The 53996-nt window shown below is 61.9% G+C and carries 56 protein-coding genes and 1 pseudogene (2 of these 57 cut by a window edge); 26 read left to right on the top strand and 31 right to left on the bottom strand.

Going from position 1 to position 53996, the window contains the following annotated elements; all coding sequences use genetic code 11:
* The 4 genes in view from hmuQ to AC0ZT5_RS05875 are tightly spaced (at most 46 nt apart) and all read right to left on the bottom strand, a layout consistent with a single transcriptional unit that may run on beyond the window.
* On the bottom strand, positions 1-145 hold the start of the coding sequence (hmuQ, locus tag AC0ZT5_RS05890) for a heme-degrading protein HmuQ (protein ID WP_477288049.1). The gene continues 170 nt to the left of window position 1, outside the view; the window shows 145 of its 315 coding nt (coding positions 1-145); it begins with the start codon at positions 143-145; the stop codon falls past the left edge of the window.
* Between the two features lie 46 nt (positions 146-191).
* Entirely contained in the window at positions 192-1283 is a 1092-nt protein-coding gene (locus tag AC0ZT5_RS05885; protein WP_488495644.1) for an energy transducer TonB family protein, read from the bottom strand.
* Between the two features lies 1 nt (position 1284).
* A complete protein-coding gene (locus AC0ZT5_RS05880; RefSeq protein ID WP_488495643.1) occupies positions 1285-1728 on the bottom strand; it encodes a hypothetical protein in 444 nt (147 codons plus the stop codon).
* Positions 1729-1733: 5 nt separating this feature from the next.
* On the bottom strand, positions 1734-3938 hold the full coding sequence (locus AC0ZT5_RS05875) for a TonB-dependent hemoglobin/transferrin/lactoferrin family receptor (RefSeq protein WP_488495642.1): 2205 nt from the start codon (positions 3936-3938) through the stop codon (positions 1734-1736).
* 200 nt (positions 3939-4138) lie between these two features.
* Here AC0ZT5_RS05875 and hemP point away from each other — a divergent pair, with 200 nt between their 5' ends.
* From hemP to AC0ZT5_RS05850, 5 genes and pseudogenes are all read left to right on the top strand, one after another.
* Complete coding sequence (gene hemP / locus AC0ZT5_RS05870; protein ID WP_488495641.1) at positions 4139-4345, top strand: hemin uptake protein HemP; 207 nt, start codon at positions 4139-4141, stop codon at positions 4343-4345.
* Between the two features lie 22 nt (positions 4346-4367).
* A pseudogene (locus tag AC0ZT5_RS05865) lies at positions 4368-5428 on the top strand (hemin-degrading factor).
* Positions 5429-5439: 11 nt separating this feature from the next.
* A complete protein-coding gene (locus AC0ZT5_RS05860; RefSeq protein ID WP_488495640.1) occupies positions 5440-6348 on the top strand; it encodes a heme/hemin ABC transporter substrate-binding protein in 909 nt (302 codons plus the stop codon).
* A gap of 11 nt (positions 6349-6359) precedes the next feature.
* Positions 6360-7463, top strand: coding sequence for a FecCD family ABC transporter permease (locus AC0ZT5_RS05855; protein ID WP_477288063.1), 1104 nt, complete (start codon positions 6360-6362; stop codon positions 7461-7463).
* 28 nt (positions 7464-7491) lie between these two features.
* A complete protein-coding gene (locus AC0ZT5_RS05850; RefSeq protein WP_488495639.1) occupies positions 7492-8283 on the top strand; it encodes a heme ABC transporter ATP-binding protein in 792 nt (263 codons plus the stop codon).
* A gap of 133 nt (positions 8284-8416) precedes the next feature.
* On the opposite strand, the gene rirA is transcribed toward AC0ZT5_RS05850, so the two are convergent.
* Positions 8417-8881, bottom strand: coding sequence for an iron-responsive transcriptional regulator RirA (rirA, locus tag AC0ZT5_RS05845; protein WP_488495638.1), 465 nt, complete (start codon positions 8879-8881; stop codon positions 8417-8419).
* Between the two features lie 276 nt (positions 8882-9157).
* On the opposite strand from rirA, the gene AC0ZT5_RS05840 reads away from it, so the two are divergent.
* The 3 genes from AC0ZT5_RS05840 to AC0ZT5_RS05830 all read left to right on the top strand — a co-directional run bounded on the left by AC0ZT5_RS05840 (position 9158) and on the right by AC0ZT5_RS05830 (position 11684).
* Positions 9158-10453, top strand: coding sequence for a DUF445 domain-containing protein (locus AC0ZT5_RS05840; protein ID WP_488495637.1), 1296 nt, complete (start codon positions 9158-9160; stop codon positions 10451-10453).
* A 110-nt stretch (positions 10454-10563) separates the two neighbouring features.
* Entirely contained in the window at positions 10564-10992 is a 429-nt protein-coding gene (locus tag AC0ZT5_RS05835; protein ID WP_095087495.1) for a phasin family protein, read from the top strand.
* Between the two features lie 194 nt (positions 10993-11186).
* Positions 11187-11684 carry a MaoC family dehydratase gene (locus AC0ZT5_RS05830; protein WP_095087497.1) on the top strand — a complete coding sequence of 166 codons (498 nt, stop codon included), beginning with the start codon at positions 11187-11189 and terminating at the stop codon, positions 11682-11684.
* A 23-nt stretch (positions 11685-11707) separates the two neighbouring features.
* Here the strand turns inward: AC0ZT5_RS05830 and AC0ZT5_RS05825 are convergent, their stop codons facing one another.
* Positions 11708-13147: an MFS transporter gene (locus tag AC0ZT5_RS05825; RefSeq protein ID WP_488495636.1), complete on the bottom strand. Its 1440-nt coding sequence runs from the start codon at positions 13145-13147 to the stop codon at positions 11708-11710.
* Positions 13148-13278: 131 nt separating this feature from the next.
* On the opposite strand from AC0ZT5_RS05825, the gene AC0ZT5_RS05820 reads away from it, so the two are divergent.
* Positions 13279-14172, top strand: coding sequence for a LysR family transcriptional regulator (locus AC0ZT5_RS05820; protein WP_488495635.1), 894 nt, complete (start codon positions 13279-13281; stop codon positions 14170-14172).
* A gap of 7 nt (positions 14173-14179) precedes the next feature.
* On the opposite strand, the gene AC0ZT5_RS05815 is transcribed toward AC0ZT5_RS05820, so the two are convergent.
* A complete protein-coding gene (locus AC0ZT5_RS05815) occupies positions 14180-15583 on the bottom strand; it encodes an aminotransferase-like domain-containing protein (RefSeq protein ID WP_488495634.1) in 1404 nt (467 codons plus the stop codon).
* 107 nt (positions 15584-15690) lie between these two features.
* Between AC0ZT5_RS05815 and AC0ZT5_RS05810 the strand changes: the two genes are divergently transcribed.
* A complete protein-coding gene (locus AC0ZT5_RS05810; RefSeq protein WP_488495633.1) occupies positions 15691-16554 on the top strand; it encodes a DMT family transporter in 864 nt (287 codons plus the stop codon).
* A gap of 23 nt (positions 16555-16577) precedes the next feature.
* Here the strand turns inward: AC0ZT5_RS05810 and AC0ZT5_RS05805 are convergent, their stop codons facing one another.
* From AC0ZT5_RS05805 to AC0ZT5_RS05795, 3 genes are all read right to left on the bottom strand, one after another.
* Entirely contained in the window at positions 16578-17618 is a 1041-nt protein-coding gene (locus tag AC0ZT5_RS05805; RefSeq protein ID WP_488495632.1) for a zinc-dependent alcohol dehydrogenase family protein, read from the bottom strand.
* Positions 17619-17742: 124 nt separating this feature from the next.
* On the bottom strand, positions 17743-18393 hold the full coding sequence (gene maiA, locus AC0ZT5_RS05800) for a maleylacetoacetate isomerase (RefSeq protein ID WP_488495631.1): 651 nt from the start codon (positions 18391-18393) through the stop codon (positions 17743-17745).
* Positions 18394-18397: 4 nt separating this feature from the next.
* A complete protein-coding gene (locus tag AC0ZT5_RS05795; RefSeq protein WP_488495630.1) occupies positions 18398-19093 on the bottom strand; it encodes a fumarylacetoacetate hydrolase family protein in 696 nt (231 codons plus the stop codon).
* Between the two features lie 267 nt (positions 19094-19360).
* Between AC0ZT5_RS05795 and AC0ZT5_RS05790 the strand changes: the two genes are divergently transcribed.
* The gene (locus AC0ZT5_RS05790; RefSeq protein ID WP_488495629.1) at positions 19361-20044 is read left to right on the top strand and encodes a response regulator; all 684 of its coding nucleotides are present in this window, start codon (positions 19361-19363) and stop codon (positions 20042-20044) included.
* A 117-nt stretch (positions 20045-20161) separates the two neighbouring features.
* Here the strand turns inward: AC0ZT5_RS05790 and AC0ZT5_RS05785 are convergent, their stop codons facing one another.
* From AC0ZT5_RS05785 to AC0ZT5_RS05755, 7 genes are all read right to left on the bottom strand, one after another.
* Positions 20162-20611, bottom strand: a complete 450-nt coding sequence (locus AC0ZT5_RS05785) for a hypothetical protein (RefSeq protein WP_488495628.1) — start codon at positions 20609-20611, stop codon at positions 20162-20164.
* Positions 20612-20771: 160 nt separating this feature from the next.
* A complete protein-coding gene (locus AC0ZT5_RS05780; protein WP_488495627.1) occupies positions 20772-21254 on the bottom strand; it encodes a hypothetical protein in 483 nt (160 codons plus the stop codon).
* Between the two features lie 325 nt (positions 21255-21579).
* Positions 21580-22083 (bottom strand): hypothetical protein, encoded by a 504-nt coding sequence (locus AC0ZT5_RS05775; protein WP_488495626.1) that lies wholly within the window; start codon positions 22081-22083, stop codon positions 21580-21582.
* Entirely contained in the window at positions 22080-22292 is a 213-nt protein-coding gene (locus AC0ZT5_RS05770) for a hypothetical protein (RefSeq protein WP_488495625.1), read from the bottom strand. Before AC0ZT5_RS05770 ends, AC0ZT5_RS05775 begins: the two co-directional genes overlap by 4 nt.
* 68 nt (positions 22293-22360) lie before the next feature.
* Positions 22361-22774: an Imm1 family immunity protein gene (locus AC0ZT5_RS05765; protein WP_488495624.1), complete on the bottom strand. Its 414-nt coding sequence runs from the start codon at positions 22772-22774 to the stop codon at positions 22361-22363.
* Between the two features lie 23 nt (positions 22775-22797).
* A complete protein-coding gene (locus AC0ZT5_RS05760; protein WP_488495623.1) occupies positions 22798-24138 on the bottom strand; it encodes a hybrid sensor histidine kinase/response regulator in 1341 nt (446 codons plus the stop codon).
* A 1-nt stretch (position 24139) separates the two neighbouring features.
* A complete protein-coding gene (locus AC0ZT5_RS05755; protein WP_488495622.1) occupies positions 24140-25324 on the bottom strand; it encodes an FIST N-terminal domain-containing protein in 1185 nt (394 codons plus the stop codon).
* 247 nt (positions 25325-25571) lie between these two features.
* Between AC0ZT5_RS05755 and AC0ZT5_RS05750 the strand changes: the two genes are divergently transcribed.
* From AC0ZT5_RS05750 to AC0ZT5_RS05735, 4 genes are all read left to right on the top strand, one after another.
* Positions 25572-26072 carry a (2Fe-2S)-binding protein gene (locus AC0ZT5_RS05750; RefSeq protein ID WP_095088065.1) on the top strand — a complete coding sequence of 167 codons (501 nt, stop codon included), beginning with the start codon at positions 25572-25574 and terminating at the stop codon, positions 26070-26072.
* A gap of 123 nt (positions 26073-26195) precedes the next feature.
* On the top strand, positions 26196-28547 hold the full coding sequence (locus tag AC0ZT5_RS05745; protein WP_488495621.1) for a xanthine dehydrogenase family protein molybdopterin-binding subunit: 2352 nt from the start codon (positions 26196-26198) through the stop codon (positions 28545-28547).
* Positions 28548-28557: 10 nt separating this feature from the next.
* Positions 28558-29355, top strand: coding sequence for an FAD binding domain-containing protein (locus tag AC0ZT5_RS05740; protein WP_488495620.1), 798 nt, complete (start codon positions 28558-28560; stop codon positions 29353-29355).
* Between the two features lie 269 nt (positions 29356-29624).
* Positions 29625-30647, top strand: a complete 1023-nt coding sequence (locus tag AC0ZT5_RS05735) for an acyltransferase family protein (protein ID WP_488495619.1) — start codon at positions 29625-29627, stop codon at positions 30645-30647.
* Between the two features lie 19 nt (positions 30648-30666).
* Here AC0ZT5_RS05735 and AC0ZT5_RS05730 read toward each other — a convergent pair whose 3' ends face one another.
* The 3 genes from AC0ZT5_RS05730 to AC0ZT5_RS05720 all read right to left on the bottom strand — a co-directional run bounded on the left by AC0ZT5_RS05730 (position 30667) and on the right by AC0ZT5_RS05720 (position 32517).
* Positions 30667-31152, bottom strand: a complete 486-nt coding sequence (locus AC0ZT5_RS05730) for an SRPBCC family protein (protein ID WP_488495618.1) — start codon at positions 31150-31152, stop codon at positions 30667-30669.
* A 94-nt stretch (positions 31153-31246) separates the two neighbouring features.
* On the bottom strand, positions 31247-31744 hold the full coding sequence (locus AC0ZT5_RS05725) for a GNAT family N-acetyltransferase (protein WP_488495617.1): 498 nt from the start codon (positions 31742-31744) through the stop codon (positions 31247-31249).
* Entirely contained in the window at positions 31741-32517 is a 777-nt protein-coding gene (locus AC0ZT5_RS05720; RefSeq protein WP_488495616.1) for a copper homeostasis protein CutC, read from the bottom strand. Before AC0ZT5_RS05720 ends, AC0ZT5_RS05725 begins: the two co-directional genes overlap by 4 nt.
* 192 nt (positions 32518-32709) lie before the next feature.
* On the opposite strand from AC0ZT5_RS05720, the gene AC0ZT5_RS05715 reads away from it, so the two are divergent.
* Both AC0ZT5_RS05715 and AC0ZT5_RS05710 read left to right on the top strand, forming a co-directional pair.
* Positions 32710-33138, top strand: a complete 429-nt coding sequence (locus AC0ZT5_RS05715) for an SRPBCC family protein (RefSeq protein ID WP_488495615.1) — start codon at positions 32710-32712, stop codon at positions 33136-33138.
* Positions 33139-33244: 106 nt separating this feature from the next.
* Positions 33245-33700: a carboxymuconolactone decarboxylase family protein gene (locus AC0ZT5_RS05710; protein WP_488495614.1), complete on the top strand. Its 456-nt coding sequence runs from the start codon at positions 33245-33247 to the stop codon at positions 33698-33700.
* 84 nt (positions 33701-33784) lie between these two features.
* Here AC0ZT5_RS05710 and AC0ZT5_RS05705 read toward each other — a convergent pair whose 3' ends face one another.
* Both AC0ZT5_RS05705 and AC0ZT5_RS05700 read right to left on the bottom strand, forming a co-directional pair.
* A complete protein-coding gene (locus tag AC0ZT5_RS05705) occupies positions 33785-34216 on the bottom strand; it encodes a cupin domain-containing protein (RefSeq protein WP_488495613.1) in 432 nt (143 codons plus the stop codon).
* 118 nt (positions 34217-34334) lie between these two features.
* The gene (locus AC0ZT5_RS05700; RefSeq protein WP_488495612.1) at positions 34335-35168 is read right to left on the bottom strand and encodes a PA3715 family protein; all 834 of its coding nucleotides are present in this window, start codon (positions 35166-35168) and stop codon (positions 34335-34337) included.
* 279 nt (positions 35169-35447) lie between these two features.
* Between AC0ZT5_RS05700 and AC0ZT5_RS05695 the strand changes: the two genes are divergently transcribed.
* Positions 35448-35816, top strand: coding sequence for a hypothetical protein (locus AC0ZT5_RS05695; RefSeq protein ID WP_477288109.1), 369 nt, complete (start codon positions 35448-35450; stop codon positions 35814-35816).
* 30 nt (positions 35817-35846) lie between these two features.
* On the opposite strand, the gene AC0ZT5_RS05690 is transcribed toward AC0ZT5_RS05695, so the two are convergent.
* Entirely contained in the window at positions 35847-36797 is a 951-nt protein-coding gene (locus tag AC0ZT5_RS05690; protein WP_488495611.1) for a LysR family transcriptional regulator, read from the bottom strand.
* A gap of 94 nt (positions 36798-36891) precedes the next feature.
* On the opposite strand from AC0ZT5_RS05690, the gene AC0ZT5_RS05685 reads away from it, so the two are divergent.
* Positions 36892-37908 carry a zinc-dependent alcohol dehydrogenase family protein gene (locus AC0ZT5_RS05685; RefSeq protein WP_488495610.1) on the top strand — a complete coding sequence of 339 codons (1017 nt, stop codon included), beginning with the start codon at positions 36892-36894 and terminating at the stop codon, positions 37906-37908.
* 175 nt (positions 37909-38083) lie between these two features.
* Here the strand turns inward: AC0ZT5_RS05685 and AC0ZT5_RS05680 are convergent, their stop codons facing one another.
* The 6 genes from AC0ZT5_RS05680 to AC0ZT5_RS05655 all read right to left on the bottom strand — a co-directional run bounded on the left by AC0ZT5_RS05680 (position 38084) and on the right by AC0ZT5_RS05655 (position 44556).
* A complete protein-coding gene (locus tag AC0ZT5_RS05680; RefSeq protein WP_488495609.1) occupies positions 38084-38824 on the bottom strand; it encodes a ribonuclease activity regulator RraA in 741 nt (246 codons plus the stop codon).
* Positions 38825-38846: 22 nt separating this feature from the next.
* Positions 38847-40010 carry a mandelate racemase/muconate lactonizing enzyme family protein gene (locus tag AC0ZT5_RS05675; protein ID WP_488495608.1) on the bottom strand — a complete coding sequence of 388 codons (1164 nt, stop codon included), beginning with the start codon at positions 40008-40010 and terminating at the stop codon, positions 38847-38849.
* A gap of 33 nt (positions 40011-40043) precedes the next feature.
* Positions 40044-41141, bottom strand: a complete 1098-nt coding sequence (locus AC0ZT5_RS05670) for an ABC transporter ATP-binding protein (protein ID WP_488495607.1) — start codon at positions 41139-41141, stop codon at positions 40044-40046.
* Positions 41142-41151: 10 nt separating this feature from the next.
* Positions 41152-42042, bottom strand: a complete 891-nt coding sequence (locus AC0ZT5_RS05665) for a carbohydrate ABC transporter permease (protein ID WP_488495606.1) — start codon at positions 42040-42042, stop codon at positions 41152-41154.
* Positions 42039-42998, bottom strand: coding sequence for a carbohydrate ABC transporter permease (locus tag AC0ZT5_RS05660; RefSeq protein WP_488495605.1), 960 nt, complete (start codon positions 42996-42998; stop codon positions 42039-42041). Before AC0ZT5_RS05660 ends, AC0ZT5_RS05665 begins: the two co-directional genes overlap by 4 nt.
* A 79-nt stretch (positions 42999-43077) precedes the next feature.
* The gene (locus tag AC0ZT5_RS05655) at positions 43078-44556 is read right to left on the bottom strand and encodes an ABC transporter substrate-binding protein (protein WP_477288125.1); all 1479 of its coding nucleotides are present in this window, start codon (positions 44554-44556) and stop codon (positions 43078-43080) included.
* Between the two features lie 214 nt (positions 44557-44770).
* Here AC0ZT5_RS05655 and AC0ZT5_RS05650 point away from each other — a divergent pair, with 214 nt between their 5' ends.
* The 5 genes from AC0ZT5_RS05650 to AC0ZT5_RS05630 all read left to right on the top strand — a co-directional run bounded on the left by AC0ZT5_RS05650 (position 44771) and on the right by AC0ZT5_RS05630 (position 50806).
* Positions 44771-45481: a GntR family transcriptional regulator gene (locus AC0ZT5_RS05650; protein WP_477227464.1), complete on the top strand. Its 711-nt coding sequence runs from the start codon at positions 44771-44773 to the stop codon at positions 45479-45481.
* A 54-nt stretch (positions 45482-45535) separates the two neighbouring features.
* Positions 45536-46702: a mandelate racemase/muconate lactonizing enzyme family protein gene (locus tag AC0ZT5_RS05645; protein ID WP_488495604.1), complete on the top strand. Its 1167-nt coding sequence runs from the start codon at positions 45536-45538 to the stop codon at positions 46700-46702.
* 64 nt (positions 46703-46766) lie between these two features.
* The gene (locus AC0ZT5_RS05640) at positions 46767-48125 is read left to right on the top strand and encodes a mandelate racemase/muconate lactonizing enzyme family protein (RefSeq protein ID WP_488495603.1); all 1359 of its coding nucleotides are present in this window, start codon (positions 46767-46769) and stop codon (positions 48123-48125) included.
* A gap of 38 nt (positions 48126-48163) precedes the next feature.
* On the top strand, positions 48164-49360 hold the full coding sequence (locus tag AC0ZT5_RS05635) for a mandelate racemase/muconate lactonizing enzyme family protein (RefSeq protein ID WP_488495602.1): 1197 nt from the start codon (positions 48164-48166) through the stop codon (positions 49358-49360).
* A 303-nt stretch (positions 49361-49663) separates the two neighbouring features.
* On the top strand, positions 49664-50806 hold the full coding sequence (locus AC0ZT5_RS05630; RefSeq protein ID WP_488495601.1) for an IS30 family transposase: 1143 nt from the start codon (positions 49664-49666) through the stop codon (positions 50804-50806).
* A 164-nt stretch (positions 50807-50970) separates the two neighbouring features.
* On the opposite strand, the gene AC0ZT5_RS05625 is transcribed toward AC0ZT5_RS05630, so the two are convergent.
* The gene (locus AC0ZT5_RS05625; RefSeq protein WP_488495600.1) at positions 50971-52107 is read right to left on the bottom strand and encodes a mandelate racemase/muconate lactonizing enzyme family protein; all 1137 of its coding nucleotides are present in this window, start codon (positions 52105-52107) and stop codon (positions 50971-50973) included.
* Between the two features lie 68 nt (positions 52108-52175).
* On the opposite strand from AC0ZT5_RS05625, the gene AC0ZT5_RS05620 reads away from it, so the two are divergent.
* Positions 52176-52877, top strand: coding sequence for a GntR family transcriptional regulator (locus AC0ZT5_RS05620; protein WP_488495599.1), 702 nt, complete (start codon positions 52176-52178; stop codon positions 52875-52877).
* Between the two features lie 18 nt (positions 52878-52895).
* On the opposite strand, the gene AC0ZT5_RS05615 is transcribed toward AC0ZT5_RS05620, so the two are convergent.
* Entirely contained in the window at positions 52896-53711 is an 816-nt protein-coding gene (locus AC0ZT5_RS05615) for a helix-turn-helix domain-containing protein (protein ID WP_488495598.1), read from the bottom strand.
* Between the two features lie 112 nt (positions 53712-53823).
* On the opposite strand from AC0ZT5_RS05615, the gene AC0ZT5_RS05610 reads away from it, so the two are divergent.
* Positions 53824-53996: the 5' end (the start) of an NAD-dependent epimerase/dehydratase family protein gene (locus AC0ZT5_RS05610; RefSeq protein WP_488495597.1), read on the top strand. The gene runs 718 nt beyond the window's last position; 173 of the gene's 891 nt are visible here — the first part of the coding sequence; its start codon is at positions 53824-53826; its stop codon lies beyond the right edge, outside the window.

Genomic DNA, 53996 nt, shown 5'->3' with positions numbered 1-53996 from the left:
CAGCCTCGTTGACCGGGCCACGCAGCAGATGGAACTCCCGGAAGCCTTTCATCTGTGCAAGGCTGGAATCGCGGTTCTTCCAGACGGCTTCGAAATCGGCTTCCGAGCCGGTCTGCACCTTGAAGCGGTTCATGGCGATGTACATGGAGGTTCCTTTCATTCGGGTGTTGATGGTTGACGCAGCGACAGTTTCAAAATGGGCCGATTTCGGCCTCGAACGCTAGACTCTTGCTTGCGGCCTGTGGTGGAATTGGAGGAAAAGGAGCTGCCTTGCGCACGATGCCGAGCGCGACCTTGTCGAAGTTCGGCGATCCGGAGCTTTGCAGAATGCGCAGGTCATCAATGCCGCCGCGGCTGCCGATGACGAATGTCACAACGGCATTGTTGCGAGCAGCCAACTGTACCGAAGGCGGGACGCCGCGATTGACACGGCTCAGCTTTCGGAAGACGTCGCCGCGGTAATTGTCTTCCGCCGCGCTGCCTGCCTCCTTCTGTTTTTTGCCCTTGCTGGCCGCCTGCGCCAATCGGTCCTGGCCATTCGCCGTGCCACGCTTCTCATCCGCTTGGCTGGTGCTGGGCGGGGCGGCTGCCGGAGTTGGGCTGGCGCTGGGAATCGGTGGCTGCTCTGGGACGGCGGCAGGCTCGGCCTGAACGGTCGGCTGTGCAGGGGTTTCAGTCTTTGCAACGATGCTCTTGTCATCGGCGCGCGGGGCTCTCGCCACCAGAATGTCCGGCGTGACGGAAGGCTGTTTGACAGGCGCTGACAAAGGCTCGACCGGCTGTTTGGCGGTTTCTTGAGCAGGTTGAGACGGCTCTGTTGGTGGCGTCGGCCTGGCCGCCTTTGAAGGCTCTGATTTGGTCGGCCGTGGATTGGGCACCAGCTTGACATTCACAGCCGCCGGATCCTGGTCCAGTGCGCTGCCGACCACCTTGTCTCCGGACTGATCACTGCCTTCCGACCGGATGGCGTCCTGGGAATCGAATGTCCCCGAGGGCGAAATCAGAAAACCCGCCGCCACCGCCGCATGGAGCAAGCAGGAGACGACGATCGCCGCCGTCCATTTGCGGTTCCAGGCAGATGGCCGCGGCGGCGCAAGCGGCTCGGTTGGCACGATCGCCAGTTCGGCGGCGGGTTCGGGGAGGGGACTGATGTCACGCATGTCGCGGGACGAGACCTGCAGCGACCCGTGCGGACTTGTCAAATCAAGATCGCTTGGTCCAAACGACAAGCCGGCTAGGGGCCGTGCCACCGTGCTTTGCAGGAATGCGGGATGCAGTCCCATCTCAGACGCCGAAAGCGATACCGGTCCTGGTGTCGGTCTTCAGCCTGCGCATGCAGGCGTTCGGTTCGACGCCTGTGCCGGCGCATTCCGTCGCGCTGTTGATCAGCACTCGGCTGACCTTGGCGCAGTCGGTGCCGGCCAGATCGAAGCGTGTCACCTTGGTCTTGCCCGCAGGCAATTCCTTGAAGTCGAGCACGGTCAGCCGGTCGACGACGCCTGTCTCGTTAAACAGGGCGATCTCGAACGCCGCCTTGGAGAGGTCGGCGCCGAGGTTGTTGCTGACCACGAAGGTCAGGCGGCAGCCCTTGTCGGAGGCTTGCGCGCCGTTGAGTTCGAGGGCTAAGGCGGGAGCCGGCGCGGACTGCTCAGCCCACGCCGGAACCATCGCAAGCGACATCGCCAACGTCGAGGTCAGCGGACGAAGGGATGTCCTCAAGCCCGTCATTGCCGTCAGCCCCCAAATCGCATCGTTGCCGCCAGCTTCAGCGTTATGCCCGGCTCATAGACCGCGACCGTCGTGCTGCCGTTCAAAGGGTTGGCGTATTTGACATCGAACAGATTGTCGGCGCGGAAATCGACCTTCAGATTGTCGGTCGCCTGATAGCTGGCGAAGGCGTTGACCAGCGTATAGTTCTTGGCCACCGCATTGCCCTTCGGCTTGCCATTGTACTGCACTTCGCCACCGACGGTCAGCTTGTCCTCGAGGAAGCGCAGGCCGAGCTGGGCCGTGACCTGAGAGGACGGGATGGTGGCAAGGTCTGCCCGGTCGCCTTCATAGGATATGGTGTGACCATTGATGATGGAGGCGGAAAGTCCGGCATAGCCCCATGCCGCATCGTAAACGCCCTCCATCTCGAAGCCGTTGATCTTGGCCTTGGCGAAATTTTGATACTGGAAGCAGATCGGGATACCCGGGCCGAACGGGCAGCCGCCGGTCGGGTCGAACGGCGACAGCGTCACGCCGTCGATATAATCATCGACATTGTTGTTGAAATAGGCCGCCTTGATGCGAAGCGCGTCGCCGGCCTCCAGGATGTCATCTTGCTGGTAGTTGACGCCGAATTCCGTCGTCTTGCCGGTTTCAGGCCGCAAATTGGGATTGGGCAGGAACGGGAAGGAAACGCCGGCCGGATGGTTGCCGCTGATCAGCGTCTCCGTCAACGAGGGCGAACGGTAGCCTTCCGCATAGGTGCCATAGAATTGCAGGCCGGCAAGGCCAGCGCTTTCGAAGGGCGAGACGCCGACGGTGATGCGCGGCGACACTCTGTCGCCGGAAGTTTCGTGGGTATCATCCTTCAGGCTGTAATTGTCGTAACGCAGACCGGCGATGACTTCGAGCCACTCCCAGGTGAGCTTGTCCTGGACATAGGCACCGGAAACGTTGCGCTTGCCCGAAGGCGTGTAGAAACTGTCTCCACCGGCCGTGCCGCCGGTCTTGACGTTGTCGCCCGCCCAGTCACCGCCATAGGTCAGTTCGTGCGCGACGCCGGCGGTCTCGAATCTGGACGTGTTCCAGATGTCGATGCTGGTCGTGCCGACATCGAAGGTCGAGGTCGAACCTGTCGGCAGCACCACAGGCAGGCCGGTGACCGGATCAAAGCGTTTTAGCGGGACGAGGCTCGTCAGGTCGAGGTTGGTCTTGTTGTAGGAGGTGTTGATGTGGAGATCGAGCCAGCTCTTGTCTTCGTCGGTGACGTTGTAGCGGGCTGTGAAGGTGTTCGACTTCAGGTCGACATCATTCACCGGCGCGCCGCCGCTGATTTCGTTCCAGCCATCGCTTGAGCCGACCCAGCCGAGCTTCAGCTCACTGTTGTCCGTCGGCCGGATTGTGGTCTTGAGCAGGCCGCTGAGCACGTCGAAGCCAGTGCCCTTGACGGCGTCGCCATCGCCATCCTTGTAGTCATCGTAGTTGCGGTAGACGATGTTGCCGAGCGCGTCCCAGTTCTCGTTGAAGCGATAGGCACCGGATGCGCTGGTGGTCCAGCCCTTGCCGTTGCTCTCGTAGCGCCCGGTGACGGAACCAGCCCATGTCTCGTTCGGCTTGAGGAAATCCTCGGCATCCTTGGTGTCGAAGAAGACCACGCCGCCGATGGCGCCCGAGCCATAGGTGTTGGCGACAGGACCGCGGATCACGTCGACGGATTTGACGAGTTCAGGATCGATGTAGACGGTCGACTGCGTGCCGTGGTCGGAACGCTGGAAATTCTGGCGGGCGCCGTCGACGATAACCGCGACGCGACCGAAATCCTGCAGGCCACGGATGTTGATGCTGGTGCTGACACGCCTGGCGTCGGCCTGCGCCGCGATACCGGGCACGCCGAGCAGCATCTCGTTCGGCGTCGTCGCCATGCGGCGGTCGAGCTGTTCCTGGTCGATATGGCTGGCCGAAGCCAGCGATTCGATCGCTGTCTCGCCGGTGCGGCTCAGCACCAGGATCTTGTCGAGCAGTGTTGCGCCCGCCGGGGCGGGCTTTGCCTCTTCAGCCTTCGGCGATTGCGCCGCTTGCTGGGCGCTGGCTGGTGGCGCCAGCAAAGCGACTGCCGCGACGCTTGCCAGCAAGGCCGCCATCCCTCTTGCCGTGGATCGCCCGCCAAGACCCTCATTAGACGGGCAGGTGTCAAACCGGCCACGCCATTCCCAATTCATCAACCCCATGCCCCAACTCCAAAGTCCAGGTTCGGTGCTGGCTGGCCTGGGGCTCGCTGGCGTTTTTGATCGTGTCCGGCCTCTTAAATGTTGACTCATTTACTCCTGTATCGCACTGACTAGTAAACATGATTATTCAAGTCAAGAAATGAATCGGCATTTATGCAACGCCTAGCCAGGCGCCCGGCACAGGAAAGGGATCGATCCAGATGAACACACACAATTCCAATGACTTTCGCTATCGCGTCCGCCGTTCCGACGACACCTCCACCCGTTTAGACCGGGTTCCGCTGGCGGTGCGAACGCTGTCCAGCAACACCCTGTTCCAGGGCGAGCACGAGATCGGCATCGAGCATCATGGCGCGCTCTACCGGCTCAAGATCACCCGCCAGGGCAAGCTCATTCTCAACAAGTAAGGCAAGGCAGTAGGGACGAAACATGGATCAGCGCGTAAAACCCGCCCCGCATGAAATCCGGCGGGCACGGACAGAGAATCCGAGGACGCGCGAGCGTGATCTGGCTGCCCAGCTCGGCATTTCTGAGGCCGAGCTCATCGCCGCGCATTGCGGCGACGGGGTCGTCCGCATCGAGCCGCGCGTCAACGATCTCCTGACCGGCCTCGAAGCCGTCGGCGAAGTCATGGCCTTGACCCGCAACGAAAGTGCGGTGCACGAGAAGATCGGCGTCTACGACAAGATCGTCACCGGCAACCACAATGCCATGGTGCTCGGTGAAAACATCGATCTGCGCATCTTCCCGAAAGTCTGGGCGCACGGCTTTGCCGTGGAAAAGCGCGATGGCGACGACATCCGCCGCAGCCTGCAGTTTTTCGACGCGGCAGGCGAGGCGGTGCACAAGGTGCATCTGCGGCCTGCCTCCAGTCTCTATGCCTACCAGAAGCTGGTTGCCGCGCTCGAATCGTCGAACCAGGAGCCGACGATCGAGATTTCTGGACACATCCCCGACGACGAGGTCCATGGCGGGGAAACCACCGCCAATCTCGACGATCTGCGCGACCGCTGGAGCCGGCTGACCGACGTGCACCAGTTCTTCGGTATGCTGAAAACTCTGAAGCTCAGCCGCCGGCAGGCGGTGCGCATGGTCGGCCAGGACTATGCCTGGCTGCTCGACAATGACGCCGTCCGCCACATGTTCCATCATGCCGCCGAGGGCGAGATGCCGATCATGTGCTTTGTCGGCAATCGCGGCTGCATCCAGATTCATTCCGGTCCGGTCAAATCCATCAAGCTGATGGGGCCATGGATCAACGTACTGGACGAGACCTTCCACCTGCACTTGCGAACCGACCACATCCATGAGGTCTGGCAGTGCGCAAGCCGACCAAGGTCGGTCACGTCACCTCGCTCGAAGTCTATGATGCCGACGGCAAGATGATCATCCAGTTCTTCGGCAAACGCCATGAAGGCGAGAGTGAACGCGACGACTGGCGATTCCTGGCGGAACACCTGCCGCGCATCCCAAGCCCGACCGCAGCCTGAGGACGACACCTATGGTTCCCTTTTCCAGACTGGCGCCTGTTCTCAAGCTGGTGCTTGGACCGGCAATCTGTCTATGCCTGGCTTTTGTCGCCTTGCAACCCGGCAACGCCGCCGAGGGTGCGACCGTCTTTGTCGATCGCTCGAAGATAGTTGCCATTGGCGGCTCCATCACCGAGATCGTCTATGCGCTCAGCGAGGAGAAGCATCTGGTGGCTCGCGATTCCACCAGCCGGTATCCGAAAGCCGCACTTGATCTGCCTGATGTCGGCTACTTGCGCCAGCTGTCGCCGGAAGGTGTGCTGTCGGTCAACCCGACCGGCATCCTGGCGCTGCACGGCAGCGGTCCCAGGGAAGCCGTCGATGTGCTGAAGAAGGCGAGCGTCCCGTTCATCGAGGTGCCCGAACACTATAGCCACGAAGGCATACTGGAGAAGGTCCGCATCGTCGGCAAGGCGCTCGGCGTCGACGCCAAGGCCGAGGTGCTGGCCAGGGAGCTTGATGCCAAGCTCTTTGCCGCCGAAAAGCAGACGGCTTCGATCAAGCAGCGCAAGCGCATCCTGTTCGTGCTGTCGATACAGGGCGGCAAGATCCTGGCGGCCGGCAGCGAGACCGCCGCCGACGGCATGGTCAAGCTCGCCGGCGGGATCAATGCCGTGGAAGCCTTTTCCGGCTACAAGCAAATGTCCGACGAGGCGATCATCACCGCCAGGCCGGACGCGATCCTGATGATGAGCAATGCCGGGCCTCCGGTCTCGGACGACGAATTGTTCTCCAATCCGTCTATCGCCTCGACGCCGGCGGGCACTGCACGCAAGCTGATCCGCATCGACGGCGCCTATCTGCTCGGCTTCGGGCCGCGCACGGCCGATGCTATCCACGATCTCGCCGTCTCGCTTTATGGCGGGCAGGTCACGGATTGAGCGGGCAGATCATGGTCGATCAATCAATCGCCGGCCCGGTGAAGGTGATGGCGGGTGCATCCGACGGCGATCGCTCGGATCGCGCCCGCATCGTCATCCTTCTGCTGTGCCTGGGGCTCGTCATTGCCGTGCTTTTGTCGCTCACGTCGGGCGCGTCGGACGCTTCGGCCGCCAACGTCATCAGCGACTGGCTGTTCGGGACCGTGCCCCGCGACGCCGCGTTGAGCGCCCGCGACAGGCTGATCGTCTACGACATCCGCCTGCCGCGCATCATCCTCGGCATGCTGGTCGGCGCAGCACTTGCCGTCTCCGGCGCTGTCATGCAGGGGCTGTTCCGCAATCCGCTCGCCGATCCCGGCCTGATCGGCGTTTCGGCCGGATCCAGCCTCGGCGCGGTTGCCGTCATCGTGCTCGGCGCCACGGTGCTGGCGCCGGTGACGGCCATGCTCGGCACGCTTGCGCTGCCGCTGGCGGCATTTTGCGGTGGGCTCGCTACGACGCTGGTGCTCTACCAGGTTGCCACGCGACGGGGACAAACCTCGGTCGCCACCATGCTGCTCGCCGGCATCGCGCTGGCGGCGCTTGCCATGGCGCTCACCGGCATCCTGATCTTCACGGCCGACGACCGCCAGTTGCGCGACCTGACCTTCTGGCAACTCGGATCGCTCGGTGGCGCGACCTGGGCGAAGATCGCCTCTGTCGGGCCGATCATCGTGCTTGCGCTGGCGGCGATGCCGTTCCTGGCGCGCGGCCTCAACGCACTGGCGCTGGGCGAGGCGACCGCCGGCCATCTCGGGATTCCGGTGCAACGGCTGAAGTACACGGCCATCATCGGTGTCTCGGCGGCGGTCGGCGCATCCGTCGCCGTCAGCGGTGGCATCGGTTTCGTCGGCATCGTCGTGCCGCATCTGCTGCGGCTGCTGATCGGTCCCGACAATCGCTATCTGCTGCCGGCATCGGCGCTGCTCGGCGCCTCGCTGCTGCTGTTGGCCGACGCCGTCGCGCGCACCATCGTGGCGCCCGCTGAATTGCCGATCGGCATCGTCACCGCGATCGCCGGTGCGCCGTTCTTCCTGTGGATACTGCTGCGCAAGCGCGGCGTCGTTGATTTGTGATTTGGGACTTGTGACCTGTGAGGCTGGGATGATCGAGGCAAGGGATGTTTCCGTGACGATCGCCGGCAAGCGGATCGTTGCCGGTGTCGATTTCGCCGCACACCCCGGCGAAGTGACGGCAATCGTCGGCCCCAACGGATCCGGCAAGACGACCTTCCTCAAGGCGCTGTCCGGCGAACTTGCCTACACCGGACATGTCGTCCTCAACGGCGGCGATCTCTCGGCGATGAAGCCGGTCGAGATCGCCGTCCATCGGGCCGTGCTGCCGCAGGCGACGACGCTGTCGTTTCCGTTCACTGTGCGGGAGGTGGTCAAGCTTGGCCTTGTCGGCGGCCGCTCTGGTGTCCTGCCGGGCGAGGACGCGCGGCTGCCGGAACGGGCGCTGGCGCGCGTCGACCTTGATGGATTTGCCGGGCGTTTCTACCAGGAGCTTTCGGGCGGCGAGCAACAGCGTGTCCAGCTTGCGCGCGTGCTGTGCCAGGTCTGGGCGCCGGTGCTCGACGGCAAGCCGCGCTACCTGTTGCTCGATGAGCCGGTTTCCAGCCTCGACATCAAGCACGAGCTGATCATCATGAGCATCGCCCGCGACTTCGCCAGGAGGGGCGGCGGCGTGGTCGCCATCCTTCACGACCTCAATCTGACGGCTATGTTTGCCGACCGGATTTTTGTCATGCATCGCGGCAGGCTTGCTGCTACCGGCTCGCCGCAGGACGTGCTGAGCGACGACCTGATCGAAAAAGTGTTCGACTGCAGGCTCAGGTTCGGCGTGCTGCCTGCCGGCGACATGCCATTCGTATTGCCGCAGTCGACGGTCTATTGATATTCAGGTGAGGCCGGCCTGCGAATGGCGGTTTCCTGCGCTTCCGGTACTCACGTACCCAGGTACGCTCCGTTCATTCTCGACCCAGCGTGACCTGAATCTCAACGGACCTACTCAGACTCGGGAGACTTGCTCAGGCAGCAGGTGCGCGGCGCTCCACCAGCATGTCTATGCCGAGCAGGCTGCGCACGTTCGGGCGAGCCGCCACGAGATCGGCGATGGTGTAGCGCTCCAACACCCCGAAGAATGCGTTCAGCGCTTCGCGCAATGCCGAGTTCAGCGCGCAGCTGTCGACCAGCGGGCATTCGGCGGCATCGTTCTCGAAGCATTCGGCCATGGCGAAGCTTTCTTCGGTCACGCGCACGACATCGAAAAGGCTGATCGATTCGGCGGCGCGGCCCAGCCTGACGCCGCCATTCCTGCCACGCACGGTCTCGACCAGGCCGTGCTCGACCAGTGGCTGCAGGATCTTAAACAGGAACAGCTCCGACACCGAGTAGGCGGCCGCGATCTCGGGGATGCGGCTCAATCGGTCATTGTTTGCGGCGCAATACATCAGGATGCGCATGGCATAGTTGGTCTGGCGCGTAAGCCGCATTTTGTCCTCACAACGCGCTGGTGCGGTAGAACCACGCCAGATTTCAAAACGTTACTGATGCGGCTTTGACCCGGAAATTTCGGATTCGCCACATTGGCCTAGGCGGAATATGGCCTATACCTTGGAACAATTCCAGACTAGCCGGGCACAATAGATGAACATTCTCGTCAACTTTGTGTGTGCAGCCAAGCAAGGCGCGTGCGAAACCGGCTGCTACGGGCATTTCGCCTGGTGAAGCACTAAATAGGCCCGAGATTGACGAGGAGCAGCTCATCCATGTCACAAACGGCCCAGTCCCTGGCGCCCGTCCGTTTCGATGCCGACGCGGAGGCCAAGCTTTCCGCCTTGCGGTGGACAAAATTGGTCGCAGCGGCGGCGCTGGCGCTTTGCGTCCTGGTGTTTGCGCTCGCCAAGTCGTTCGAGCATATCTATCCGTGGCTCGGCTTCGTCGCTGCCTTTGCCGAGGCCGCGACTATCGGCGGCCTGGCCGATTGGTACGCGGTGGTGGCGCTGTTCAGGCGGCCGCTGGGGCTGCCGATCCCGCACACCGCCATCATCCCCGAGAACCAGAACCGCATCGCAGACAATCTCGGCCGCTTCATCGAGGTCAACTTCCTGGCGCCTGAGCCAGTGCGTGAAAAGCTTGCCGAGGTTGATTTCTCGGCGCTCGTCGCCGACTGGCTCGCCGATGCCGAACGTGCCGCCGGCCTGTCGCGCTTCGTCGTGCGGCTGGTACCGCAGACGCTTGCCGCCGTCGAGCAATCCGGCCTGCGTGGTTTCGTCACCAGCCGCATGCTGGAGCAGATCGAAAAGGTGCCGCTGGCGCCGCTGGCTGCCGAGCTGTTGTCGGCGCTCACCGACGACCGTCGCCACCAGAAACTGTTCGACGAATTCACCAAGGTGATCGGCCGGTTCCTAAACGACGAGCTGGCGCTGGCGACGATGCGCGAGAAGATCCGCGAGGAGTTGCCGTCGCTGTTCAACCTGTTCCGCGCCGACGCCTACCTGCTGAAGAAGATCGTCGCCTCGGCCGGCTCGCTGCTCGACGAGGTGCGGGCCGATCCTGACCATCCGATGCGCGCCGAATTCGACCGTTTCGCTCAAGCCTTCATCGAAAGGCTCAGGACATCGAAGCAATATGCCAAGCGCGCCGAGAAGCTGAAACGCGATTTTCTGGCCCGGCCGGAGGTCAGGGGATTGGCCGGCGACATGTGGGCGAGCCTCAGCCAGTTCATCGAGCAGGACGCCAAGGCGCAGGAGTCGATCATTCGCACGCATCTCGCCAACATGTTCGTCGAGGTCGGTCGCCATCTTGCCAGCGATGCACAGATCCGGGCCGACATGAACCAGGGGTTCGTGGTGGCGCTCGCTTCGTTCGTGGAGAGCCAAAAGAGCGGCGTGTCGAAATTCATCGCCGACCAGGTCAAGCGCTGGGACCTGGCGCAGCTGACACGGTTGATCGAGATGAACATCGGCAGGGACCTGCAATATATCCGCTTCAACGGCATGATTATCGGTGGGCTTGCCGGCGTCGTCCTTTATGTCGCCGAGCGGCTGTTCCTCGTCGGCTGACGCCCATTCGGCCCTGGACCGATTCCACTGCGTCCGAATGGACACGCAGCACTTCGGTGCTATTCTCCCATCCGGGAGCCCAATCGGCGGCGACAGGGGAGAAGACCATCATGGCCAAGCAACCGGAATCCGATTCCTTCATGGACATGTTCGGCAAGTTCGGCCGCGACCTGAAAGTGCCCAACGTCGATGTCGAGGCAATTCTTGCGCATCATCGCAAGAACCTAGAAGCGCTGGAAAAATCGGCCCGAGCCAGTGCCGCCGGCGCGACCTCGCTGTTGTCCCGGCAGCGCGAAATGCTGCAGGACACGCTGCGCGAAGTTACCGAGATGGCGCAAAGCTACCGGGCACCGGGCAATCCGCAGGAACTGATGGCCAAACAGACGGAATTCGCCCGCAAATCCTTCGAGGCTGCGTTGAAGAACGCCGGCGAAGTGGCTGAACTGGTCAAGAAATCCGGCACCGAATCGGTCGACATCCTGCGCACGCGCATCAAGGAGGCGATGGAGGAAATCCGCGCCGGCTACGACAGGAAGTAGCGGTCTCCGGCCAAGGTGGCATTGTTGCCGCCGGCAGCCACGAAAGGCCAAGAAATCCCGATTTGACCTGCCACTGCGCCGGGCCGCATGGGCCGATTGCAGCTGGAATCTGCGGAACGGATTCGTGCAGAACGAATTGACAGGAGCCGCCAGTTCGTGGTCCGGAGGCGTTGGAAGCTATCGGGATACCAGGAATGACTGAAATACGGCCCAAGACGCCGCCGACCTATGAGCAATTGAGGACGATGGCTGGGCAGGAGCTTGGCGTGTCGGAGTGGACGACGGTCGACCAGAATCGTATCAATCAGTTCGCCGAATGCACAGGCGACCATCAATGGATCCATGTCGACCCCGTGAGGGCGCGACGGCAAAGCCCGTTCCGCACGACGATCGCGCACGGCTACCTGACGCTGTCGATCATCGGCGCGCTGGCGCTCGGCATGGGCATCGTTCCCGAAAACACCCAGGCCGCCTTCAACTACGGCTTCGACAAGGTGCGTTTCCTGGCGCCAGTCAAGGTCGGCGCGCGCATCCGGCTGCGGACCACGCTGCTGTCCATGGAGGACAGAGGCCCCGGCCAGTATCTGATGAAGGCGGCCAACACGGTCGAGATCGAAGGCGAGGAGAAGCCGGCGCTCACCGCTGAAACGCTGGTCATGCTCTACGAGCGCCGCAAGCGGGCTGGGGCCTGAACGACCGCCAATCAAGTTGCGCCTTACGAAACGCTGGCTTCCGCGCGGCTAGCGGCGCGGGTCGAGAGCAGCGCAAGGGACAGCGCGACCAACGCTAGCGCTGTCGCCGTCTGAAAGGTGACCTGCATTCCCCGGGCGGCGGCCACGGAACTCAGAATGTCTTGCTCCCCAGCCGATGCGACGGCGAAGACGGCGCCCATCAACGATGCGCCGGTGATGAGGCCGAGATTGCGCGAAAGATTGAGCAGGCCGGAGACGACGCCGCGCTCACCGGCGCCAACACCGGTCATGATCGCTGCATTGTTTGACGTCTGGAACAGCGCGTAGCCGATGCAGGTGACGGTGATCGGTACGACATAGCTGGCAATGCCGAGTTTCGTCATGGCGAGCGACAGCAGGAACGTGCCGATGGCAAGGCTTGCCAAGCCGGCAACCATCATCCTGTGGGCCCCGAAGCGATCGGTCAGGCGTCCGGCCAGTAGCGCCGACAGGGCTGAGACGAGCGGGCCGGTCGACAGCACGAGGCCGACCCTTGCGGCATCGAGCCCGAGCCCGCGCGACAGGTAGAACGGGGCAACCACCAGGGTCGCCATCATCACCGTTGCGACGACGAGGCTCATGGCCAGGCTGGCGCTCAACTGGAGGTCACGAAAGCTGGCAAGCTTGATCAATGGGTTCTTCACTTTCGCCTGCGCGGCGGCGAACAGGGCGACGCCGAGGCCGGCAGCTATCAGCAGGCCGAGGTTGAGTGCGCCGAAATTGCCCCTGCCAAGCGTCATGGCTAGCGCATAGGCGGCCAGCGTCAGGGCGAGCAGGGCGGTGCCTACGGCGTCGAACTTGCCCCGATGAGCCTGCGCTGGCTTGCCGCGCGCCGGCAAGGCACGATAGGCGAGAGCGAAGGTCAGTACGCCGAGCGGCACGTTGACGAGGAATATCGCCCGCCAGCCGAAGCCCGCGATCAGAGGACCGCCGAGCGACGGCCCAAGTGTCGTGCCGATGGCGGACATGGCGCCGAGCAGGCCCATGGCGCTGCCGGTTTTGGCCTTGCTCACCGTTTCGGCGACAAAAGCCAGCGTCAGCGCCATCATCAGCGCCGCGCCAAGTCCTTGCACCGCCCGCGCGGCGATCAGCAGCCAGAGTGTTGGCGCCAGGCCGCAGAGTATGGATGCCAGCGTGAACAGCGCGATGCCGCCAAGCAGCAACGGCCGGCGCCCGAACATGTCGGCCAACCTTCCGGCGCTGACGATCAATGTGGTGATGGCGAGCAGATAGGCCAGAACAACCCACTGCACCGACTGGAACGAAGCGCCGAACGCCTGCGTCAGCGAAGGCAGGCCGACGCTGGCAATGCTGGTTCCCAGCGACGACAGCAACGTGGCGAGCGAAAGGCTCGCCAGCGCCCAGCGGGCGGATTTGACCTGGGGCGGCGCCGATACGCGCTCATTTTGCTCTGCGATTGCCAAGGCGATCTCCTTTCCATCGGCTCCAGAACCGGAGCTATCGGAGACCTAGTCTCTTGACCGATATGGCGGAAGGCGCAGCATTTGCATGTTATTCGTGCATCAAACGCCATATGAAGTGCTATGATCCGCCGATGGCATCGCCCGATCTCAATTTGCTCGTCGCTCTCGACGTTCTGCTGACGGAAGGCAGTGTGGCCCGCGCCGCCAATCGTCTTGGTCTCAGCCCCTCGGCGATGAGCCGGACGCTCGGGCGGCTGCGCGAGGCGACGGGCGACCCGCTGCTGGTTCGCGCCGGCCGCGGCCTTGTTCCGACACCGCGTGCGCAGGAGTTGCGGCAGCAGGCTGGTCGCGTCGTCCAGGATGCGGAAGCTCTCCTGCGCCCTGCCGCACTCCTCAACCTTTCGGATCTCGCCAGGACTTTCACGCTGCGCACCAATGAAAGCTTCGTGGAAGAGTTCGCGCCGCGCCTTGTCGCTCGCATCGAAGCGGAGGCGCCTTGCGTGCGACTGCGTTTCGCGCCGAAGTCCGACAAGGATGTCACGCCGCTGCGCGAGGCGGCGGTTGACCTGGAAATCGGCGTCGCCGGTGAAACCGGACCGGAGATGCGCATTCAGGCTCTGTTTCGCGACCGCTTCATCGGCGCCGTGCGCGCTGGCCATCCCTTGAGCGAGGGCGTCGTGACGCCCGAGCGCTACGCGGCCGGCCGCCACATCAGTGTTTCGCGGCGTGGCCGCGAGAAAGGGCCGATCGATGAAGCCCTGGAACGGCTTGGACTCCAGCGGACGGTCGTGTGCATGGTTTCCGGCTTTTCGGCCACGCTTGCCATGGCGCGTGCATCCGACCTGATCGCCAGCGTGCCCGAGCGGCATACGGAAGGCGCGCGCGCCGGCATGCACAGCTTTCGGCTGCCGGTTGCCACCGTGGAGGTCACCATCTCTATGCTCTGGCATCCGCGTCTCGATGCCGATCCGGCACAGCGATGGTTGCGCGACTGCGTGCGGGAGGTCTGTGCGGCATCTCGCTGACCGGCTATCAACGCGCCATTGCCGTTTCTAGCACCTTGAAAATCCGTTCGTCCGCGCACTGGGCAACGTTGAAGCGCAGGAAGCGGCTGGCGGTCTGGGACAGGCTGAACGCATTGCCGGGCGCCAGCACGATGTTGTCGGCCAGCGCGCGGCGGGCGACTTCGGCGGCATCCACGCCATCCGGTAGGCTGCACCATAGGAAGAGCCCGGCCGGCTGCTCGATCCAGGGCGTGATGCCGATTGCCTTCAGGCGGGCGCTCGTCTCGCCCATGGCGCGCGAAAGCCGTGCCCGCAGCAGATCCATGTGCTTGCGATAGCTGCCGTCCTTCAGCAGCGTCAGCACCAGTTCGGCGGCAAGCCGCCCGCCGCCGAAGGTGGTGGCGATCTTGAGATCGGTCAGGCGCTCGATCCAGTCGCGGGGTGCCGCGATGAAACCGCAGCGAACCGACGCCGACAGCGTCTTGGAGAAACTGCCGATCTGGACGACCCGGCTCAGGCCATCGAATGCCGCCAGCCTGGGGGCGGGCGCATGTTCGAAATCGGCAAAGATATCGTCCTCGACGATGGTCAGGTCGGATTGGTCGGCGAGCTTGAGCAGCCGGTGGGCGGTGACTGGGGACAGGATCGCGCCGGTCGGGTTGTGGATGGCCGAATTGGTGATGTAGAGGCGAGGCCGATGTTCGGCCAACACCTGTGCGAACAGCTCGATGTCCGGCCCGGACGGCGTGTAGGGAACGCTGACGACCTTGGCGCGGTGGGCGCGCAGCAGAGCGTGGAAATTGAAATAGCAGGGGTCGTCGACCAGCACGGTGTCGCCGGGTTCGATCAGGAAACGGCACAGGAGGTCGATGGCCTGCGTGCCCGATTCCGTCAGCATGATCTGCTCAGGAGAGGCTTCGATGCCATGTTCGGCCATGCGCCGCGCCAGCAGGTTCCGCAGCGGCGGCAGGCCGAGCGGCGTGCCGTAGTCGGCGAGCGCGACATCATCTGCGCGCGCCACCGTGCGCAGCGCGCGGCGCAACCCCGCCTGGGGCATCCACGCGGCCGGCAGCCAGCCGCAGCCGGGTTTCAGACTGTCATCGCCTGCTTCCAACGACTGGCGCGAGATCCAGAGCGGATCGACCGCGCGGTCGAGCCGGGGACCAATCTCGGCCAGAGACAGCGGCGCCAGCGAGCCGGCGGCATAGAAGCCTGAGCCCGGCCGGGAACGGATCGCCCCTTCTGCAGCGAGCCGCTCATAGGCTTCAACCACGGTGGATTTGGAAACCTGCATGGATTTGGCGAAGGCGCGAATCGACGGCAGTCGCGCTCCCGGCGTCAGGCTGCGCGCGGCAATCCGCTGGCGGACAGTTGCCATCACGCTCTCGACCAAAGTGACCGTGTCTTCAGTCTCAAGCGCTGTTATCGTCATCTGTACTGCCTTATTGACCATTACAGTTTTGCAAAATTGTACCCTATTGTCTCTGGCGACGCCATAGGCACAGGCCCGATAGAGGGCGAAACAAAACGGAGCCTGTGATGGACAAGATGGCGAGCGGCTGGGTGAACGGATTCGTCGGCGTGCTGATTTTCAGCGGTTCGCTTCCGGCAACGCGCGTCGCGGTGATGGATTTCGATCCAACCTTCGTGACATCGGCCCGCGCGGCGATTGCCGGACTGCTTGGTCTCGCCCTGCTGCTGGTGTTCCGCCAAAAGCGCCCGGAGAGAGGGGATCTGCTGTCGCTGGTCATCGTCGCGCTCGGCGTGGTGGTCGGTTTTCCGTTGCTGACGGCACTGGCGCTCAAGCACGTCACCTCGGCCCACTCCATCATCTTCGTCGGCCTGCTGCCGCTGGCGACGGCGATTTTCGGCGTGCTGCGCGGCGGTGAACGTCCTCGCCCGGCGTTCTGGCTGTTCTCATGCGTGGGCAGCGCGCTGGTCGCGGGCTTTGCCCTGATGCAGGGCGTGACAGCCTCGCCGGTCGGCGATGGCCTGATGCTGGCCGCCATCGTCGTCTGCGGCCTGGGTTATGCCGAGGGTGCAGCGCTGTCGCGCAAGCTCGGCGGCTGGCAAGTGATCTGCTGGGCGCTGGTGCTGTCGCTGCCGATCATGCTGGTGCTGACTTTCGCGACGCAGCCGCCATCCTTTGCCAGTGTCGGCTCCAACGCCTGGATCGGGCTCGCCTATGTCTCGCTGTTCAGCATGCTGATCGGGTTCGTGTTCTGGTATCGCGGCCTTGCGCAAGGTGGCATCGCTGCCGTCGGACAGTTACAGTTGCTGCAGCCGTTCTTCGGCCTGGCGCTGGCGGCGACGCTGCTGCATGAGCAGGTCAGTTCGCTGATGGTCGTCGTCACGCTCGGCGTGGTGCTGTGCGTGTTCGGGGCGAAGAAGTTTGCGAGATAGTCCCGGGGAAGCGGCTCCTGTCCCTAGAACTTCGTCACCACGCCGATGCCGATGCCCTCGAAGCCGCCCATGGCCATCAAGGCCGCGGGCGCCTCTTCGAGGCTGATCTTCTTGCCGACCAGAAGTTCGGGCTTGAGCTTGCCGTTGCGGATCATCTCCATCATCGCCTGGTAGCGATAGGCCTGCATGCCGTGGCTGCCGAGGATTTCGAGCTCGAAGGCGATCACCTTGTCCATAGGCACCTGCGGGCGGGCGTGCTCGCCCAGCATCAGGCCGACCTGCACATGGCGGCCGCGGCGGCGAAGGTTGGCAATCGAGTTGAACGAAGTGGTGGGGTGGCCGAGTGCGTCCATCGACATGTGCGCGCCGCCATTGGTGATCTGCTTGACGGCCTTGACGACATTCGGCGTTTTTGATGCGTTGATGGTGGCTACCGCGCCGATCTTCGTGGCGAAATCGAGCTTCTCGTCGGTGAGGTCAATGGCGATGACATTGGCGCCCATGGCGCTGGCAATCATAATCGCCGACAGACCGACGCCGCCGCAGCCATGCACGGCCACCCATTCGCCCGGCGTCACCCGGCCCTGGTCGACGATGGCGCGAAACGAGGTGACGAAGCGGCAGCCGAGGCTGGCGGCGGTGGCGAATTCCATCTCGTCGGGCAAGCGTACGAGATTGGTGTCGGCGTGTTCGATAGCGACATATTCGGCGAACGAGCCCCAGCCGGTGAAGCCGGGCTGCGTCTGATGTTCGCAGACTTGGTGATTGCCCGATGAGCATTCGAAGCAGCGGCCGCAGCCGACGGCGAACGGCACGGTGACGCGTTCGCCGGCCTTCCAGCGGGTGACCTGCTTGCCGGCGGCCACCACGATACCGGCCAGCTCATGGCCCGGCACATGCGGCAGGCGGATGCTGTCGTCATGGCCCATCCAGCCGTGCCAGTCGCTGCGGCAGAGCCCGGTCGCCTCGACCTTGATCACGACGCCATCGGCAGCCGGCTTCGGATCTGGAACGGTCTGGATCGTTGGCGCTTCGCCGAATTTCTCGAAGACGACGGCTTTCATTGGCAACTCCCAACCTTCACACGGCCCGCGGAAAGATAGCCGATTCCCTGTCGGGTCAAGCGGAAATCAATTCCGCCAGACACGGTCGCGTCGATGCTGATGCTACGTGTCGGCCAATGAAATCTCACTCGGCATCGATCTGGTTCTGGGGCGCCGCCTTCTGGAAGGCCGAAAGGGCCATGCAGGCGGCGTTGATGCGCGTGATCGTCGGGTAGGGGGTCATGTCGACGCCGAAGCGGGCATTGTTGGTGACCTGCGCGGCCAGGCAGATGTCGGCCAGGCCCGGTGTGTTGCCATGGCAGAATGCTCCGGTCCCGGCCGACGAAGCCAGGATCTTTTCGAGCGGCTGAAAACCTTCGTTCACCCAGTGGCGGAACCAGTTGACGACATCCTGGTCGCCGGCGCCGAACAGGGTGCGCAGCGAGGTCAGCACGCGCAGATTGTTCACCGGATGGATGTCGCAGGCGATCATCTGCGCCAGCATCCGGACCCGCGCCCGGCCAAGCGCGTCCTTGGGCAGCAGCGGCGGTTCGGGGCTGGTCTCGTCGAGGAATTCGATGATCGCCAGCGATTGCGTCAGCAGCGTGCCGTCGTCGAGGATCAGCGCCGGCACCAGGCCCTGTGGATTGACCGCGAGATAGGCGGGCTCCAGATGCTCGCCATGGCGCAGGTGATGCGGGACGTAGTCATAGCTCAGCCCCTTCATCTCCAGCGCGATCCGCACCCGATAGGAGGTGGAGGAGCGATAGTAGTTGTGCAGGACGATGTCGCTCATGCGCTCACTTCGGTTGGCCGATGGTGACTTCGATCGTGCCGATGCCATCGACGCCGCCGGTCATCGTGTCGCCGGCACGAACCGCGCCGACACCGGCCGGCGTGCCGGTGAAGATCAGGTCGCCGGGCTCGAGTTCCACCGCCTCGCTGCAGATCGACACGATATCGGCGATCGGCCAGATCAGCTCGGTGAGGTCGGCATCCTGCCTGACCTTGCCGTTGACGGCGAGCCAGATGCGGCCCTTCTGCGGGTGGCCGGATTGCGCCGCCGGGACCAGCGGGCCGCAAGGGGCGGAGCGGTCGAACGCCTTCGACCAGTCCCAGGGCCGCGCCATCTTCTTGGCTTCATCCTGCAGATCGCGGCGGGTGAGGTCGATGCCGACGCCGTAGCCCCAGATATGATCCAGCGCTTGGCCGCGCGCAATGCGGAAGCCCGGCCTGCCGATCGCGGCAACCAGCTCGATCTCGTGGTGCAGATTGGCCGTCAGCGGTGGGTAGGGGATGGTGGCGCCGGAATCGGCCACAGCGTCGGCCGGCTTGGTGAAGAAGAAGGGCGGATCGCGCTCGTCATTGCCGAGCTCGCGGATGTGAGCGGCGTAGTTGCGGCCGACGCAGAAGATGCGGCGCACCGCAAAACGCGCGGGCGACCCTGCGACGGCCACCGATGATGTTGCGGGCGAGGGGAGGACGAATTCTGTCATGTGGGTCTCTGCTTGGTTGCCGGAACATTCGACCGATTTGGGCGCCCGGGCAATCGAGAAAGCGCCGGCGGCGCTTTCCGACGGAGGTGGCGATATACTATTTGGCAATAATCTGGCCATGGTGGCGAGGTTATTCTAAAGCGCGTCGCGTTTGAACGGATTTGAGGCGCCGCGCGTTAGGTCTTTGTCTCATGCATGCCGTTCACTCAAAACCGGGGCCACTTTTGGGCGACATGCATCAACCGCCCCTGAACCGAAATGAACCCCATGACCGCAACACACGATCGCGCCCGGTTCCTGATCATCGACGACCACCCGCTGTTTCGCGAGGCGCTGCACAGCGCCGTGCAAATGGCCTATCCGGAAGTCGACACGGTTGAGGCGCGCTCGATCACCGAGGCGCTCGACCTTCTGGCCGGGGCCAAGCCGTTCGATCTGGCCCTACTCGACCTCAGCATGCCCGACGTGCACGGCTTTGAAGGCTTGCTGCAGCTGCGGACCCGCTATCCGCGCCTGCCGGTGGTCATCGTCTCCGGCCATGAGGAGCCGAAAATCATTTCCGAAGCGCTGTCCTATGGTGCCGCCGGCTTCATCCCGAAATCGGCGCGCAAGAGTGATCTCGCCGCCGCCATACGCTCGGTGATGGAGGGCGCGATCTACGTGCCGGAAACCTATGAAGGCCGCACGCCCGACGCCGACAGCATCGACCGCGCCGACATGGTGCAGCGCCTGTCGACGCTGACGCCACAACAGCTGCGCGTGCTGCAGATGCTGCGCCAGGGCCTGCTCAACAAGCAGATCGCCTACGAACTGCAGGTCGGCGAAACCACGGTCAAGGCGCACGTTTCCGAAATCCTGCGCAAGCTCAATGTCTACAGCCGCACGCAAGCGGTGATCGAGGTGTCGAAGCTGGACAATGCGGAATTGTTTCGGGATCAGGCCGGGTTTTGAGGCTCTCACCCTCCCCTTGTGGGGAGGGTCGCTCCGCGAAGCGGAGCGGGGTGAGGGTCGGCCGGATGAGCGCGGTAAAAAGTGCACTGTCACCGAAGTACACAGTCGACAGATCAGTCAGGCCTGGGGTATGAAAATTTGGGATGGCAGCTTTACAAACATCTCTCTACCGACAACATCTTTAATATAGTTATCATCTAGCGGCAGGTCGCCGTTCTCGTAACTGCCCTTGATCACCTTTACTCCGTCGATCCCAACTGTAACCAGAGCAATGGAGAAAGTGTTAATTATAACACCTATCTTGTCCCTAAACATTTCTGCTCCGTTTATCGGGACAAATGAGTAAAATTCGTTATAGGATATGTAGCCATCCTCCTTCTGAAGCCAATCCGTGTCTGACGATACTTTCCACCAGCCATTATCTTTTTCTATCGCAATAGTATGAGATCCGGCCAGCATCAAATCGCTCACTAATCTTGCGATGAGATTTTCTGGAACGTACTTTTCTCCGATATGCATCCTCGGATTGCTGGCTATATGTTCTAGTGCGTCGGTTATTAATTTCAAGTTAGATTCTGAATACGATTTGACCACGGGACGGCTCCACCCATGAATTACGGTGAAAGTGCACTTTTTTCTTTAATTGCGAATTATGAGGCCTGGCAAGCATGGTAAAAGTGCACTGTCACCGTAATTCAAAAGAAGTTTACTGTCACTCAATTTGGAATCAGCGGGGCTGCTTCAAAAGGTTATGAATCCAGCGAAAATTTTCAACACAAGGGCCATTCTGTTGTAAAATATTAACTTCATCTTCGTCTACCTCGACTATTTCGATACAATTCAAATAGGGTGAGCCAAGTCCAACAAAATAACCGGTAGCTTGCGCCGCCATGACGTCCGCCTCTAATTTCAGGAGGGCTTCACTGTTGTCGGGTTCCAAAAAAGAGCCGTGCTCTGTATCTGATTGCTTCGAAATCCATTCGGCCTCCAACCAATTTCCACCAATGGGCACCAGCCCTAGGGCGCGAAAAAGGCGCGATCGGGAGTCACCAAGAGACCAAATTCTGACGGCTCCGCCAGACGAAATCAATGCCACTCCCGTTTCGAGGCCGTCGTAAAAGTCAAACGGTATGATCATCCTAAAATAGGGATTGCGATTTGATCCGCGATGTCGTGCGAACTCGCGCAGGAAATCATTTGAAGAGGTCATTCCACACCTGTGCCAATTCCTTGGTGGCAGCGGAAGGAAACATCGCGGTATAGTGGCCTGCGTCCGTTGCCGTCTTTTTTAAGCCAATCCCAGCGGCGTAAAGAGATGACGCAGGCGTACGACGACCGTTCTTCCTGCGTACTCATTTCCCTTAGTACGCTCCATTTGCCTTGGTCGACCGGTTCGCAGGTCCGCCTTATCAACCGCATCGATCGCGGCGGTAGTTCATGATATCCACATTCTTGTCGAGCTCGGGAATATTGATAAAGCAACGTTCCTGCTTCCCATCGAATTGCCGTACAACCTTCTAAACATAAAATGATGGTTATATTTCAAAAATTTCCAAAAGACAACTTGCTTTATCTGCGACTATCTTATCATTTGACTGCAGAAGCAGGGAAAGTTTCTCTTTCGATTCGGGCGTTTTGATTAGGTACAGCGATACGCAGCATTTTACTCCAAGATTGGCAAAATTGTCATACGACAGATATTCATATTTAGAAATCGCCACCTGATATATAGCGCTATTTGCTCCGTTGTCTTTCATGTCACCAAGTATTGTTACGATATCTTCGTGGCTATGGTGCCAATCTTCGGGTAGAATTTTAGATAATACGGCGGAGCAATTTTTGTCGAAGCCAAAGTTGAATCCAAGTAATAATATTAACTCAACGTTTTCGCCGTTTTTTTGTTGATATGCCAGTTCTAGCTGTTGGCAAATGTAATTTTTGTCAGCCTGAATGTCTGCGGGGTAACACTTTATGAATTCGTCTTTACTTATTTTATCTAAGCATAGATTTAATATTAACTCTTCTTCTCGATTATTCATCTCAGTTTCACCAGTGAGAATGACGATACGTTTAATTGCGGTGACATTGCACTATTTTCGTTTCGCCGCCTGCCTCGTTTCCCCGGTTTCATGGCTTTTCCGAATTGCCCGGCAATGCGGTCCAGAAAGGCCTCGCTGCCCACCGGTCGACCGATGCTCTCGGCCTTGCGCAGGGCGTCGACAGACACGACGTGAATATTATTGGTCATTCCCCTCATGCCTTTATGGCGAGCCGCCACCACCCCATGTCGCAGCTCCCCCGGAGCGCTCGGCCTGACTAGGCCGGCTTTTCCCAGCGACTTGAAGGCTGCAATCCTCCATCTGCAAAGAAGGATCGCACGGCGTCGTCCACGGTCTTTCTATCGACCACCTCGCGGGGCGAGAAGTCACCTTCCTGACCGCCAATTTTCAAAACGATGTTTTTTTCTGTTTCAATTTTTTCCGAGGTTAAGTTCCACAGAGTCTCGTCTGGCATCGAAGCAAAGACAATATACTGATCGCTTCCGCCGCCAATCGTTAGAGATGAGCCGTTGCGGCCGGAAAGAGATATGATCGTTCTGTCGTTTGCATTGAGCAGCCCAATCAGGTCGGAAATTACTTCGATAGAAGGGAGATGAAACTCGTCGTCATTCGACAAATTGTCATGCCAGTTATCTGCCACCGCACGGACTATGAAGTTCTGACGGCTCATTCCTGCTCCATCGAGGCCGGTCCCTAAGCCAACAAATGCGCCAGCAGCGCGCGCAGTTGCGCCGGCTTCAGCGGCTTGCGCATCAGTTCGATGCCGCCCGCGCGCGCCGCCTTGGCAACGGCTTCGGAACTGTCGGCGGTGACGATCAGCGCCGGCACGGCGCGGCCGAGATAGTCGCGGACCTCGGCGATGGTGGCGGTGCCGAGATCGCCGCCGTCGAGATGCTGGTCGGCAATGACGATGTCGGGCACCCAGTCGGTATCACCCAGCATGTCGAGGGCGTCGTCGGTCGACGTCGCGGCCCGCACCAGGCATTGCCAGCGTTCGAGCAGGAAGGTCATGGCCTGCAGCACCTCGACATCGTTCTCGATCAGCAGCACCTTGGTGCCGAACAGGCCGTAGCCGCGCGGCCGTTCCATGTCGGCGCTGCTGGCGATGGCGTCGGCCGGGGCGCCGATGCCGACCGGAACATCGATGTGGAAGATCGTGCCGCGCCCGACCTTGGATGAAAATGTCACGGGATGGCCGAGCGCGCTGGCCATGCGGCGCACGATGGCAAGCCCGAGCCCGAGACCGCCGCCGTCCAACTCCGCATTGGGCGACGAGGTGCCCCGGTGGAATTCCTCGAAAACCGCCTCGCGCTGGTCTACGGGAATGCCGCAGCCGGTATCGGCGACGTCGATGCGGATGGTATCGCCGCGATGCCTGGTGCCGACCAGCACGCCGCCCGAGCGTGTGTAGCCCAGCGCATTAGAGAGAATGTTCTGCAGGATGCGGCGCAGCAGCGTGCGGTCGGAGCGGACCACGGCGTTGACCGGCCGGAATTTCAGCGACAGGCCCTTCAGTTCCGCTACCGGCAGGAAATCCGAGCGCAGCGACGAGAACAGCGCCTCGAGGCTGACGTCGCCGATGTCGGGTTGCACCACACCGGCGTCGAGCTTCGAGATGTCGAGCAGCGTGCGCAGCAGGTCCTCCATCGTCTCCAGCGAGCGCTCGACCTGCCGCACCAGCTTCCTGCCCTCGTCACTGGTCTGTACTTCGGCCAGCGCCGAAACGGAGAGGTGGGCCGCGTTCAGCGGCTGCAACACGTCGTGGCTGGCGGCGGCGAGGAAGCGGGTCTTGGACAGGTTCGCCAGTTCGGCGTTTTCCTTGGCGGCGCTGAGGTCGATGTTCGACTGCTCCAGCCGGCGCAAGGTCGAATGCAGTTCCTCGGTGCGCGTGCGCACGCGGTTCTCAAGCGATATCGCGGTCTGAAACAGCGAGAAGGCATTACCCTGCTGGTCCATCGACCGCTCGACGCGGCTGACCAGTGCGGCATTGATCTTCTTCAGCTTTTCGAGATCGTTGATATCCCTGAGCGGCATCTTATTCCGCCGCCTGTCGTTCGCCAAAGGCGATGCCGGTGAAGGTCTGGTTCAAATGCATCGACCGGTACTGTTCGCCATAAGTGCCGAAGCCGATGACATTGTTGACCCGGTAGAGCTCCGAGATATCGCGAAACACCTGGCGGTTGCGCGCATCCAGGCGGCGCAGCACGCAGTCGAAGCCGAGGATCATGTCGATGCCGCCAAGCCGCTCCTCGACATCCCTGAGCGCCGCGCGCGTCGATTCGACCATATCCTTGGGTTGGGCGATCGACAGGACGACACCATCGTCTATGGCGCAGAAGAACGACAGCGAGCCATCGGGATGCATCTTCTGGATCGACCGGCAATAATACTCGCCGCCCACCTTCACCACCACCGGATGCGAGGCAAAACTCAGCGGCGTCAGCGTCTGCGCAACGATGCCGACGGACGCGGCGTATTCCTCCGCCGCATTGGTGGCGTTGAACTCGCGCACGATGCGGTGATCGGGATCGGCCGCGGTCACCACCAGCTTCTCGTCGGTGGGAACGAAATTGTCGGTCTTGAAGACGTGGAAAGGGATTTCGGTGGCGATCAGCACGATGATGGCGCTGTCGGAGGTGACGTCGCCGTTCGAGATGAGGCGCGTCGTCTCGAACTTCAGGTCGTCGCCGGCCGAGCCGCCGAGCAGCGGTATGTCGTCGAGGCCCCAATGGATGGCCGAACTCACGGCTTCCTCGGCATAGGAGAGCCCGTCGATGAAGCACAGCGCGAAGGTGCCTTTGGTGCGGTCGCAGCCCAGACGCGCGCGCAGCGTCCGCCGCAAGGCCTCGACCTCGCTGGTGATCCTGTCCATGCCCGACGAGGAAAGATCGTCGACCATCACGCTGACGGCGGTGAACGCGGCGGACGGAAGGAGCATGGCGAGCACATGGCCGTCCTCGAGGCCTTGCGGCGTGATCTCGCCGGCGGTCGAGCAGCCCGCGTGATGAAGTGCCGGCGCGTGGGTCATGAGCGCCTGGGAAAGGGTGTCGGCCTCGACCAGGCTCTGGGAAAAGAACAGCAGCGCGAAGCCGGCGTCGATTGCCGCGGCCTCCAACGCGATCGCCTTGGCGAATGCGTCCATGTCGGGCTCATCCGTGGTGAGCGCCGACAGGCCGCATGCATAGCGCGTCCGTGAATTGGCCAGCGGTGTTCTCCGCATTTCCTCCGACGCTGTTTTATGCGCGTCGGGCGCGCGGGCGTCTGATAACATTGTTGCCCTCAAACCCTGTTTTGGCAATGGGCGACCGGGGCCGCGCGTTTGGGCCCAGCCCATGACCGAAAGTACAATGTAACGAGTTTGCGACGTGCTGTTTTTTGTCCATTGTGCAGTGTACGAATAACCATGGCCGAAGCGGCAACACCGCATCGGAAGCGTGATGACCAAGGTTGATACCCAGGGAGGAAGCATGTCGGACGTTTCGTTGATGGTGAACGGAAAACGGGTCAGCGGCGCTGCCGAGGATCGAACTCTTCTGGTTCACTTCCTGCGCGAAAATCTCGGCCTTACCGGAACGCATGTCGGTTGCGACACCTCGCAATGCGGCGCCTGCGTCGTCCATGTCGACGGCAAAGCGGTCAAGTCCTGCTCGATGCTCGCGGTACAGGCCTCCGGCTCGACCGTGGTGACGATCGAGGGCCTCGCCAATGGCGCCGATCTGCATCCGGTGCAGGCCGCCTTCAAGGAACATCACGGCCTGCAGTGCGGCTTCTGCACGCCGGGCATGATCATGACGGCGACCGACATGATCAACCGCCATCCCGAAGGCCTCGATGAGGCGACGGTGCGCACCGAACTCGAAGGCAACATCTGCCGCTGCACCGGCTACCACAACATCGTGAAGGCGATCCTTGCCGCATCGAAGACGATGTCCAAGGGGTCGAAGGGCAAAGCCAGGCAAGCGGCGTGAGACGGAGGCGAGTAGCGAACAGGGGGTAGCGGATAGTCAGCACACTGACCAAACGCCAACTCACCACAATTCGCCATTCACTACTCACTATTCGCTATTTCAGCATTTCGGGAGGAATTTCTGATGGGCATTGAAGGTGTTGGCGCTCGGGTCGCGCGCAAGGAAGACAAACGATTCATCACCGGCGCCGGCCGCTATGTCGACGACATGGTGGTTCCCGGCATGAAGCACGCAGCCTTCGTGCGCAGCCCGCACGCGCACGCGCAGATCAAGAAGATCGACGTCAAGAAGGCTCAAGCCATGCCGGGTGTCATCGGCGTGCTGACCGGCAAGGAGCTCAAGGCCGACGGCATCGGCAACCTCATCTGCGGCTGGATGATCCATTCCAAGGATGGCTCGCCGATGAAGATGGGGGCATGGTCGCCACTCGCTTTCGACCGGGTCCGTTATGTCGGCGATGCCGTCGTCATCGTCGTGGCCGAGACCAAAGGGCAGGCGCGTGATGCCGCCGAGGCGGTCGAGATCACCTACAAGGAGCTGAAGGCCGTCGTCGATGCCTCGAAGGCGATGGACAAGGGCGCACCGCAGATCCACCCCGAGGCCGACAACAATCTGATCTTCGACTGGGACATCGGCAATGCCGACGAGACGGCCGCGGCATTCAGGAAGGCGGCCCATGTTGTCAAGATGGATATTATCAACAATCGCCTCGTGCCCAACGCCATGGAGCCGCGCGCGGCGCTTGGCCACTATGACAAGGCCGAGGACCACTACACCTGCTGGACGACGTCACAGAATCCGCATGTGGCGCGGCTGGTGATGAGCGCCTTCTACAATGTCGCGCCGGAAAACAAGCTGCGCGTCATAGCGCCTGATGTCGGCGGCGGCTTCGGTTCGAAGATCTACATCTATCCCGAAGAGATCGTCTGCCTGTGGGCGTCGAAGAAGACCGGGGTGCCGGTCAAATGGGTGGCCGACCGCACCGAGAGTTTTCTCACCGACGCACATGGCCGTGACCATCACACCCATGCCGAAATGGCTTTCGACAACGATCACAAGATCCTCGGCCTGAAGGTCGAAACCAAGGCCAATCTCGGCGCCTACATGTCGCTGTTCTCGTCGGCGACGCCGACCTACCTCTATGCGACGCTGCTGTCGGGCCAGTACAATATCCCCGCCATCCACGCCAATGTGAAGGCGATCTACACCAACACCGCGCCTGTCGATGCCTATCGCGGGGCAGGGCGGCCGGAAGCAACCTTCGTCATGGAACGCATGATGGAGACCGCCGCGCGCCAGTTCGGCGTCTCACCCGCCGAGTTGCGCCGCAAGAACTTCATCACCTCGTTCCCGCACCAGACGCCGGTCATCATGTGCTACGACGCAGGCGACTATGCCGCTTCGCTCGACGCGGCGATGAAGGCGTCGGACTATGCCGGCTTTGCCAAGCGCAAGGCTGCCGCCGCCAAGAAGGGGCTGCTGCGCGGCATCGGCATGAGCTGCTACATCGAGGCCTGCGGCATCGCGCCGTCGGCGGCGGTCGGCAGTCTTGGCGCCGGCGTCGGTCTGTGGGAATCGGCGGAAGTGCGGGTCAATGCCGTCGGCACGATCGAGGTGCTGACCGGCTCGCACAGCCATGGCCAGGGCCATGAGACGACCTTCGCGCAACTGGTCAACGAGCGCTTCGGCGTGCCGCTCGATTCGGTCTCCATCGTCCATGGGGACACCGACAAGGTGCAGATGGGCATGGGCACCTACGGCTCGCGCTCGGGTGCTGTCGGCATGTCGGCCATCGTCAAGGCGCTCGACAAGGTCGAGGCCAAGGCCAAGAAGATCGCCGCCCATTTGCTCGAGGCGGACGAGGGCGACATCGTCATCGAGAACGGCGCGCTGAAGGTCGCCGGCACGGACAAGAACGTGCCATGGTTCCAGATGGCGCTCGCCGCCTACACCGCCCACAATCTGCCGGGCGGCATGGAGCCCGGGCTGAAGGAAACGGCGTTTTATGATCCGTCGAACTTCACCTTCCCGGCGGGCTGCTACATCTGCGAGGTCGAGGTCGATCCGGAAACAGGCATGACCGAGATCATCCAGTTCGTCGCCGCCGATGATTTCGGCAACATCATCAACCCGATGATCGTCGAGGGCCAGGTGCATGGCGGACTGGCGCAAGGCATCGGCCAGGCGCTGCTCGAAGGCGCCCACTATGACAACAGCGGCCAGCTGCTGACCGCGAGCTACATGGACTACACCATGCCGCGCGCCGGCGACCTGCCGTCGTTCAAGGTCTCGACCTCGAACACGCCATGCCCAGGCAATCCGCTCGGCATCAAGGGCTGCGGCGAGGCCGGCGCCATCGGCTCGCCGCCGGCGGTGATCAACGCCATCACCGACGCCATCGGCAGCAACGATCTTGCCATGCCGGCATCGCCGTCCACCGTGTGGGCAGCGAACCGCGCGACGACGAAACACTGAGGAGGAAGCAATGTATTCGGTCAATTATCACCGCGCCGCCTCGGTCGCAGACGCCGCCAAGCTGATCAAGACGGGCGATGCCAAGCTGCTTTCGGGCGGCATGACGCTGATCCCGGCGATGAAGACGCGACTTGCCGCGCCCTCCGACCTTGTCGACCTGTCGAAGATCAAGGAGCTGCTGGGCGTCAAGGTGTCGGGCAAGACGGTCACCATCGGTGCCGCCACCACGCATTTTGACGTTGCCAATGACGAGAAGCTGAAGAAGGCCTGCCCGGCGCTTGCCCATCTGGCGTCGCTGATCGGCGATCCGGCGGTGCGCCACCGGGGGACGATCGGCGGCTCGATCGCCAACAACGATCCGGCGGCCGACTATCCGGCGGCGCTGCTGGCGCTCGGCGCCACCATCGTCACCAACAAGCGCCAGATCGCCGCCGACAAGTTTTTCAAAGGCCTGTTCGAGACGTCGCTGAAGGAAGGCGAGATCGTTACCGCCGTCACCTTCACGGCGCCGGCCAAGGCGGCCTACGAAAAATTCCGCAACCCGGCATCGCGCTATGCGATCGTCGGCGTGTTCGTGGCCAAGGGCAAGGATGGCGTCAGCGTCGCCGTCACCGGCGCCGGCGATGACGGCGTCTTCCGCTCGAAGGAGATCGAGGCGGCCCTGGCCAAGAATTTCGCGGCCTCGGCGCTCGAAGGCGTGAAAGTGCCGGCGAAGAATTTGATGACCGACATCCACGCCTCGGCCGATTACCGCGCCAATCTGATCGCGGTGATGGCAAAGCGCGCCGTGGCTGCAGCCAACGCCTGACACCATCTGTCGCGGACAAGGAAAGGGGCCACAGCGGCCCCTTTTTCGCGTGCGGCGACCCGCAGACGGTCCAGTCCCTGAAGGAATTGCCCACCACCATTTTTGCTTGAAGCAATTCCGGCACATACTTTCCCTGGACCAGCTTCGGCGGCAATCTCGCACTTGCACAAATTTATCTTGCACTGCAATATGCGGTAGGGCGGGAATGCGAACGGGGTTGGAGCGTGGACCGCCATGCCCTTTCGCATGTCCAATGCAAAGGGATCGGCATGTCCGAAATTTCCGCGACCAGCATGGTTCTGCCCCGATCGACCGCTGAGAGAGCGGCCAGGACAAGACTGGCCTATCTCGATGGCTGGCGCGGCCTGTCGATCGCCCTGGTGCTGATCGGCCATTTCTTTCCCGTTCCCGGAATCAATCTGGGCGTGCTGGGCGTCGAATTCTTCTTCGTGCTCAGCGGCCGGCTGATGGGCGAGATCCTGTTCATCGAGCGCTACCCGCTGAAGAAATTCTTCAAGCGCCGCTTCTCCCGCATCTATCCGGCGCTCCTGGTCTTCGTGATCGTCGCGATGATTGCGCTCTCCGGTACCTTCATCGCCTTCAAATGGAAGGCGGCGCTGACGGCGCTGACATTCACCTACAATTATGCCGGCATTCTCGTTACGCGGGCGGGGGCGCTCGACCATATCTGGTCGCTCTGCATCGAGGAGCATGCCTATATCATCCTGGCGCTGATCAGCGTCGTCGTCTTAAGCCGCTCTCGCGTCGTCGTGCTGCTCCTGGCACTGGCCTTGCTTGCCATGGCCAACGGCGCGGTTTCGTACTGGGTGTTCGGGATGGACTACGAAACCACCTACTGGCGCACCGATGTGCATATCGCGTCGATCCTGCTGTCGGCCTCGATCTGCCTGCTCAAGGCCGACGGCCGGCTGCCGGCGGTGTCCAGCGGCAAGCATGTGGCGCTGGCGGCCTCGATCTGCGCCGTTCTGTTGTTCCTCGATCCGGTGCCGACACCGATCCACTATCTCTTCGCGGTGCCGCTGCTGGCGCTGGCCGTCAACGCACTCGATTTCAGCCCGCGCTATCTGACCGGATTGCTGTCCTCCTGGCCAATGGCGACGCTTGGGCTGTGGTCCTACTCGCTCTATCTGTGGCAGCAGCCGTTCTACAAATTCGTCTATGAGCAAGGCAGCGCCCCGATCCCGATGCTGGCCGGGGTCTTTGTCTGCGCGCTCTGCAGCTACTACGTCATCGAGCGACCGGCACGCGAATGGCTCAACCGCAACTGGTAATGCCGCAGCGCTGTTGGCGCTAAGCCGACCGACGCTTCTTGTCCGTCAGATACCGCTTGAGGCCGGCTTCGCCGCGCGGCGTCGTCCAGCGATGGTTCCATGCGAAGGCCTGCCGCAGCAGCGGTGCGAGGAATTTGAGGATCGGCCGCAGCACGGTGACCTGCCAGGTCAATTGCACATGGGTGCCGGTGCCGGACGGCGACAATTCCGCCCGCCACAGCCCGTCGAAATCGCCAAGGGTTTTCACCACCACCAGCCTGCCGGGTTCGAGTTCGGCGGCCTCGATGATGAAGTTCAGCTCGTAGGGCAGGGCGCCGCGAGCCCGTGCCCTTGCGCGCGAACCGATGGTCGCCTTGCCCTTCCTGTCGAGCGGAACCACCTTTTTGTAGACGTCGCCCCACCACAGCGGCAGCAATTCGGCATCCGAGAGCACCTCCCAGACTTCCTGCGGCGTGCTCTCGGGGATGTGCCAGCTTTCGTCGAAGCGGAAGACGTTGCTCGGCATCGCGTTTCCTCCGGTTGGCGGAAACATTGATATTAGCTGCGGCTTCTTTGCGTGGCCAGCGCCAGCGGGATCAGGCGGAGATTCGCCTGATGTATCAGTCGGAAATCCGTCTGATGTAGTAGCGCACCGCCTTCTTGCCGCCGTGGATGACGGCGTCGCCCGCTTCCGCGAAGCCAAGCGCGGCGTGGAAGGCATCCGAGGCGGGGTTCGGCGGGTCGGTGTTGACCTCGCAGGTGACCAGCGTGTGGCCGGCGCGCTCAACTTGGCCGAACAGATCCTGATAGAGCCGGCGCGCATGGCCGCGGCCACGCGCTTGCGCCGCCACGACGACACGGTCGACATAAACGAAGCGGGGGTAGCGTTCGCGGAACCAGACGAAATTCGGGCTGTCGTAGTGTGCGTCCTGGTCGAAGGTCATGATGAAGGCTTCGAGATCGCCAATACGCCGCGTGTAAAACGCCTCGCCGAGCAGGAAAGACAGCCGTTCGGGCTCCAGCCATGATAGTTCGGCTGCGTGCTCGTTGTTGAGCGCGAGGATCGCCGCTTCGTCTTCGGCCGAGACAAGGCTGATCGGGGTAGCGGTTACGCTCATGCCTTGGCAGCCGCAATGGTGGCCGCCACGAGGTTTGTGTCGGTCAAGGTGTTGCGGTATTCGCGGTCGAGGTCGGAGCCACCCATGCCGACATGCGGGTTGCGGTAGTCCATGGCGCTCGGCACGTCTTTGAGGGCGGCGAAATGCATTTCTGACAACCCGGTCCTTCTGCGCACTTCCGCGATGTTGCCGAGGTCAAGCCCGCCACAGCCGAGGATGACGATGCGGTCCCCGGCCTGTCGAACCAGATCCGCCAACAGCGACATGCCCTCGACCGCCGTGTCGCGCTGGCCGCTGGTCAGCACACGACCGACCTTGCTGCGGATCAGCGTTTCGAGCGCCTCGGCGGGGTCGCGCGTCATGTCGAAGGCGCGGTGGCAGGTGACGTTCAAGGAGCCAGCGGCCTGCGTCAATTCACTCATGCGGGCCTCGTCGATGGTGCCGTCGGCGTTCAGGCAGCCGAACACCACGCCGGGCACGCCGAGGTCGCGCAGCGCGATGACATCGGCGAGCATCGAGGCGTACTCGGTTTCGCTGTAGAGAAAATCGCCGCCGCGCGGCCGCACCATGACGTGGAACGGCACGGTCGCCTGGTGGAGGGCGGCGCGCACCGTGCCGAGGCTCGGCGTGATGCCGCCTTCAATGAGGCTGGCGCACAGTTCGACCCGGTCGGCGCCGGCGGCCTGCGCGGCCAGCAGGCCGTCAATGCCTTCGACACAGATTTCGATCAGCGGCAGGCGAGTTTCTTTGGTCAAGGGGCGATCCAGTTCCATGATATGGCCGCCAGCCCTAGCATCAGGCCGGTTGGTGCGAAAGCGCGAACAGCGCGCCGCCGTTTGGGCCAGGTGGCATTTCCCTGCTTGACACTCTCATAACCAATAAGTTATGGATTATCCCATAGCCGACGGGTTATTGATCTCGCCTGGGCAACGCAGCTTCGTTCTTGATCGACAAGGAGAGTGGACATGACTGAAACCAAATCGATCGTCGTCGAACGCCTGATCCCGCATGCGCCCGAGAAGATATGGCGGGCGCTGACCGTGCCCGAGTTCGTTGCCGAATGGCTGATGCAGAATGATTTCGTGGCGGAAGAGGGACATCGTTTCACCTTGCGGGCGGCGCCGGTTCCGGGCTGGTCCGGCGTGACAAATTGTGTGGTGCTGAGGGTCGAGGCGCCGCGCCTGCTGGCCTACAGCTGGGGCGATGGGACGGAATCGGACAGCGGGCTGAAAACCGTGGTGACCTGGTCGCTCACGCGCGAGGGCGCAGCAACCCGGGTGAGGATGGAGCAGTCGGGATTCCGGCCCGCCGACGAGCGTGGATATGTCGGCATGGGAAGCGGTTGGCCGCGTATCCTCGAGCGGCTCGAACGGGTCGCCGCAAAGCAGGGCTGATAGCCTGACATCACCGGACGACACCAATCAAATTCAAAAGCCTGGATGCGCGGCGTCCGGGCCCGGCAAAACATGCCCTGACGAAGCCTCAAAAAGGAGAAAGACCATGCAAGCGAGAATCAAGAATCCGGTGGTGCTCATTCCCGGCTCCCTGCAGGCGCTGCTGGCGCTGGACAAGTCGACCGAGGCGGCCGAATTGCCCTATGTGACGCGCAAGCTGATCCATCTGCGCGTCAGCCAGATCAACAGCTGCAGCGTTTGCGTCGATATGCATGCGCGGGAGTTGAAGAAGGCCGGCGAAAAGGACGAGCGGATCTTTGCCCTCGCGGCCTGGCGGGAGACGCCGTACTTCACCGATGCCGAACGCGCGGCCCTGGCGCTCGCCGAGGCCGGCACAAGGCTCGCCGACCGGCCCGACGCGGTGCCGGACGATGTCTGGGACGAAGCCGCCCGCCTTTATGACGAAAAGGCGCTTGCCGCCCTGGTCATCCAGATCGCGCTGATCAACGCCTTCAACCGGCTTAGCGCCACGACACGGCAGATGGTCGGCGCCTGGGGGTAGCCGTGGAGCAGAGGCGCGGCCATGCGGTGGCACCACAGGCAGGGTACATCTCCGGCCATTGGACGCGGATGTCAGCCTTGGCCGCTACTGGCGCAACTCCGTGTTCTTGGCGCCTTCCTCGACCTGATCGATCACCAGCAGCTTGACCGGACCGTCGCCGATGTTGGTGGCCTGATGCCACTGGCCGATCATTTCGATGATGAAATCACCGGTCTTGTAGGTGTTGCTGTTGCCGGTCTCGACATTGGTGACTTTCAGCGTCCCGGCCTGAACATAGGCGTAGCGCGGGAAGGGGTGCCTGTGGACCGGCAAGGTCGCACCCGGCGCGATGTCATAAGTCGACACCAGAACCTGCACGTTTTTCTGTGGCAGCGTGATCGGCTGGCCGGAGGCGGTTGTCGTGCGTGATGCCAGCGGCGTCACGACGACGGGCGTGCCGCTGCTGTCCAGCGCGAGGGCGGGGGATGCAAATGACGCGACCGCCAGCAGCAGCCCTGACATCAGAATTTTTCGCATGATTCACTCCACCCCCGCGCCAGCATCGCTCTGCGGCCATCCGCATGCAAGGCATGCCTCTCGCTCCGCTTGCACCTTTTCCGATTCGAACGACGATCCATCGACGCGGGCGGCTTTGTTACGGCTCCATTGCCTTGAGCGCCGCCGGAACCGGATAGTGGGTGCCGTCGTAGCGTAGCCGGTAGGTCCGCTTCACGGACTTGCCTGGATGAGACTGGCACTCGCCATCCTTGTCGGGCAAGGGTTCGTCGGTATCCGCCTGCTCGATCGCTGTGATGTCGTGATAGCCGTGGTGGCTCGCCGCGCTCATCGCCAGGCTGACCTGGCTGGAATGAAAGGAGCCGGCGCAACTCGCGTCGCCTTCGCCGCCATGGCCGGCCACGGCTAGGCCGCCGAGCACCAAGCGCAGGGTGTCGCCGGCGACGGCATAGAGCCGCAGGCCGGTTTCGTCGAAAGGAGTGACCTGCGAATGGGTTGCCAGTTCGATACGCAAGCCAAAGGCGGAGACATCGGGTGCCAACCGATAGCGACCGGTATCGAATTCGACCTTGCGGATGGCTATGGCGTCATCGGTCATCAGGCCGGGCTGGAGCAGGCGCTGGCGCACGCCCAGGCTCTTCCTGTCGGCGACCAGAAGCTCAATATCGCCAACATGCCTGTCTTCGCTGGCTTCGACGCTGTCCATCAGCGGCACTGCGACCAGAAACAGGTCATCATGCGCGGGCCAGATCTTGCAGACCAGGCCAACTGGGGTTTCGTAGTCCGTGAGCGTCAGGGGGATGCTGATATGGGGTTCGAGTGTCAGCGAAGCGCCGTCGACGCTCCTCTTGGCCTTGGGATAGGCCTGCTGCACCAGGGCGACAACATCGCCGCAATCGCCGGCGGCGGCCCAGGCGGGCGACAGACTGGCCGCGGCGAGGCCGAGGAAGAGGGTGCGCAACACTGTTCGCATGGGATTCTCACGTTGCAGGGCCGAGTTCGCTTGGAGATCCGCGTGTAGCACAGTTGTTGCGTTTGGACGGGCCCGGATTTTGCAACGTCACCTTCATCAACAAGATCAGTCTCCGCCCCCCGCGGGTCGATGGAACGAGCGTCTTATATTAGCCGGCAACGATATATTAACGGCTGTGATGCAACCTTTCCTCCATGGGGACGGGGAACACCCTCCTCATCGACGTTTCAACGCGCGCCCTTGGAGCCGCGGGACGCTCGACCAATGCGGAGCAAACGCATGAGTGTCGGAACAGCTCTCGAACAATTGCTGCGATTGATCCATCGCAGGGCAATGAAATTGGCCGCGTTGCCGGAGGATGAAAGGGATTTACACTACGATCTCATTCGCCGCTCATGTTGCGAAGCTGCCGAGAACGTTGGGCAAAGTCCTGACAAGGCAGCAATCACGGCAAACGATATGGTCGAATTTGTTCGCGCACTGGTCGGAATTATTGAAGTGGGTTGTGAATCGGACCAAGAGCAAAGCGCCGACCGCCCGCTGCCAGCACGCCATTTTGGGAGCCGGGAGACTGTCGCCACGCCTAGCGCCGCCGCTTCATTGGTGTCGCCAATTTGGCGTCCCAGGGGGGCCGCTGCCTCACGGTGACGGGCGGCCTTATTTTTCGCTGGCGGCGCCTCAAGACCCCGGCATGGAAGGCGTGGCGACGGTTCGTATCCCTTCCTTCAGCAAAGCAGCGTGGGCAACCAACGCGTCGATGATCACCCGCATACGCGGCGGCACGACGCGGCCGGCGCTCCACAGCAGGTGGATCGGCGCTGTCTCCACAGACGAGCTCATCAGCACCGGCACCAACTCGCCGAGATGCAGGCTGTCGCCCGCGAGCCAGTCGGGCAGGAAGGCAATGCCGCAGCCGGCGACCGCCGCTTGCAACAGCGCATCGCCGTCGCCGATCATTAGCTTGGGTTGCGGCTGGTAAAGCATGGTTCCAATAACGCCATCGGGCAGTGGCCATGGGTTGGTGAAATCGCGCCGGCCGTAGACCAGCAGCGCATGCTGCCTCAGCCCCGGGATATCGGCAGGCGTTCCGGCCGTGGCCAAGTAGGCCGGACTGGCGCACAACAGCGAGCGCTGCGTGCCCAGCCGTCGAGCGGTCAGTGAGGCATTGTCCTCGATAGAACCGACCCGTACTGCGAGGTCGATGCCGTCGTCGACGAGGTCGGTGCGGCGGTCATCGAAGCCGATCTCGAGCCGGAGCGCCGGATGGACCTTGGCTAGCCCGAACAGCACCGGCGCCACCCAGCGGCGGCCAAAGGCGAGCGGCAGAGTGAGCCGCACAACGCCCGCCGGCACCTGTCGTCCGGCGGCAATGAGGTCCTGTGCCTCGCCGAGCCCAGCAAATGCGCGCCGACATGCCTCGTAGTAGATTTCGCCATCGGCCGTCAGGCTCAAGCGGCGAGTTGTGCGGTTGAGCAGGCGCGCGCCCAGCCGCTGCTCGAGTTGCAGTACCTTGCGACCGACGGCCGATTTGGTCAGGCGTAACCGCGCCGCCGCGGCGGTAAAGCTGCCCGCATCGACCGCTTGGACGAAGGCGAGGGCACCGTCAAGGCTGCCAGGTACCAGGCCCATTGTAGAGCTTTCAGCAACGATCTTCCGACGAATTCGCATCATTGTAGCTGAGCGCGCAATGGTAATACAGCCCGAACAAGGTTGGAGATGCGAGATGGGCGACATGACTGAAGCCTGGCACATGACCGGGTTCGGGCTCGACAAGCTGGTGCGCAAGACGGTGCGGTTGCCGTCGGTCGGCCGGCGCGCGCTGTTGGTCGCGGTGCGTGCGGTGGCGCTCAACTTCAAGGACCTGCTGTTGATCGATGGCAAGCTGCCGGCGATGTCGCTGCCTTTCGTACCGGTGTCGGACGCAGTGGGCGAAGTGGTCGCGATCGGGCCCGAAGTGACGCGTTTCCGCGTCGGCGACCGTGTATTGGGTCAGGTCATTGCCGATTGGCCCGACGGCGATGCGCCGACGGTGTTGCACAAGCAGACGCTGGGGGTGTCGCTGCCGGGCGTGCTGGCGCGCGAAGTTGTGTTGGGCGAGGACGCCGCGGTGCTGGCTCCGGTTTCACTCAGCGACGGGGAAGCCGCGACGTTGCCGATCGCGGCGCTTACCGCCTGGTCGGCGTTGGTCGAGTTCGGCCGGTCGCGACCGGGTACGACCGTGCTCATCGAAGGAACCGGCGGCGTGGCACTATTTGCGCTGCAATTCGCGCTGGCCTTTGGGCAGGTGCCTATCCTGCTGTCGCGCCACGCCGACAAGCTCGAACGCGCCCGGATGCTAGGTGCAAAGCTCTGCGACGACACCAGCATCAACCCCGACTGGACCGCAGAGGTGCGGGCTCTCACGAGCGGGCGCGGGGTGGACCATGTGCTGGAACTGATCGGCGACGCCAATCTGCGGCAATCGATCGAGACGGTGGCAGCCGGCGGGCGGGTGTCCCTCATCGGTCAGCTTGCGGGTACCGAGTTGTCCGTGCCGACGCCGGTGCTCACACGCAACCGCATTACACTTCAAGGCATCGCCACGGGCTCCCGGCGGCAGTTCGAGCGCATGAACGTGGCAATCGAGGCGCTGGGCGTCAGACCGGTGATCGATGCCGTCTACCCGTTCGAGGATGTCCACGAGGCGTTCGCGCACCAGCGGCGCGGGCCGTTCGGCAAGGTTGTGGTCAGTCTCGGATAAAAGCCGAGGCCTGCCTGTCTCTTCCACCAGCGGAGATCTCGACCACTTCGCCCGAACGTGCCGTTCGAAAAATTCCGTCGTAACAGTGCTAGCAATCAAACTTAGGCGCAGGCGCCTTCAGGAGGTAGTTTGATGCGTTGTCACGTATGGAAAGACGCGACCAACGTCCCGTTTATCAAGATCTGGAGTTGATTTTGCGCCACGCCTCGTACTCTCCGCGGGCATCGTCATGCAGAGGATAATATCGTTGCAAGGACCCGCCTTCCATGAGCTTCGCTCGTGAGAACTCCTCCCAATCGTGATGCTTCTGCGATTCATCGATCACTTTTGCGGCCATTGCCACGGGAAGCACCACCACCCCGTCGTCGTCGGCGATGATGATGTCGCCGGGGATCACCGTGACGCCGCCACAGGCAATCGGAACGTTGACGGCATTGGGATAGATGCTGGTCTGCACATGATAATTTGGCGTCCAGCCGCGCAGCCATAGCGGCAGATCGAGCTTTTCGACATTGGGCCGGTCGCGCATGCATCCATCGATGACGATACCCGCGCCGCCTCTGCCCTTGAAATAAGTCGACATCATATCGCCGAAGACGCCAGAGCTCATGTCGCCACGCGCGTCGACCACGACCACGTCGCCCTCCTGCGCGTGATAGAGCACGTGCCGGTGCAGTTGCGTCTCCGGATCGGCATATTCTCCCTCGTTGAAGAGGTCCGGCCGTTGCGGCAGGAACTGCAGCGTCAGCGCCGGCCCGACGATCGACTTCCCGCGGTTCTGCGGCACGGGACCGACCATGTGCGGATTGCGGAAACCCATGTGGCCAAGCGTGCCGGCAACCGTCGCGGCGCCGATTTCCCTCAGCGCGTCGATCAGGTCTTTAGGCGGCCGCGTAATGTCGGGGGTATGCGTCATTTTTAGACTCCGGTGAATGGAACTACCAGTTGGTAACAGAACCGTCGCGGCGCTTGAGGTGAGGCGCTTCCCAAAAACGAAAGCTCTCCGCCTGGACGGCCTCTTCGTTGACCTCGACGCCGAGCCCCGGCAGGTCGCTGACTGGATAGTCGGGTCCGTCGAGCCGTGGTTGCACAGGGAAGAAGTCGGAATTGTCGAAGCCCAGCTTTCTTTCGGGCACCCGGGTCTCGAGCCACGCGAAGTTGGGTACCGCGGCGGCGAGATGCACGGTCGCGGCCGTGCACACTGGGCCAAGGGGATTGTGCGGCATCAGGTCCACATAGTGCGCCTCGCTCCAGCCAGCGACTTTCATCGCCTCGGTGAACCCGCCGACATTGCAGATATCGAGCCGGTTGAACTGATGGATGCCGCGCTCGATGTAGGGAAGGAACTGCCACTTGCTGGCAAATTCCTCGCCGATGGCAAAGGGGATGTCGGTCATCGTCCGCAAGGATTCGTAGGCCTCCGGTGTCTCGTCGCGTATCGGCTCCTCGAGGAAATCAAGCACGCCACGGCCGAGCTTGTTGCAGAAGCTCGCCGCCTCGGCCACCGACAGCCGATGGTGATAGTCGATGCCGAGGACGACGTCGTCGCCCAGCGCCTCGCGCGCCTTGTTCAGCATGGTCGCAGTAACGCCGATCGACTCGCGAGGCTCGAAGATGTCCCTGCTACTTTGCCCGACGGGGAAGAAGCGGATCGCCTGCCACCCCTGTGCGCGCAGTTCGCGGGCTCGCTCGATGGCAACATCGCCCTCGGCCTCGTCTCCGGTCGAGGCGAAGGTCGGGATGCGGTCACGCTGCTTGCCGCCGAGCAGTTCGTAGACCGGCACTCCAAGCGCCTTGCCCTTGATGTCGTGAAGGGCGATGTCGATGGCGGAAATCGCCGCCTGCAGAACGCGCCCGCCTTCGAAGTACTGGCTGCGATAGACTTCCTGCCAGATCCGCCCGATCTGCATGGGATCGCGGCCGATGAGAAACTCGCGATAGTGCTCGACCGCGCCGGCCACGGCCCTCTCGCGGCCGCTCAAGCCGCTCTCGCCCCAGCCGAAAATGCCGTGATCGGTCTCGACCTTGACGAGCATCTGGTTGCGCGTTCCAACCCACACCGGATAGGGCTTGATCGCAGTAATCTTAAGCTTCGTAGTCATCCAAGCCCACGTCCCACAAGCATCCGCCCGGTCTCAATCGGCCTTGAGGGCCATTTCAGTTTCGCCGTCGAACAGATGCATGCGCTCCTGGTCGAACTCGAGCCAGATCTGCTCGTCGGGCGCGACGGCAATGGTCGGCGGCACGCTGACATTGACGATCGCGCCGGACAGGAACGCCTGCACGAAGGTGACGTCTCCGGTCGGCTCCACCGTGTAGGCCTTTGCCGGGACGCTGCCTGGCACCGCACTCTTGTGGAGCTGGATCGTCGAGTGACGTGCGCCGAGCACGACTTTCTTGGTCGTTGCCCCCGCGACTTTGCGGGCGTTGCGCGGCGAGAGCTCGAGGGTCCAGCCCTCCGCGCTGGTCAACACGGCGTTGCCGTTCGCTGTCGATGCCTGCAGCGGAATAAGACTCATCGCCGGGCTGCCGATGAAGCTTGCGACGAACATGTTCATCGGATGGGCAAAGACCTGCGCCGGTGAATCGTATTGCTGCAAGAAGCCGCCGTTCATCACCGCCATCTTGTCGGCCATGGTCACGGCTTCGAGCTGGTCGTGCGTCACATAGATGATCGTCGCCTTGAGGTCCTGGTGGAAGCGCTTGATCTCCGACCGCATCTGCACGCGCAGCTTGGCATCGAGATTGGAGAGCGGCTCGTCCATGAGGAACACGGCCGGGTCGCGGACGAGGGCACGGCCCAGGGCTACACGCTGCTGCTGCCCGCCGGAAAGTTCGCGCGGCTTGCGCTCGAGCAGGTGCGTCATGTCGAGCACTCGCGCCGCGTCCTTGACCTTCTTGTCGATCTCGTCCCTAGGCAATTTGCGCATCTGCAGCGGGAACGCCAGGTTCTTATAGACGGATTTCTGCGGATAGAGCGCGTAGTTCTGGAACACCATTGCGATGTCCCGGTCCTTGGGGTCGAGGTCGTTGACCACCCGGTCGCCGATGACGATGTCGCCCGACGTGATCGGGATCAGCCCCGCAACGAGATTGAGCGTGGTTGTCTTGCCGCAGCCTGAAGGACCGACGAGCGCAACGAACTCGCCGTCGTTGACCGTCAGCGAAACGTTGTTGACAGCTTTGAAGCCGCCATAGGTCTTGACGAGATCTTTGAGGACCACGTGGGCCATCGGCAACTCCTTAGTGTTTGACCGCGCCTTCTGTAAGGGCGCGTACGAAGTATCGCTGCAGGACGAGGAACAACACGACGACGGGCACGCTCATCATAAAGCTGGCCGCCATCAGGCCCGGAAAGTCCGTCGTGTTTTCCGAGAAGAAGCGCTGGATGCCGACCGGCAGGGTCAACTGCTCGTTCTTGGAGAGGAAGGTGTAGGCGTAGATGTACTCGTTCCACGCGCCGATGAAGGAATAGATCGCCGTGGCGATGATTCCGGGCGTCGAAAGCGGCATCACGATCAGGATGAAGGCCTGGAACCGCGTTGCCCCGTCGATGCGCGCCGCCTGCTCGAGCTGCACCGGGATGTTGTCGTAGAAGCCCTTGAGCAGCCAGATCGCCAGCGGCAGGCCGAAAGTGAGATAGGTGAGGATCAGCGAGCCATGCGTGTTCACCAGCCCGAGCATGCGCATCAATATGAACAGCGGCACGAGAAAGATCACCGCCGGGAACATGTTGCGCAGCAGCACGGCGAAGAACAGGAAGTTCCGGCCAGGGAAACGGAAGCGCGAGAAGGCGTAGGCCGCCGGGACAGCCACGATCACCGAAAGGATCGTCGTGACGGTCGACACGAAAAGGCTGTTCCAGAAGAAGCGGAGGAAGTCCTGGCCGACGCTGTTCTGCGGATCGAGCAGCTTCTGGTAGCTGGCGAGGGTAGGCTCGTCTGGCCACCATTGCGGCGGGAATTGCATCGCCGCGAAGCCGGACTTGATCGAGGTGAGCAGCATCCAGATCATCGGCAACGCGGTGTAAAGCAGCATGAACACAAGGAAGATGCGCCCGCCCCACCGCCATCCGTCAACGCGTATGCGGCGACGGGTCTGACCCCGAGGGGCTGTCTCGGCAATCGTGCTCATGCGCTCCCCTCTTTGCGTTCGTTGCCGCTTAGCGCACGGACATAGAAATAGCCCAGCGTCATCAGGATGAGGAACAGGAGCACCGAATAGGCCGATGCCACGCCCCAGAGCTGGCGTCCGAAGGCGAGCTCATAAATATGGGTGATCCAGATATGCGATGCGTTGGACGGCCCGCCGCCGGTCATGATCCAGGGGATGATGAAGGAATTGAAGTTGGCCACTGCGAGCAGCAGGATGGTTACCGTCGAGACGCTGCTCAGATGCGGGAAGGTGACGTGCCAGAAGCGCTGCCACGCACTGGCCCCGTCGACTTTTGCGGCGCTCAGCAGCTGTTCGGGGACCGTCTGCAGGCCAGCCATCATCATGATCATGGCAAACGGAAACTCGCGCCAGATATTGACGACGATCAGGGAGGGAAGCACCGTGCTGACGTTGTCGATGAAATTCGGCGGCCGGTCGGCCAATCCGAGACCGACCAGCACCGCACCGATGACCCCGAAGTCCGAATGGTAGATCCACTTCCAGATGTAGGAGGCGGCGACGGCGCTGATAACCCAGGGAATGATCAGGATAGCGCGCAGGACGCCGCGGCCGATAAAGTCGCGGTGGAGCGCCAGCGCGGAGCCAAACCCCAGGACAAAGGAGATGAAAGTTGAGGCCAGTGTCCAGATCATCGTGTTCCAGGTGACTTTCCAGAACACCGGACTGGTGAGGATGTTCGTGTAGTTGTCGAAGCCGACGTAGATCTTGTCGCGCAGCTGTAGGCCAGGCGGCGTCTTAAAAAACGACAGCTCGATTGTGTAATAGATCGGATAGGCGATGACGATGAGCATCACGGCGATCGCCGGGAGCACGTACGCGTAGTCGGCGCGATGCTCCCATATCTTCCAGAACACGCCGGACCAACCGGATTGCAATCTTCGGCGAGCCTCGGCCTTACCGGTCACGATCGTCACTGTGGCGCGCCCTTATTTTCCTCGGAACGAACCGGCTGCACCGTCGGTGCGGCCGGTCGGATCGTAAGTCAGGTTCAAACTAGAGCTTGCCCTCTACTAGGCTCTTCACCTTTTCGGCCGCGTCGTCCGCTGCCTGGTCGACGGTCATCGCTCCGGTCAGGGCATTCTGCAGCATGTCCGGGACGATGATGTTCATGATCTCGGGAGACTGCGGCAGCGCTGGAAACGGGATGCCGTATGGCAGCATCGACGTCGTGACATCGAGGAACTTGATGCTGTCCAGACGTTCCTTCATCCATTTGGTCTTGAAGCCGTTGAGGTTGCCCGGGTTCGAGCCGGCGTAGGCCATCTTCAGCGACCATTCAGGGCTCGTCCACATGCAGATGATGGCCTTTGCAGCCGGCTCGTCCACCTTGCCGCCCTCGACATATTCGGGCTTCAGGATGTGAATGTTCGAGCCGCCGAATACAACGGCGCGCTTGCCGTCTGGGCCAGTCGGAATCAGCCCGTAGCGCATGTTGTCGATGACGGTCTGCGCCTTGTCCTTGTCGGTGCCCGTCGCCTTTTTCTGCAGGTCTAGCATGACGTTGTAGTCGGACGGGTGCGAGACCATCATGCCGAGTTGGCCGGCGAGGAACAGCGGCTGGTTATCGGCCTGCTGGTTGGTGAGTGCCGACACCGGAACCGACTTGTCGCGAACATACATATCGTACGAGGCTTGCAGCGCCGCCTTGCTCTGGGGACTATTGAGTTCGACCTCCTTGTAGGTCGGGTTTGCGGTGGCTTCGTCGAAGACGCCGCCGCCATAGGCCCACAGTTGCGGCATGAAGCGGTATGGCGTGTTGCCGGCATTCTTGCGAGCCACGAGGCCATAGCCGGAAATGCCGAGCTTGTCGTGGATCTGCTTGGAATACTTGACCACGTCATCCCAGGTCGCTGGAGCCTTGTCCGGATCGAGGCCCGCACGCTTGAAGATGTCGGCGTTCCAGATGAACGCCATCGTCTCGTTGTTGGTCGGAATACCGTAGGTCACTCCGTCCCAGGTCACCGCCTTCATGGCGCCGGGCCAGAAATCCTCGGTCGAATACCCCACATCCTCGGGCTTGAGCGGCTGCAGATATCCCTTTGCGGCGAACTCGGTACCACCCAGGATTTGCAGGCGGACCGCCATCGGCGCGGCATTGCCCAGGAGCGCGGTGCGGAACTTGTCGAGAAGGTCGTTGTAGGTGAGGGCTTGTTCCTCGAGCTGGATGTTTGGATAGGTCTTGCGGAAGGTCTCGAAGAAGTCCTTGTAGTACTGGCGCAGGAGGTCGGGATCGCCCTCGAACACGCCCTGATACCAGAAAGTCAGTCGCCCCTTGTAGTCGAGGGGGGTGACTTTGCCGCAATCGGCCGCCGTATCAAAATCCTGCGTGCCCGCAATGGAACGCACATATTCCGGCGACCACTTGCTCAAATCGACCGGCGGCGCACCCAGCGCCGACGCGGACAGCGATACCACTAAAGCAGTGGAGACGGTGCCGCGCAGGACGGCACCACCGAGTGTAATCCTCGTCATAGGTATCCTCCAGGTTCTCTCCCACGCCGCTTTGCTTCGAGGCAAGCGGTCCATGCTCGTTCGATCGCGGAACGTCGTCCTGTTCTGTGTATCCCTTCGAGCACTTTGTACGTTTTCAGATCATGGATTGTCTGTCAACGCGATAAATCGTACATTGTTTATGGAAACTGTGCGTGATATCGATTAAAGTGTGTATTGAATTGGGGAGCCGGCCTTGGCCGAAACAAGCGATTTTAAAGCAGAGCCACCCGCGGGGATTGATCCCATCGGGGCCTCCAGCGAGGGCGCCTCGCTTTATGAACTGATCAGGGAAGACATCATCGAGGGGCGACTTGCCGCCAACGAGCGGCTTGTGGTGACCGATCTCGCCCGGCGTCACGGCACCTCGACCAACCCCGTGCGCGAGGCTCTGCAGCTGTTGCGCGGGGAGGGCTTCGTCACCTTTGTCGCCAACCGCGGGGCGCGCGTCCGGCCCATAGATCAGGATTTTGTCCGCGATATCTACGAGATCGGAGTCCTGATCGAGCCAGCCCTGACGCGATGGTTTGTGAATATGGCGACCGTCGAAGACATTGCCGAACTCGAACGCATCCAAGGCCTGATTGAAGAGAACAACTTTGCCGACACGTTCAGGCACAGTGAACTGGATACCGCCTTTCACACCGTGATGTACCAGCGGCACTATAACCGCCATGCCGCCGAGCTTTGGTGGAAGCATCGCGAGGTGCTGCGGGCCGTGAGCCGGCGATTCAATTTCACGCTCGCACGGCGCGCCGCAATCCTTCGCGAGCATCGCGAACTCATCGCACTCGTGAAGGCGGGAGAGGCAGACAAGGCCGCCGACCTCATTTCCCGCCATGTCGAGGGTTCCGGCCGGCATGTTCTCGAACAGATGCGTGCGCGCAACGCCGCTCGGGCCGGATAGCCTCTCCAATCTGGAACATCGTTAGCCTGACAATCAGATAAAGGTAGTTGAGAGATGAAAATCACGAGCGTTCGGCCGTGGCTGATCAAGTCCGATGCTTCATATTGGGGAGAGTATCTGTTCGTCGAAGTGACGACCGATGAGGGGGTGAGCGGCTGGGGAGAGATCACAACCACCACCAGGCTCGCCAACCGCGCTCTCTGCACGATCCTGCGGCAGATCGGCATCGCCGTGACCGGCGAGGATCCGGCGCGCATCGAGCACCTGTGGCACAAGATTTTCCGCAGCTTCACCTATATGGGCAGTCGCGGCGCCGCCGTCGAATGCGTGAGCGCCATCGACATAGCCCTCTGGGACATCCGGGGCAAAGTCCTTGGCAAGCCGATTTACGAATTGCTGGGTGGACCCGTACGCAATGAAATCGCGCTCTACACCCATCCCAACCAGGCCAAATTTACCAGCAAGGAGGCCGTGGTCCGCGAAATTCGAGACATAGTCGAGTCCGGACACACCGGGCTCAAGTTCGACCCTTTCCCCCACCAAGGTCGCACCGCGGACGGCCTGTCGCGCGAACAGCGGAACGGCTACCTCGATGGCAGCATGACCCGCAAGGATGAGCGCGAAGCGGCCGAACTCACGGCGCTGATCCGCGAAACGGCAGGCCCCGATGTCGACATCCTGATCGATGCGCATGGCCGCTTCGACGTTCCCACCGCCATTCGCCTGTGCCGTAGCCTCGAGGAAGCCGGCCAGATCGACTGGTTTGAGGAGCCTTGCCCGCCAGAGAGCCTCAACGCCCTCAAGCAGGTGCGCGAGAAGGTCAGTGCCGCTATCTCGTGGGGCGAGCGCGGCCACACGAAGTGGGACTTCGTGCCGGTGCTCGAGAACAAGCTCGCTGACTACATCATGCCGGACGTCACCTGGACCGGCGGGATTACCGAACTGAAGAAGATTTCCGCCCTGTGCGAGGCCTACTACATTCCGGTCTCGCCGCATGACGCCGCCGGGCCGATCAACGTGGTTGCGGGAGCGCAGGTGATGATGACGGTGCCTAACTTCTACAAACTCGAAACGTCGGAGTGGAACCTGGGCAAATACGATCACCTGATCGACAGACCGCTCGACGTTTCGAACGGCAGCCTCAAGCTGACGTCGAAGCCTGGTCTCGGCGTTGAGATGAACCGCGACTACCTGCAGGCCAACGAAATCGAGCTGGGCTAAGCAACGCTCAATGCCGCCCCGGCGTGCTTTCGACAAACCCCGCCGACCAGAATGAGGATAAGTCATGCCAAAGACAGGTGGAGCCGACGGGGCGCTCAGTCGGGTGAACACGAATTCCAGGCCCAGCGACCTGCGCATCACCGACCTGCGCGTCGCCGAAATCGTCGGCGCGCCATTCACCTCCGCGCTTATCAAGATCTATACCAACCAGGGCATTGTCGGCCTTGGCGAGGTGCGCGACGGTGCCAGCGCCACCTATGCGCTGATGCTGAAGAGCCGGTTGCTTGGCGAGAACCCTTGCGACATCGATCGACTGTTCCGGCGCATCAAGCAATTTGGCGGTCATGGGCGGCAGGGTGGTGGTGTCTCGGCAATCGAGATCGCCCTCTGGGACCTCGCCGGCAAGGCCTATGGCGTGCCGATCTATCAGATGCTCGGAGGACGGTTCCGCGACAAGGTGCGTGTCTATTGCGACACCGACGCGGAGAGGCCCAGTGGCACCGAGACCGGAAAGCGGCTCAAGGCGCGGATGGACCTCGGTTTCACCTTCCTCAAGATGGACCTCGGGCTGGCCCAGATCTCCCACATCCCAGGCGCGGTCGTCGCGCCGGCCGGCGTGCTCGACGGTTTCCGCACGCATGCCGGCCGCGGGCGAGCAGGCACGCTGGACGAGCGCCGGGCGCGTAATGCCGCTTACGACGCGCAGAACGTGCCGCATCCCTTCACCGGCCTCCACTTCACCGAAAAGGGCATCGACCTGCTCGATCAATATATCCACGAGGTCCGCGAGGTGATCGGGTATGAGATTCCGCTCGCCATCGACCATGTCGGCCACGTCTCGCTGCAGGACGGCATCCGTCTCGCCCGGCGGATCGAGAAATACGCACCAGCCTGGCTCGAAGACGTGATCCCCTGGCAGTACACCGACCAGTATCGGCGGTTGCAGGAGGCAACGTCCGTGCCGATCTGCACGGGTGAGGACATTTACCTCAAGGAAGGCTTCGAGCCGCTGCTCAACTCAGGCATTTCGGTCATCCATCCGGACTTGCTTACCACCGGCGGCATCCTCGAGACGAAGAAGATCGGCGACGCGGCGCTGGACCATGGCGTTGCCATGGCCATTCACATGGCGGAAAGCCCTATCGCGGCTATGGCCGCCGCGCATGTCGCGGTGGCCACGGAAAACTTCATGGCGCTCGAATATCACAGCGTGGAAGTGGACTGGTGGGACGACATCGTCACCGGCTTGCCCAAGCCGCTGGTCAAGGACGGGTTCATTACAGTGCCCGACAAGCCGGGCCTGGGCATCGACGACGTGGTCGATGAAGTCATCAGCCGACACCTGCAGGACGGTGTCAAAGGCATCTGGCAGCCGACCGACCACTGGGACGACGAATATTCCTGGGACCGGACCTGGAGCTGACCGCCTCACGTTTTGAGGCAGTGTAGGAAAGGGAAAGCATGAAGATCACCGATCTACGGTGCGCCGTCATCGGCAAACATCCCATCGTCCGCATCGTCACCGACGAAGGTCTTTATGGCCTCGGCGAGGTTGAGTACACCAAGCCTTATCTCAAGCCCTGGGTGCTGCATTTTCGCGACGCGCTGATCGGCGAGGACCCAACCGACGTCGAGCGCTGCATGCTGAAGATCCGCCAGCGCGGCTCGTTCAAGCCCTATGGCGCCGCCGTCTCCGCCATCGAGCATGCCTTGTGGGACATTGCCGGCAAGGCGGCAGGAGTTCCGGTCTACAAATTGCTCGGCGGCAAGGTCCGCGACAAGGTGCGGGTCTATAACGGCTCCATCCGCAAAAAAAGGACCGGCGACAGGCCCGAGGACTATGCGGCGGATGTCAAATGGATGATGGAGCAACCGCAAAGCTTCTTCATGGTGAAGCAGGGGATCAGCTTTCACTCCAACATGAAGACGAGCGTACCCGACTTCCATTACGGTGTCCGGCAGCCGCCGACCTATCACGGCGCGATGGACCAGGGGCAGATCAGCGAGCGCGGCATGGCGCATATGATCGACTGCGTCATCGCCATGAAAGAAGTGCTCGGCGACAAGGTTTCGCTCGCGTTGGATTGCGGCCCCGGCTGGTTCCTGCCCGACGCCATCCGCTTCGCGCAGGCGGTGGAAAAATACAATCTCATGTGGCTCGAGGACATGCTGACGGGCGACTACGTGCCGTGGGTCAATCCGCAGGCCTACCGCGAACTCACGACATCCACCTCCATCCCCATCCATACGGGAGAGCAGATCTACCTGCGTCACAACTTCAAGGAACTGATCGAGACGCAGGCAGTGCGCGTCATCGGCCCGGATCCCGCCGACATCGGTGGCATCGCCGAGCTCAAATGGGTCGCCGAGCACGCCTATATGCACTCGATCCTGATGGCGCCGCACGGCACCGCGAATGGCCTCCTCGGCCTCGGCGCGCTGATCAATGTCTGCGCCACCTTGCCCGCCAACTACATCGCCTTCGAATACCCGAGCGCCTCCGACCCTTGGTGGAACGACATCGTCATCGGCCTGCCTAAGCAGATTGTGAAGGATTCGATGATTGATCTGCTCGAAGCCCCCGGGCTTGGTCTCGACATCGACGCCAAGGCCGCCAAGAAGTATCTGCTGGAAGAGGACGCCGGGTTCTTCGACTGAACCACCTTTTTCGCCACCCTGACGTCCGTGAGACCGGTGGCGCCGATCTGCCCGATTGGGCGAGACCGCGCCTTGTGTGGCCGCAACGCCTTCCGAAGCCGCTGACATACTCGTCATAGTCCCTTGATCAGGACATCAACTATCGCTGCCGCACGAGGCTTACCATTTGCCTCGTCAGTACCGTCAATCAATGTGCCATCGAGCCGGGGAAAATCGTCCTGACGCCCGGTGTCCTTTTTGGGGCGGTGGGCTCAATCGGTGAGGGCAACACACTAGTCTTTCATCAAAGATGGAGTGTGGGCCATGAAGCAGCGACGTCGCATCTATTATTCAGCCGCCCAGCGATCGGAGATCTGGGATCGATGGCAGGCTGGCGAGTTGATGAAGTCGATTGGGCGGCGGTTTGATCGGGCGTCATCATCGGTGTTCTCGGTGATCTCCCCAGCCGGCGGCATTCGACCAGCCGAGCGGCGACGGGCGCCCAAGGCGCTCAGTCTGGGCCGAGGGCTCAGTACGCGGTGCTCTTTGCGTTCGATCGCCCACACACTGGGTCGATCGCCGTCCACGATCAGTCGTGAGGTCCTTCGCAATGGCGGGCCTGATCGGTATAGAGCAGCACGTTCCGATCACGCCGCTTGGGATCGGGCCCTGCGCCCCAAGCTGTGCAAGCTGGCTTGCTGTCCGTCCCTAGCCCGGACAGTATCGGTCAAGCTGCAGCGGAAATGGTCGCCAGAGCAGATTGCCGGCTGGCTCAAGCGCACCTACCCGGGGGAGCCGCATAATCAGGTGTCGCACGAAACGATCTATCGCAGCCTGTTCATTCAGGCACGCGGAGTGCTGAAAAAGGAACTGCTGGAGCATCTTAGAGCCAGGCGCACGATCCGCCGTTCCCGGCACGCCAGCATGAAGCGGAGTGGGCTGGGCCAGATCAAGGATGCAATCTCCATCAGCGAACGGCCCGCCACCGTCGAAGATCGAGCAGTTCCCGGCCACTGGGAGGGCGACCTCATCGGCGGGTCCAAGAACAGCTACGTGGCGACGCTGGTCGAGCGTCACTCGCGCTATGTGATGCTGATCAAGGTCGCCAATAAAGATACCGAAAGCGTCGTCTCAGCCCTAATCAAGCAGTCGCAGAAATTGCCCGGAGAGCTCTATCAATCGCTGACGTGGGACCGAGGCAAAGAGCTTGCTGACCACCAGCGGCTGACGCTGGCCACGGACGTCGAGGTCTACTTCTGCGATCCTCGATCGCCCTGGCAGCGCGGCTCGAATGAAAACACCAACCGACTACTGCGCCAATATCTGCCACGTGGCACCGATCTATCCCTGCACAGCCAGGCAAAGCTCAGCGCCATCGCGCGGCAGCTCAACGAACGCCCCAGAAAGACCTTGCTCTATCAGACCCCAGCGGAGAAGTTCGCTGAGTGTGTTGCAGCGATCGGTTGAACCCGCCGCCCAATCTGGTCAGCTATGGACTCATAGGAATCCACGCCGGTTTTTGTAACGTCGCCGACCTTCTATCTGAGATATTAATCACATAATCTGAAACATCACAACAGCGTTAGCACCATCTACCGACAGGTCAGGCCATTTCGGAGCAGGGGTCATGGTTACACCGCGGTTCGCGCGTCGACAGGCGGCCTGTCGAGTTGATCGTGCGGCAGCACGTCTGGCTGCGCCCATTGCCTGCGGGCCCCTTCGGAGAGGACAAGGCCATGGCCGGGGCGCTCGGGGGCCTGAATCCATCCATCGACGATTGCCATAGGCTCATCGACAAGGTGGTTCAGATTCTGGAAGGAATATTCGAGCCACTCGACTTCGGGCAGGGCGCAGGCCATGTGCACCCCGATTTCAAGAAACGTATTGCCGAGGGTCACCGGGATGCCGAGTTCCGCCGCCAGCCAGCCGATGCGCATCACGTCGGTCACCTGTCCATGAACATTGAGCATGTCGGTCGCCCCGGCCTGCATCAACAGGCGCTTGCCGGCGGCATCGAGATATTCGCCTGAATTGATCATGGTTTGGGGGGTTGCCGCCTTGAGCATCCGAAGGCCTTCGAAGTCATGGCGCAGAATCGGATCCTCAACCCATAGGAGTTCATAGCCAAGGTTATGAATTTTATGGATTTTTACCGATGCTTCCTTTGCGCCCCAAGCCTCGTTTGCATCGATCATGATCGATGCGCCCGGCCGCACCGTCTTTCTCAACAGCTCCAGCCGGGACAAGTCGCGGTCGAAATCGGGGTGCCCCACCTTGATCTTGAACGCGCGGTACCCGAGGGCGTCGGCATGGGCAAAAAACGCTTGGAACTCGTCGTCGCCAAGGTGGAAATCGAGACCCGAGGCATAGGCTCTCACGCGCTTGCGGCGGCTTCCCAGCAGGCTGTGCAACGGCAGGCCGGCCTGCTTGGCGCTCAGATCCCACAAGGCAACCTGAAGGGCTTCTTCGAAAGGCAAGCCGAAGAGGCGCCGGTTGCCGCCGCGGGGCCGCTGGACCCGGTGCACGAGCGCCAGCGGCGGCTGTCCGACAAGACCGGGCCAGACCTCTTCCTCAAAAACGCGGACGATCTCCGCCTGGGCGGGTAAAGGGTGAAACAAGCTCTGCACAAAGCCCAGTCCGATTTGGCCGTCCTCGCCAACGAGCTCGAGCGCGGCTACATGAACCGCATCGATGCGCACCTGACTGTCACCTATGATACGGTCACGAGCGAATTGATAACGAGTGATGCGGTATTCTGCGATGCGCATATTAAAGTCTCTATATCTGATATGCCAGAATGTTGTTTAGATATTTCAGATTCAGCGAGGTGAAGCAAGTGGCTGAGCGCGCAAGGAAGCCCGACGGAAACGACGGGGCGGCAGCGGGCCAACGCCTTGGCGATCGTGCCTACACGCGAATTCTCGAAACGCTGTTTGAGCGAAAGATCCCCGCAGGGGCCTTTCTGTCGCAAGGCGATCTCGTCAAAATGCTCCAGATCCCGGTTGCGCCGCTGCGCGATGCACTCAAGCTGCTCGAGGCGGAGGGGATCGTCATCATCCACTCGCGGTCGGGCATCCAGTTCGTGAAGCCCGGATTCGAATTGACCAGATCGACCTATCAGTTTCGCAGCATTCTGGAACGGGCAGCGACAGGTGTTTACGCGCAAACCGCCGAAGAGGCGGAATTGGCGGAACTGGAACGACGACATCTGGCGACCATCGAAGAGATCGAACGCACTGGGCTGACCGACCAAGTCAGAGCCGACCTCGAGGAACTCGAGACCTTGCTGCATCACTCCGTCATTGCCAGCCTGAACAATCCATTGATCGAAAGTTCTTACAAACGGCTGCACAACTATGTTCGGCTGATCCGGCTGGACAGAAAAGTCACCGTGCCACTCGTGCTGCAATCCTTGCGCGAGCACATGCAGGTCATCCAGGCATGCAAGGCACGTGACCCGGAGGCGGCAGCAGCGGCGATGCAGGCGCATCTGGCGTCGGCCCTGCAGCGGGGCCTGGGGCTTTACTACGGTTACTAGGCTCAGGACTCTGACGCGTCAGGCGACGGAGCGCGACCGCTTGATGCCGCGAGGCGTTTCGCCGATCTCGCGCCGCATCCAATGGGAAAGGTGGGATTGGTGAGCGAAGCCCGTCAGATGCGCCACCTCGCTGATGCTCAAGTCGCTTGCCAACAGGAACAAACGCGCCCTTTCGACCCGGCGACGAAGCACATAGCGATGAACGGTCAGTCCCGTCGCGGCTTTGAACCAGGTTCTGAGGTGTGAATTGCTGACCCCAGCGACCCTGCTCAATGTTTCCAGGAACAGCGGGGTTTGGATTTGGGCTTCGATGAAGTCGACTACACGCTTTAGTTGGATCTCGGACAAACGGCTCGCTCGCTCTGTCTCCTTTTCATCAAGACCCAGCAGGCGAACCGCCAGCGCAACGCCGATGCTGTCCGCGAACAGCGATCCGCTCGGTGTGCCTGAGCGGAAATCGTTCTCGAGCGCGCGCGCGAGATGCTCAATCCGTTCGTCACGGAGAAGGTGACGCGTCTCAAGCCGTCGAAGGCTCCCCGAACCCAGTTCCGATGCGACGTTCTCCATCAGAGCTGGTGAGAGGCTGAGTTCAATGGTGTTGAACCGCGTCTCGGCTTCAAATCCTCCTTCTTCTCCCGCGGGCACGAGATCGATATCGCCGGCGCGCCGTACGAAATACTTCCCAACCTGGCTGCAATAGGAACGCGTCGCTGGGCTTGCGTGGACGAAGACGCGGTGCCGATGGGCTTGGGGCAATTGGAACCTGCCGGCCTCAACCTGCAATGCCGCGATGGTAACGGCGTTGGCCGCAGACGAAGCAAACTGCGGATGCATGGGCGGCCTCAACGATTGGCGAAACATGCTGAACATTTGGCGAATGCCGCGCGATTTTCAATGCGTTGCCTCGCTAACGTTGACGGTATCGCAATGTTGGAAGGGATTTGACATGAGTACCTATGTTGTTGTGGGCGCCGGTCCGGTGGGGCTCGAAACCGCTCGCCTGCTTGGAGAAGCCGGACATGACGTTGTTCTCACAAGCCGCGGTGTCGGCTCCATTGATCTGAAGCACGTGCGCGCGGTCCAGGCAGATGCCACGGACGCCGACGCGCTTGCGCGGAT

Source organism: Mesorhizobium sp. CNPSo 4670 (assembly GCF_057784235.1).
Note: the sequence above shows the minus strand (reverse complement) of the source record. Positions and strands in the feature narration are given on the sequence as shown.

What these genes read in the sequence shown, in the direction of transcription:
- AC0ZT5_RS05615 (WP_488495598.1), bottom strand. Translation starts at nt 53,711, where the DNA reads ATGCATCCGCAGTTTGCTTCGTCTGCGGCCAACGCCGTTACCATCGCG.
- AC0ZT5_RS05730 (WP_488495618.1), bottom strand. Translation starts at nt 31,152, where the DNA reads ATGCCGAGCAACGTCTTCCGCTTCGACGAAAGCTGGCACATCCCCGAG.
- AC0ZT5_RS05880 (WP_488495643.1), bottom strand. Translation starts at nt 1,728, where the DNA reads ATGACGGGCTTGAGGACATCCCTTCGTCCGCTGACCTCGACGTTGGCG.
- AC0ZT5_RS05840 (WP_488495637.1), top strand. Translation starts at nt 9,158, where the DNA reads ATGTCACAAACGGCCCAGTCCCTGGCGCCCGTCCGTTTCGATGCCGAC.
- AC0ZT5_RS05685 (WP_488495610.1), top strand. Translation starts at nt 36,892, where the DNA reads ATGGGCGACATGACTGAAGCCTGGCACATGACCGGGTTCGGGCTCGAC.
- AC0ZT5_RS05670 (WP_488495607.1), bottom strand. Translation starts at nt 41,141, where the DNA reads ATGGCCCACGTGGTCCTCAAAGATCTCGTCAAGACCTATGGCGGCTTC.
- AC0ZT5_RS05885 (WP_488495644.1), bottom strand. Translation starts at nt 1,283, where the DNA reads ATGGGACTGCATCCCGCATTCCTGCAAAGCACGGTGGCACGGCCCCTA.
- AC0ZT5_RS05765 (WP_488495624.1), bottom strand. Translation starts at nt 22,774, where the DNA reads ATGAGCCGTCAGAACTTCATAGTCCGTGCGGTGGCAGATAACTGGCAT.
- AC0ZT5_RS05875 (WP_488495642.1), bottom strand. Translation starts at nt 3,938, where the DNA reads ATGGGGTTGATGAATTGGGAATGGCGTGGCCGGTTTGACACCTGCCCG.
- AC0ZT5_RS05665 (WP_488495606.1), bottom strand. Translation starts at nt 42,042, where the DNA reads ATGAGCACGATTGCCGAGACAGCCCCTCGGGGTCAGACCCGTCGCCGC.
- AC0ZT5_RS05720 (WP_488495616.1), bottom strand. Translation starts at nt 32,517, where the DNA reads ATGGAACTGGATCGCCCCTTGACCAAAGAAACTCGCCTGCCGCTGATC.
- AC0ZT5_RS05805 (WP_488495632.1), bottom strand. Translation starts at nt 17,618, where the DNA reads ATGAAAGCCGTCGTCTTCGAGAAATTCGGCGAAGCGCCAACGATCCAG.
- maiA (WP_488495631.1), bottom strand. Translation starts at nt 18,393, where the DNA reads ATGAGCGACATCGTCCTGCACAACTACTATCGCTCCTCCACCTCCTAT.
- AC0ZT5_RS05740 (WP_488495620.1), top strand. Translation starts at nt 28,558, where the DNA reads ATGTATTCGGTCAATTATCACCGCGCCGCCTCGGTCGCAGACGCCGCC.
- AC0ZT5_RS05780 (WP_488495627.1), bottom strand. Translation starts at nt 21,254, where the DNA reads ATGACCTCTTCAAATGATTTCCTGCGCGAGTTCGCACGACATCGCGGA.
- AC0ZT5_RS05745 (WP_488495621.1), top strand. Translation starts at nt 26,196, where the DNA reads ATGGGCATTGAAGGTGTTGGCGCTCGGGTCGCGCGCAAGGAAGACAAA.
- AC0ZT5_RS05640 (WP_488495603.1), top strand. Translation starts at nt 46,767, where the DNA reads ATGCCAAAGACAGGTGGAGCCGACGGGGCGCTCAGTCGGGTGAACACG.
- AC0ZT5_RS05675 (WP_488495608.1), bottom strand. Translation starts at nt 40,010, where the DNA reads ATGACTACGAAGCTTAAGATTACTGCGATCAAGCCCTATCCGGTGTGG.
- AC0ZT5_RS05790 (WP_488495629.1), top strand. Translation starts at nt 19,361, where the DNA reads ATGACCGCAACACACGATCGCGCCCGGTTCCTGATCATCGACGACCAC.
- AC0ZT5_RS05705 (WP_488495613.1), bottom strand. Translation starts at nt 34,216, where the DNA reads ATGCGAAAAATTCTGATGTCAGGGCTGCTGCTGGCGGTCGCGTCATTT.
- AC0ZT5_RS05795 (WP_488495630.1), bottom strand. Translation starts at nt 19,093, where the DNA reads ATGACAGAATTCGTCCTCCCCTCGCCCGCAACATCATCGGTGGCCGTC.
- AC0ZT5_RS05695 (WP_477288109.1), top strand. Translation starts at nt 35,448, where the DNA reads ATGAGTGTCGGAACAGCTCTCGAACAATTGCTGCGATTGATCCATCGC.
- AC0ZT5_RS05715 (WP_488495615.1), top strand. Translation starts at nt 32,710, where the DNA reads ATGACTGAAACCAAATCGATCGTCGTCGAACGCCTGATCCCGCATGCG.
- AC0ZT5_RS05850 (WP_488495639.1), top strand. Translation starts at nt 7,492, where the DNA reads ATGATCGAGGCAAGGGATGTTTCCGTGACGATCGCCGGCAAGCGGATC.
- AC0ZT5_RS05690 (WP_488495611.1), bottom strand. Translation starts at nt 36,797, where the DNA reads ATGGGCCTGGTACCTGGCAGCCTTGACGGTGCCCTCGCCTTCGTCCAA.
- AC0ZT5_RS05820 (WP_488495635.1), top strand. Translation starts at nt 13,279, where the DNA reads ATGGCATCGCCCGATCTCAATTTGCTCGTCGCTCTCGACGTTCTGCTG.
- AC0ZT5_RS05735 (WP_488495619.1), top strand. Translation starts at nt 29,625, where the DNA reads ATGTCCGAAATTTCCGCGACCAGCATGGTTCTGCCCCGATCGACCGCT.
- AC0ZT5_RS05770 (WP_488495625.1), bottom strand. Translation starts at nt 22,292, where the DNA reads ATGACCAATAATATTCACGTCGTGTCTGTCGACGCCCTGCGCAAGGCC.
- AC0ZT5_RS05755 (WP_488495622.1), bottom strand. Translation starts at nt 25,324, where the DNA reads ATGCGGAGAACACCGCTGGCCAATTCACGGACGCGCTATGCATGCGGC.
- AC0ZT5_RS05630 (WP_488495601.1), top strand. Translation starts at nt 49,664, where the DNA reads ATGAAGCAGCGACGTCGCATCTATTATTCAGCCGCCCAGCGATCGGAG.
- AC0ZT5_RS05635 (WP_488495602.1), top strand. Translation starts at nt 48,164, where the DNA reads ATGAAGATCACCGATCTACGGTGCGCCGTCATCGGCAAACATCCCATC.
- AC0ZT5_RS05775 (WP_488495626.1), bottom strand. Translation starts at nt 22,083, where the DNA reads ATGAATAATCGAGAAGAAGAGTTAATATTAAATCTATGCTTAGATAAA.
- AC0ZT5_RS05860 (WP_488495640.1), top strand. Translation starts at nt 5,440, where the DNA reads ATGGTTCCCTTTTCCAGACTGGCGCCTGTTCTCAAGCTGGTGCTTGGA.
- AC0ZT5_RS05680 (WP_488495609.1), bottom strand. Translation starts at nt 38,824, where the DNA reads ATGACGCATACCCCCGACATTACGCGGCCGCCTAAAGACCTGATCGAC.
- AC0ZT5_RS05815 (WP_488495634.1), bottom strand. Translation starts at nt 15,583, where the DNA reads ATGACGATAACAGCGCTTGAGACTGAAGACACGGTCACTTTGGTCGAG.
- hemP (WP_488495641.1), top strand. Translation starts at nt 4,139, where the DNA reads ATGAACACACACAATTCCAATGACTTTCGCTATCGCGTCCGCCGTTCC.
- AC0ZT5_RS05750 (WP_095088065.1), top strand. Translation starts at nt 25,572, where the DNA reads ATGTCGGACGTTTCGTTGATGGTGAACGGAAAACGGGTCAGCGGCGCT.
- AC0ZT5_RS05835 (WP_095087495.1), top strand. Translation starts at nt 10,564, where the DNA reads ATGGCCAAGCAACCGGAATCCGATTCCTTCATGGACATGTTCGGCAAG.
- AC0ZT5_RS05810 (WP_488495633.1), top strand. Translation starts at nt 15,691, where the DNA reads ATGGACAAGATGGCGAGCGGCTGGGTGAACGGATTCGTCGGCGTGCTG.
- AC0ZT5_RS05625 (WP_488495600.1), bottom strand. Translation starts at nt 52,107, where the DNA reads ATGCGCATCGCAGAATACCGCATCACTCGTTATCAATTCGCTCGTGAC.
- AC0ZT5_RS05760 (WP_488495623.1), bottom strand. Translation starts at nt 24,138, where the DNA reads ATGCCGCTCAGGGATATCAACGATCTCGAAAAGCTGAAGAAGATCAAT.
- AC0ZT5_RS05645 (WP_488495604.1), top strand. Translation starts at nt 45,536, where the DNA reads ATGAAAATCACGAGCGTTCGGCCGTGGCTGATCAAGTCCGATGCTTCA.
- AC0ZT5_RS05725 (WP_488495617.1), bottom strand. Translation starts at nt 31,744, where the DNA reads ATGAGCGTAACCGCTACCCCGATCAGCCTTGTCTCGGCCGAAGACGAA.
- AC0ZT5_RS05710 (WP_488495614.1), top strand. Translation starts at nt 33,245, where the DNA reads ATGCAAGCGAGAATCAAGAATCCGGTGGTGCTCATTCCCGGCTCCCTG.
- AC0ZT5_RS05855 (WP_477288063.1), top strand. Translation starts at nt 6,360, where the DNA reads ATGGTCGATCAATCAATCGCCGGCCCGGTGAAGGTGATGGCGGGTGCA.
- AC0ZT5_RS05830 (WP_095087497.1), top strand. Translation starts at nt 11,187, where the DNA reads ATGACTGAAATACGGCCCAAGACGCCGCCGACCTATGAGCAATTGAGG.
- rirA (WP_488495638.1), bottom strand. Translation starts at nt 8,881, where the DNA reads ATGCGGCTTACGCGCCAGACCAACTATGCCATGCGCATCCTGATGTAT.
- AC0ZT5_RS05700 (WP_488495612.1), bottom strand. Translation starts at nt 35,168, where the DNA reads ATGCGAACAGTGTTGCGCACCCTCTTCCTCGGCCTCGCCGCGGCCAGT.
- AC0ZT5_RS05655 (WP_477288125.1), bottom strand. Translation starts at nt 44,556, where the DNA reads ATGACGAGGATTACACTCGGTGGTGCCGTCCTGCGCGGCACCGTCTCC.